44 protein-coding genes and 1 pseudogene are annotated in these 57,671 nt (G+C 67.9%); 18 read left to right on the top strand and 27 right to left on the bottom strand.

The genetic code is table 11. The features are described from left to right. Positions 1-13: 13 nt before the first annotated feature. From AB0I38_RS07250 to AB0I38_RS07235, 4 genes are all read left to right on the top strand, one after another. Positions 14-844 (top strand): GNAT family N-acetyltransferase, encoded by an 831-nt coding sequence (locus tag AB0I38_RS07250; protein WP_358463380.1) that lies wholly within the window; start codon positions 14-16, stop codon positions 842-844. Between the two features lie 111 nt (positions 845-955). Then, on the top strand, positions 956-1,810 hold the full coding sequence (locus AB0I38_RS07245; protein ID WP_358463377.1) for an LLM class flavin-dependent oxidoreductase: 855 nt from the start codon (positions 956-958) through the stop codon (positions 1,808-1,810). Between the two features lie 120 nt (positions 1,811-1,930). Next, entirely contained in the window at positions 1,931-2,323 is a 393-nt protein-coding gene (locus tag AB0I38_RS07240) for a hypothetical protein (protein ID WP_358463374.1), read from the top strand. A 108-nt stretch (positions 2,324-2,431) separates the two neighbouring features. Beyond that, a complete protein-coding gene (locus AB0I38_RS07235) occupies positions 2,432-3,139 on the top strand; it encodes a DUF4097 family beta strand repeat-containing protein (RefSeq protein WP_358463371.1) in 708 nt (235 codons plus the stop codon). A 90-nt stretch (positions 3,140-3,229) separates the two neighbouring features. Here the strand turns inward: AB0I38_RS07235 and AB0I38_RS07230 are convergent, their stop codons facing one another. From AB0I38_RS07230 to AB0I38_RS07205, 6 genes are all read right to left on the bottom strand, one after another. Next, complete coding sequence (locus AB0I38_RS07230; RefSeq protein WP_358463368.1) at positions 3,230-4,552, bottom strand: PP2C family protein-serine/threonine phosphatase; 1,323 nt, start codon at positions 4,550-4,552, stop codon at positions 3,230-3,232. A gap of 330 nt (positions 4,553-4,882) precedes the next feature. Next, positions 4,883-7,057: a DEAD/DEAH box helicase gene (locus tag AB0I38_RS07225; RefSeq protein WP_358463365.1), complete on the bottom strand. Its 2,175-nt coding sequence runs from the start codon at positions 7,055-7,057 to the stop codon at positions 4,883-4,885. Further along, on the bottom strand, positions 7,057-8,370 hold the full coding sequence (gene brxD / locus AB0I38_RS07220) for a BREX system ATP-binding protein BrxD (protein ID WP_358463362.1): 1,314 nt from the start codon (positions 8,368-8,370) through the stop codon (positions 7,057-7,059). Before brxD ends, AB0I38_RS07225 begins: the two co-directional genes overlap by 1 nt. Positions 8,371-8,375: 5 nt before the next feature. Beyond that, complete coding sequence (pglZ, locus tag AB0I38_RS07215) at positions 8,376-11,183, bottom strand: BREX-2 system phosphatase PglZ (RefSeq protein WP_358463360.1); 2,808 nt, start codon at positions 11,181-11,183, stop codon at positions 8,376-8,378. Further along, complete coding sequence (gene pglY / locus AB0I38_RS07210; protein WP_358463358.1) at positions 11,180-15,151, bottom strand: BREX-2 system ATPase PglY; 3,972 nt, start codon at positions 15,149-15,151, stop codon at positions 11,180-11,182. The genes pglZ and pglY overlap by 4 nt, the downstream gene beginning before the upstream one ends. A 108-nt stretch (positions 15,152-15,259) precedes the next feature. Beyond that, positions 15,260-15,727, bottom strand: coding sequence for an NUDIX hydrolase (locus tag AB0I38_RS07205; RefSeq protein WP_358463355.1), 468 nt, complete (start codon positions 15,725-15,727; stop codon positions 15,260-15,262). A gap of 173 nt (positions 15,728-15,900) precedes the next feature. On the opposite strand from AB0I38_RS07205, the gene AB0I38_RS07200 reads away from it, so the two are divergent. After that, on the top strand, positions 15,901-16,068 hold the full coding sequence (locus tag AB0I38_RS07200; RefSeq protein ID WP_358464132.1) for a transposase: 168 nt from the start codon (positions 15,901-15,903) through the stop codon (positions 16,066-16,068). A 143-nt stretch (positions 16,069-16,211) separates the two neighbouring features. Here AB0I38_RS07200 and AB0I38_RS07195 read toward each other — a convergent pair whose 3' ends face one another. The 4 genes from AB0I38_RS07195 to AB0I38_RS07180 all read right to left on the bottom strand — a co-directional run bounded on the left by AB0I38_RS07195 (position 16,212) and on the right by AB0I38_RS07180 (position 17,975). Beyond that, positions 16,212-16,601: a DUF5958 family protein gene (locus AB0I38_RS07195; protein ID WP_358463352.1), complete on the bottom strand. Its 390-nt coding sequence runs from the start codon at positions 16,599-16,601 to the stop codon at positions 16,212-16,214. Continuing rightward, a complete protein-coding gene (locus tag AB0I38_RS07190) occupies positions 16,601-17,104 on the bottom strand; it encodes a nucleotidyltransferase domain-containing protein (protein ID WP_358464129.1) in 504 nt (167 codons plus the stop codon). Before AB0I38_RS07190 ends, AB0I38_RS07195 begins: the two co-directional genes overlap by 1 nt. 238 nt (positions 17,105-17,342) lie before the next feature. Then, positions 17,343-17,813 carry a DUF4262 domain-containing protein gene (locus AB0I38_RS07185; RefSeq protein ID WP_358463349.1) on the bottom strand — a complete coding sequence of 157 codons (471 nt, stop codon included), beginning with the start codon at positions 17,811-17,813 and terminating at the stop codon, positions 17,343-17,345. Between the two features lie 6 nt (positions 17,814-17,819). Then, positions 17,820-17,975, bottom strand: a complete 156-nt coding sequence (locus AB0I38_RS07180) for an HNH endonuclease (RefSeq protein ID WP_358464126.1) — start codon at positions 17,973-17,975, stop codon at positions 17,820-17,822. Between the two features lie 118 nt (positions 17,976-18,093). Between AB0I38_RS07180 and AB0I38_RS07175 the strand changes: the two genes are divergently transcribed. Then, positions 18,094-19,443, top strand: coding sequence for an ISAs1 family transposase (locus tag AB0I38_RS07175; protein ID WP_358463346.1), 1,350 nt, complete (start codon positions 18,094-18,096; stop codon positions 19,441-19,443). Positions 19,444-19,661: 218 nt separating this feature from the next. Here the strand turns inward: AB0I38_RS07175 and AB0I38_RS07170 are convergent, their stop codons facing one another. From AB0I38_RS07170 to AB0I38_RS07130, 9 genes are all read right to left on the bottom strand, one after another. Then, a complete protein-coding gene (locus AB0I38_RS07170) occupies positions 19,662-19,985 on the bottom strand; it encodes a DUF7134 domain-containing protein (protein ID WP_358463343.1) in 324 nt (107 codons plus the stop codon). Beyond that, the gene (locus AB0I38_RS07165; RefSeq protein ID WP_358463340.1) at positions 19,978-20,352 is read right to left on the bottom strand and encodes a hypothetical protein; all 375 of its coding nucleotides are present in this window, start codon (positions 20,350-20,352) and stop codon (positions 19,978-19,980) included. Before AB0I38_RS07165 ends, AB0I38_RS07170 begins: the two co-directional genes overlap by 8 nt. A gap of 509 nt (positions 20,353-20,861) precedes the next feature. Then, a complete protein-coding gene (gene istB / locus AB0I38_RS07160; RefSeq protein WP_358463337.1) occupies positions 20,862-21,641 on the bottom strand; it encodes an IS21-like element helper ATPase IstB in 780 nt (259 codons plus the stop codon). Then, positions 21,638-23,116 carry an IS21 family transposase gene (istA, locus tag AB0I38_RS07155; RefSeq protein ID WP_358463334.1) on the bottom strand — a complete coding sequence of 493 codons (1,479 nt, stop codon included), beginning with the start codon at positions 23,114-23,116 and terminating at the stop codon, positions 21,638-21,640. The genes istB and istA overlap by 4 nt, the downstream gene beginning before the upstream one ends. A gap of 343 nt (positions 23,117-23,459) precedes the next feature. Then, positions 23,460-23,885: a hypothetical protein gene (locus AB0I38_RS07150; RefSeq protein ID WP_358463331.1), complete on the bottom strand. Its 426-nt coding sequence runs from the start codon at positions 23,883-23,885 to the stop codon at positions 23,460-23,462. 1 nt (position 23,886) lies between these two features. Continuing rightward, positions 23,887-30,138 carry an RHS repeat-associated core domain-containing protein gene (locus tag AB0I38_RS07145; protein WP_358463329.1) on the bottom strand — a complete coding sequence of 2,084 codons (6,252 nt, stop codon included), beginning with the start codon at positions 30,136-30,138 and terminating at the stop codon, positions 23,887-23,889. Between the two features lie 305 nt (positions 30,139-30,443). Continuing rightward, positions 30,444-30,728, bottom strand: coding sequence for a hypothetical protein (locus AB0I38_RS07140; protein WP_358463326.1), 285 nt, complete (start codon positions 30,726-30,728; stop codon positions 30,444-30,446). An 88-nt stretch (positions 30,729-30,816) separates the two neighbouring features. Then, a complete protein-coding gene (locus AB0I38_RS07135; protein WP_358463323.1) occupies positions 30,817-31,113 on the bottom strand; it encodes a hypothetical protein in 297 nt (98 codons plus the stop codon). A 188-nt stretch (positions 31,114-31,301) separates the two neighbouring features. After that, a complete protein-coding gene (locus AB0I38_RS07130) occupies positions 31,302-31,514 on the bottom strand; it encodes a DUF397 domain-containing protein (RefSeq protein WP_189126807.1) in 213 nt (70 codons plus the stop codon). A gap of 220 nt (positions 31,515-31,734) precedes the next feature. On the opposite strand from AB0I38_RS07130, the gene AB0I38_RS07125 reads away from it, so the two are divergent. Then, complete coding sequence (locus AB0I38_RS07125) at positions 31,735-32,001, top strand: GntR family transcriptional regulator (RefSeq protein ID WP_358463319.1); 267 nt, start codon at positions 31,735-31,737, stop codon at positions 31,999-32,001. Positions 32,002-32,073: 72 nt separating this feature from the next. Here the strand turns inward: AB0I38_RS07125 and pglX are convergent, their stop codons facing one another. Both pglX and pglW read right to left on the bottom strand, forming a co-directional pair. Continuing rightward, entirely contained in the window at positions 32,074-35,664 is a 3,591-nt protein-coding gene (pglX, locus tag AB0I38_RS07120; protein WP_358463316.1) for a BREX-2 system adenine-specific DNA-methyltransferase PglX, read from the bottom strand. Beyond that, complete coding sequence (gene pglW, locus AB0I38_RS07115) at positions 35,661-40,247, bottom strand: BREX system serine/threonine kinase PglW (protein ID WP_358463313.1); 4,587 nt, start codon at positions 40,245-40,247, stop codon at positions 35,661-35,663. The genes pglX and pglW overlap by 4 nt, the downstream gene beginning before the upstream one ends. 237 nt (positions 40,248-40,484) lie before the next feature. Here pglW and AB0I38_RS07110 point away from each other — a divergent pair, with 237 nt between their 5' ends. From AB0I38_RS07110 to AB0I38_RS07100, 3 genes are all read left to right on the top strand, one after another. Beyond that, positions 40,485-42,254, top strand: coding sequence for a S1 family peptidase (locus AB0I38_RS07110; RefSeq protein ID WP_358463310.1), 1,770 nt, complete (start codon positions 40,485-40,487; stop codon positions 42,252-42,254). Positions 42,255-42,989: 735 nt separating this feature from the next. Further along, the gene (locus tag AB0I38_RS07105) at positions 42,990-44,426 is read left to right on the top strand and encodes an MBOAT family O-acyltransferase (RefSeq protein ID WP_358463307.1); all 1,437 of its coding nucleotides are present in this window, start codon (positions 42,990-42,992) and stop codon (positions 44,424-44,426) included. 12 nt (positions 44,427-44,438) lie between these two features. After that, positions 44,439-45,641 carry an alginate O-acetyltransferase AlgX-related protein gene (locus AB0I38_RS07100; RefSeq protein WP_358463304.1) on the top strand — a complete coding sequence of 401 codons (1,203 nt, stop codon included), beginning with the start codon at positions 44,439-44,441 and terminating at the stop codon, positions 45,639-45,641. Between the two features lie 123 nt (positions 45,642-45,764). Here the strand turns inward: AB0I38_RS07100 and AB0I38_RS07095 are convergent. Then, positions 45,765-45,986 (bottom strand): annotated as a pseudogene (locus AB0I38_RS07095) (aldo/keto reductase); the annotation flags it as partial. A gap of 89 nt (positions 45,987-46,075) precedes the next feature. On the opposite strand from AB0I38_RS07095, the gene tgmA reads away from it, so the two are divergent. After that, positions 46,076-46,327 carry a putative ATP-grasp-modified RiPP gene (gene tgmA, locus AB0I38_RS07090; RefSeq protein ID WP_358463301.1) on the top strand — a complete coding sequence of 84 codons (252 nt, stop codon included), beginning with the start codon at positions 46,076-46,078 and terminating at the stop codon, positions 46,325-46,327. Between the two features lie 4 nt (positions 46,328-46,331). Further along, positions 46,332-47,306, top strand: coding sequence for an ATP-grasp ribosomal peptide maturase (gene tgmB, locus AB0I38_RS07085; protein ID WP_358463298.1), 975 nt, complete (start codon positions 46,332-46,334; stop codon positions 47,304-47,306). An 80-nt stretch (positions 47,307-47,386) separates the two neighbouring features. On the opposite strand, the gene AB0I38_RS07080 is transcribed toward tgmB, so the two are convergent. Continuing rightward, positions 47,387-50,332 (bottom strand): carbohydrate-binding protein, encoded by a 2,946-nt coding sequence (locus tag AB0I38_RS07080; RefSeq protein WP_358463295.1) that lies wholly within the window; start codon positions 50,330-50,332, stop codon positions 47,387-47,389. A 278-nt stretch (positions 50,333-50,610) separates the two neighbouring features. Then, on the bottom strand, positions 50,611-51,036 hold the full coding sequence (gene rplK / locus AB0I38_RS07075; RefSeq protein ID WP_358463292.1) for a 50S ribosomal protein L11: 426 nt from the start codon (positions 51,034-51,036) through the stop codon (positions 50,611-50,613). A gap of 45 nt (positions 51,037-51,081) precedes the next feature. Between rplK and AB0I38_RS07070 the strand changes: the two genes are divergently transcribed. The 5 genes from AB0I38_RS07070 to AB0I38_RS07050 all read left to right on the top strand — a co-directional run bounded on the left by AB0I38_RS07070 (position 51,082) and on the right by AB0I38_RS07050 (position 55,232). Continuing rightward, positions 51,082-51,972 carry a MerR family transcriptional regulator gene (locus AB0I38_RS07070; RefSeq protein ID WP_358463289.1) on the top strand — a complete coding sequence of 297 codons (891 nt, stop codon included), beginning with the start codon at positions 51,082-51,084 and terminating at the stop codon, positions 51,970-51,972. A 443-nt stretch (positions 51,973-52,415) separates the two neighbouring features. Continuing rightward, the gene (locus AB0I38_RS07065; RefSeq protein WP_358463286.1) at positions 52,416-53,489 is read left to right on the top strand and encodes a HoxN/HupN/NixA family nickel/cobalt transporter; all 1,074 of its coding nucleotides are present in this window, start codon (positions 52,416-52,418) and stop codon (positions 53,487-53,489) included. Between the two features lie 86 nt (positions 53,490-53,575). Continuing rightward, on the top strand, positions 53,576-54,298 hold the full coding sequence (gene nthB, locus AB0I38_RS07060; protein WP_358463283.1) for a nitrile hydratase subunit beta: 723 nt from the start codon (positions 53,576-53,578) through the stop codon (positions 54,296-54,298). Beyond that, positions 54,295-54,900, top strand: a complete 606-nt coding sequence (nthA, locus tag AB0I38_RS07055) for a nitrile hydratase subunit alpha (RefSeq protein WP_358463280.1) — start codon at positions 54,295-54,297, stop codon at positions 54,898-54,900. Before nthB ends, nthA begins: the two co-directional genes overlap by 4 nt. A gap of 2 nt (positions 54,901-54,902) precedes the next feature. Next, a complete protein-coding gene (locus AB0I38_RS07050) occupies positions 54,903-55,232 on the top strand; it encodes a nitrile hydratase accessory protein (RefSeq protein WP_358463277.1) in 330 nt (109 codons plus the stop codon). 112 nt (positions 55,233-55,344) lie between these two features. Here AB0I38_RS07050 and AB0I38_RS07045 read toward each other — a convergent pair whose 3' ends face one another. Next, on the bottom strand, positions 55,345-56,271 hold the full coding sequence (locus tag AB0I38_RS07045) for a hypothetical protein (protein ID WP_358463274.1): 927 nt from the start codon (positions 56,269-56,271) through the stop codon (positions 55,345-55,347). Between the two features lie 332 nt (positions 56,272-56,603). On the opposite strand from AB0I38_RS07045, the gene AB0I38_RS07040 reads away from it, so the two are divergent. Further along, complete coding sequence (locus AB0I38_RS07040) at positions 56,604-56,843, top strand: hypothetical protein (RefSeq protein ID WP_358463271.1); 240 nt, start codon at positions 56,604-56,606, stop codon at positions 56,841-56,843. A 12-nt stretch (positions 56,844-56,855) separates the two neighbouring features. Here the strand turns inward: AB0I38_RS07040 and AB0I38_RS07035 are convergent, their stop codons facing one another. Further along, positions 56,856-57,473, bottom strand: coding sequence for a DUF4240 domain-containing protein (locus AB0I38_RS07035; RefSeq protein ID WP_358463268.1), 618 nt, complete (start codon positions 57,471-57,473; stop codon positions 56,856-56,858). Further along, a partial coding sequence (locus tag AB0I38_RS07030) for a hypothetical protein (protein ID WP_358463265.1) occupies positions 57,446-57,671 on the bottom strand: 226 nt, incomplete at its 5' end. The genes AB0I38_RS07035 and AB0I38_RS07030, both read right to left, overlap by 28 nt.

Below are 57,671 nucleotides of genomic sequence, written 5' to 3'. Positions count from 1 at the left end.
GGAGGCTTTCACGTTGTTCGATCAGTTCCCCGAGCCCGCCCGATCCCAGCTGGTCGCCGCCTGCGAAGAGGGCAGGACCCGGCCGGAATGGTGCTTCACGGAAGGCTCGGCGCGGCTCGCGTTCTGGGCCCCCTTCCGCGACGCGGACCCGGTGATCACTTGGCAGTTCGATCCCGGTCCCGATCCGGAGACGGCTGCCCGCCTGCTGCGGGGCAGCTTGACGGCGATGGGACTGCACAAGATCATCCATGACATCGCCCTCCCTCCTGGGCTGATCCCCACGGTCGACCGAGCCGTCGAGCACGAGGCCCTGACGGCGGCCGGGTTCGTGATGGAGGTCGAGCGGCTGATGCTCGAATGGCAGGCCGGCAGTGACCTGCCCGAGGATCCGGGCAGGCTGCGATACGTCGCCGCCCGGCGGCTGGATCCGGCCGAGGTGCTCGACCTGCTGGTACGCATCTCGCACGGCTCCCTCGACTACGACACGCAGGTCGAGGTGGCGACCGAGGGGGCCGAGCACGAGGCTCGATGGATGTACGACGACCTGGTCAACCGCAAGGCCAAGCCCGGCTGGTTCGTCATCGGCTACCTCGGCGACTCCCCCGTGGGCCTGGTGGCGCCCGACGACCACTCCATCGCCTACATCGGGGTCGTGCCCGAGCACCGCGGCCAGGGCTACGTCGACGACCTGCTGGCCAAGGGCACCCGCACCCTCGCCGAGGCGGGCCTCGAACGCATCGTCGCCGCCACCGACACTGCCAACACCCCGACCGCGGCGGCCTTCCTGCGGGCCGGCTACTCCGAGGTCGGCCGCGTGTTCCGCTATTACTGGAGGACGCCGTGAGAGGCGGGCGCGTGAGGACGCCGTGAGAGGCGAGCGCGTGTCGTTGGCGGGTGCCGTGAAACTCGACGCAGGCCGCTGGAGGCGATCGTGAAGTCAGATGGGAAGTCAGGCATGAAGCCAGGCATGAGGCTGGGCGTGATGTTCGACCGTGGGCTGCCGCCGGAGGGGCTCGTGCCCTTCGCCCGCGAGCTCGACGCCGCCGACGGGGTGTCCGATCTGTGGGTGGTGGAGGACCTCGGGTGGACGGGCGCCATCTCCTCGGCGGCGACGGCGCTGGCCATGACCTCGCGGCTGCGCGTGGGCATCGGCATCACGCCCGCTCCCCTGCGCAACCCGGCGCTGCTGGCCATGGAGCTGGGCAATCTCGCCCGCCTGCATCCCGGCCGGCTCGCGGCGGGCATCGGGCACGGGGTGCCCGCGTGGATGCGGCAGGCGGGGGCCGCCGTGTCGTCCCCGCTGTCCCTGCTGGAGGAGACGATCACCTCGGTCCAGGCGTTGCTCAGGGGCGAGACCGTGACCATGCGCGGCCGTCACGTGCGACTCGACGGCGTCTCCCTCGTCCACCCGCCCGCCGAGCCGCCTCCGCTGCTGGCCGGGGTGGTCGGCCCTCGCTCGCTGGCGCTGTCGGGCCGGCTGGCGCAGGGCACGATCATCCCCGAAGGGCTGGGGCCCCGGCAGCTCCCATCGATCCTCGGGCACATCGACCCGCCGGACGGGCACGAGCTGGTGGCTTTCGTCCACCTGTGCCTGGGCGACGACGCCCGCGAGGTCATGCGGGCCGCCATCGAGGACCAGGCCGCGTTCCTGGGGCTGCCGCCCGACGAGGTGGTCACGGCCTCGGGCTCGCCCGCCGAGGCCGCCGCCCAGGTGAGGGAGCTGTGGAAGGCGGGCGTGTCCACCGTGGTGGTGCGCCCCCTGGGCTCTGACCCCTTGTCGCACGTACGAGGACTGCTGGCCGCCCTCTGAAGATCGGCGCGATCTCATCGGTTCGACCGCCTCATCACCGCGCCCTATCTGAGCCAACTGGAGCTGAGTCGGGTCGAGCCGGTGTGGCGGGCGGCCTCGCCTGCCTTCCGCTCTGACATCATGGGCCCTCACTTCGAGGAACTCGCCCGAGACTGGGTGCACCGCTTCGCGCCCGACGAGCTCGGCCGGCCGGCGGGGTTCGGCGAGGTCGGCTTCGGGAGCGTCCAGGACGACTCGGGGCGCGCGAAGCACGACATCGACGTGATCGCCATGGACGGCAGGCTGGTTCGCCTCATCGGCGAGGCCAAGGCCACGATCGCGCGCCGCGGAGTGCCCGATCTCGAACGGCTCGACGGCATCCGCGCCCTGCTCTCCCGGGAAGGCCACGACACGACCGAGACCGTTCTCGCCCTGTTCTCGGCGACGGGATTCACCCCCGACCTGATCGAGGCGGCTGCCTGCCGGGCAGACACGGAACTGGTCGATCTGGACCGCCTGTACGGCCGCCGCTGACGCGCCCGTACAGGCGGGCCGGAGCGGCCGAACGGCGGAGGCGGGTCGGCCGGATGACCGATGGCGGCTCCCCCGCGCCGGACCAGGATTTACGGCATGAGGCGAATCATGGCAAGCGCGGTTCTGGTCGCGCTGGGGATGGCGGGCGGATGCGGGCTGGACGCCGAGGAGGTGCACGACGGCCGGACCTTCCAGCATTCCGGTGACCGGCTCACCATCGCGTCGTCACTGGGCGGGCTGCGCGTCCTACCGGGCACCGGCACGGAGATCCGGGTGGACCGGTGGGCCAAGGGCAAGGCGGCCCAGGAGGGCAACACGTCCTGGTCGCTGAGGGACGGCACGCTGCGGCTGAGCGCCGACTGCACGATGATCGTCGGCGACTGTGGCGCCCGCTACCACGTCAGGGTGCCATCCGGGACCCGACTCGTGATCGAGGCCAGCGAGGGGGTGGTCCTCGACGGGCTGCCTCAGGACATTGACGTGTCGGCCTCTGGGCCGATCAGGGCGTACGGCACGTCGGGCAGGTTGCGGCTGCTGGTCGAGGACAGCGTGATCGCGGGCGACCGGCTCAAATCGCCCAGCGTCCGGGTCCGGACCGCCAGCGGGTCGATCAATCTCTCGTTCGCCGTGCCGCCGTCCAAGGTGGACGCGGTGTCCCGCGAGGGGCGGGTCACCGCCACGGTCCCGGACGGCGCCTACCGGGTCACGGCCAAGAGCACGCACGGCAAGGTGCGGTCCCAACTCAAGAACACCAAGAGCGACAACGCCGTCATCGCGAAAAGCACCTCCGGCGATGTCCGAATAATCGCGAAATGACCTGATATCGAGACACGAATGCCGTGCTCCCCGTTTCCATCGGCAAAAGCCGCTACGCGGGGCGACAAACCGCGCTTCACCCCGAATGCGCTAACAAAGAGGGGCGGTTTGCTCCACCGGTATCGCCTTGGCAAGGAGTAAAGCGATGTCGTCCCGTTTGTCAGCCGGACGCTGGGCTTTGACGATCAGGTCACAGAGCTGCTCGATCCCCCGTGGTGGACCGGTCAGCAGCGAGCACAGGTCGGCGATGCCGTCACTGATGCTCCGGTCGCGGGTCTCCACCAGCCCGTCGGTGTAGAGGGCGAGCATGCCGCCGGCGGGCATGGTGGCCTCGCAGATCTCCAGGCGCTCGCCGCCGACTCCGAGGGGCGGCCCCGGCACGACCGGGACGATCTCGGCCAGGCCGTTCGGCCTGACCAGCACGGGCGGCACGTGCCCCGCACTGGCGATCGCGAGGGCCCCGGTCGCTTGGTCGTACGTCGCGTAGACGCAGGTCGCGAGCTGGTCGGCGTCGAGCTGTTGAGCCACCCGGTTCAGCCGGAACAGCAGCTCACCCGGGTCCAGGTCGAGACTGGCCAGGGTCTGGGTGGCGGTCCGCAGCTGGCCCATCGTCGCCGCGGCCCGGATGCCGTGGCCCATGACATCGCCGACGACGAGCGCCGTACGGTCGCCCGAAAGCCGGATCACGTCGAACCAGTCGCCGCCCACGTGAGCCAGGTCGCCGGCGGGCAGGTAGCGGTAGCCGATCTCCAGGCCCGGAGACTCCTGAAGGAGGCTCGGGAGCAGGGCGCTCTGCAAGGTGAGCGCCGTGCGCCGCTCACGGCCGTAGAGCCGGGCGTTGTCGATGCAGATCGCGGTGCGCGCCGCGAGCTCCTCCGCGAGCGCGACGTCGCCGTCCTGGAACGGCTCGCTGGACTCCCGGCGTACCAGCACGAAGAACCCGAGCACATTGCCACGGGCGACCAGCGGCGTGACGAGGAACGAGCAGCCGGGCATGAGCCGGGCGATGATCGGGCGGCCGAACGCCTGGGCGTTCTCGTCGCCGACGACCTGTTCCAGCCTCGGCACCAGCACGGTCTTGGCGGTGGCCATGGCCTGCCCCTGCGGCAGCAACGGCGGGTAGACCGCGACCTCGCCGACCGGAAAGGCGGTGTTCCAGTCCCAGGGGTTGTCGACCGCCACGGCGGTGGCCACGCGCCGGACCAGCGCGGAGCCGTCCTTGGGCCGGACGGGGAACTCTCCCTCGGTGATGAGCCGCTCCTGGACCATGATCCCGCCGGTGTCGGCGAACCTCGGCACGGCGACGTCCAGGACCTCGCGGCAGGTGTGAGCCAGGTCAAGAGTGCTGCCGATGCGCGTACTCGCGTCATTGAGGAACGCGAGCCGCTCCTGCGAGGAGGCGGCAGCACTCAACCGTAACTCGATACGACTGCGAGGGTCCTTGATCAGGAAACCAGGATTCACCGGGACGTCGCCCTCCAGTTGGCTACAAAACACCGCTCATCGAATCACAAGAAAATTCGCGATGAGAAGAAATTACCGCTTCATCCGTTACCTCGGAAGCGGAAAAAATATGGCCAGATCGGAGCTGAGTTCGTCGCCAGGTTCGCGTTCCGGCATGGGCGCGGCGAACCTCCTGTCCGCCCCCTGTCCCATGCGACGGAGTCGAACTCCCACGATTCCGGACCCGTCCAGAGCGCGCAGCCGGGCTCTGAGCGCGTTGCCTGATCTCTTGCGAGCCGGTCAGCGGGGTGAGGCGAAGTGCAGGCGAACCGGCTCGGTCAGGGCGGCACGTGCGCCCTCGAAATCGGCCAGCCGAGCGGCTACCGTGGCGACCGCCAGCCGTTCCGGTAGAACGGCGCCGAACTTCAGCCCGTGGACGGCGCGGCGATCGACGTCGGGCAACACCAGCAGCTCGCCGTCGCCCGCCCTGGCTCGGGCCTCGTGCCAGGCTGAGGGAGTCAGGTCCTCCCGCAGCCGGACGGAGAAGTCCGTCGGCCGCTGGACCGGATCGGCGATCGAGGGCAGTGTCGCGGCGAGTGTGGCGTTGGCTCGGTACCCGGCCCAGGTCCACCACCGCACGTCGTCGCCGGTCCGGGTCACCAGTGTTCCCCCGGGGTGCACGACGCCGGGGGCCTCCTCCTGACGCCATTCGGCAAGACGGTCCTGAGCCCGGCGGGTCAACGACACCGGCGGATCGGCGCCCAGGAGCACCTCCCGCATGGCGCGCGACAGGGCGTACGACAACCCGCTGACCCCGCCGCTGGTCCACTTGGCCACGCCTCCGCGTTCGGCCGGTTCGACGAAAGCCCTCTTGCGCGCCCAGTCGATGAAGGTCACCCGCCAGCTACGGCCGCCGAGGAGCAACAGACGCGGGCCGGGCCTCTCCTCGGTCAGCACCGACACGTCGGCCTGCCCGATCTCCCGACGCCCGGCCAGCACCGTGAACTGCGGTGGTGCGGTGAAGGACGCGGTCAGCTCGATGAAGTGACGCCGTCCGAACCGCCGCTCAGCCTCGGGACCGATGAACAACATGCCGGCGTCCAGGTCGAGGAATCCCGCGCCGATCAGGTGGCGGAGAATGGGCTCCGCCGAGCGGTCGAAGGGAGCAAGGCCGTTCCATTCCGCCGGCCACAGCCGATCACCGATCGTACGCCGCTGGAGGGTGACGGCGAGGAGCTGCTGGGCGACCAGATGACGGGGTTCGGGCGGCGCGATCACCGGCTCCACCCAGCCCCGTCCCCACAGGAGGAGCAGGCCCGCGGCCTGGAGCAGGCTCTCGCCTCGCGTCGCGAGCAGCAAGCAGTTGCGTACGGTGCCGGCGCGTCGCCCGGTCCGCCCGATGCGTTGCAGGAACGACGCGACGGTGTGCGGCGAGTCGATCTGGATGACCCGGTCCAGATCCCCCACGTCGATGCCGAGTTCGAGGGTCGAGGTCGACACGATCACGCAGTCACGCGCCTCCGCGAAGGCCCTTTCCGACCGCGCCCGCTCCTCGGCGGCCAGCGAGGCGTGAGACAGGAACACGGTGACCTCGCGGTCGCGCAGGGCCGCGCCCAGTTGTTCCACCTGTCGCCGCGAGTCGCAGAACACCAGCCGCTTCTCGCCACGATGGAGTGCTGTGATCAGCTTCGCGGCGTTGGCCAGCGAGCCCACGTAGTCGAGTTCGACCTCGCCGGGCGGGACGCAATCAGTAGAGCCGGAGCCTGAAGTGCCGGAGTCGGGGGCGCCGGAGTCGAGCGGGACCGTGCGCGGCATCTCGGAGGCGATCACCCGCCCGGCTCGCTTCCCGGCGTGTGCCCCCTGCAACCAGGTGAGCAACTCCCGAGGGTTGCCCACGGTGGCCGACAGACCGATGCGCTGGATGGAGTGCCCGGTCACCCGTTCCAGTCGTTCCAGCACGGCCAGCAGGTGCCAGCCGCGGTCGTCGCCGGCGAAGGCGTGCACCTCGTCCACGACCACCGCTCGCACCTTTCCCAGCAGGTGCGCGTGGTCGGTCTTCACCCCGATCAGCAGCGCTTCGAGCGACTCGGGGGTGGTGAGCAGGATGTCCGGCGGATCGGTACGGAGCCGCTGCCGCTGCGACTCACGGATGTCGCCGTGCCAGAGCGCGGCCCGGCGCCCCAGCCACTGGGCGTAGGAGTCGATCCGGCTGACGAGGTTGTTGAGCAGCGCCTTGAGCGGACACACGTACAGCACGGACAGTCCGGTCCAGCGCTGGACGCTCATCGCGGACAGCAGCGGAAAGCAGGCCGCCTCCGTCTTTCCTCCGGCGGTCTGGGCGAGCAGCACCGCGTCGTCGCCGTCCATCAGCGGTTGGATGGCCGCCCGCTGCAACGGGCGGAGGTCGGGCCAGCCGAGGGTGTTGACGACGTGGTGCAGGACGACCGGGTCCAGCCGCTCCACCGGATCGGCCATCACAGGTCCAGGTCGACGTCGTCCGCCGAGGCGGCGAGGTTGCGCTCCGTCTCGGTGAGCTCGTCGCTCGCCAGCGTCAGCCGGTAGTGACGCCGGGGGTCGAAGTCCTCGAACTGGTCGATCCGGTCGAGCACGTCCCCCACGAGCTTCTTCAGGAACAGCCGGGGCGCCACGCCGGCCCGGCCGCCGAGCGCCCCGCCGACCGCCCGCGCGAGGTCGGCGACGTACGCGTCGTCGGCGACGGCCTTGACCCGTTCGGAGGCGCCGGCCGTGTACAGGTCACGGATGGTCAGCCCCAGGTCCACCAGGGACTCCTGGGTGAAGCCGGGCAGCCGGAGCTGCACCGCCCGGGGGTTGTCGAAGCGCGGGTCGGTGGTGAAGTCGGTCGCCAGCCGTTGCGCCAGCGGCGCGAGCCGCTGCACGCCCTGCTGCCCGTCGTAGAAGGCCGGAGTGCCGGTGATCACCAGGTAGAGGCCGGGGAAGCGCCCGGAGTGCACTTCGTCGATGAGCTGCCGCAGCGCGTTGAGCGCCTTGTCGCGAGCGTCGGAGCGCACCCGTTGCAGGGTCTCGACCTCGTCCAGCACGACGAGCAGCCCGGGATGCCCGCTGTCGCGCAACACGGTCAGCAGCCCCTGTAGGAAGCCGAACGCCCCGAAGTGGTCGAGGTCGCCACGCACCCCGGCGAACCGGCGGGCGGTCGCCGCGACGTGGGGCTGCCCGCCGAGCCACGCCAGCACGGCCGCCGCCGTCGTGTCGTCCCCGCCGAGCAGCGCGGCCCGGTAGCCGCGCAGGGCGGTCGCGAAGGCCGGGGCCTGCCGTGACACCTCGGCCAGCCGTGCGGCCAGCAGCTTCTCCACCTCGCCGGGCAGCTCGTCCTCGCCGGCCCCGTCGGCGAGCGCGTCCTCCTCCAGCGCGTAGAACCAGGCGTCCACCACCGGCCGCAACGCGCTGGGCGGGAAACTGGCGGTGGTGAGCCGCTCGGTCAGCCGCCGGTAGACGGTCTCCAGCTTGTGCAGCGGCGTCTCGGTCTCGGAGATCTGGATCTCGGCGACCGCGAAGTTGCGTCTCCTGGCCCGCTCACCGAGCCACCGGGAGAAGAACGTCTTGCCGGAGCCGTACTCTCCTCTGACCGCCTTGAACACCGCTCCGCCGGTGGCGACGGCGTCCAGCTCGGCGTCGAGCGCCGCCTCGAACCGGCCCAGGCCCGTGGCGAGCAGGTCGAGCCCGCTCTCCGGCACGGCGCCGCGCCGCAGCGCGTCGATCACCGTGCGCCGTCGCGCGGCGCTGACCTGGGCGGATCTGGTGGAGCTCACGTCGATCAGTGTCCCAGCTCGAACTGGTCCCGCAGCAGTGCCGTGTTCAGCCGCAGGGTCCGCCCGTCCGGAAGCGTCTCCAGGACCTGCACCCCGTCGTAGTTGAGGAGTTGGCGCAGCACGGCGGCGAAGCCGTCGGCCCGAGTGGCCGGGTAGCCGATGCGCTGCGCCAGGGCGGTGGCCGGGAGGGTGCCCGCGTCGAGAAGGACACGGATCGCCTGGTCGACCTTGTCCATGGGGGGTTTGCGCGCCAGGAGGTCCACCTGCTCGCCGAAGGTCTGCGAGGCCAGGAGCGCGTCGGCCAACCGGTCGGCGGGCGACAGGAGACGGGGCGCGAGCAGCGCGTCCTCCGCCGGAGCGAGGACCACGTCGAACAGCGCGTCTCCCGGTTCGGGCCGCGGCTTCGGCCGCTTCGCGGCCTTCTTGGGCGGAGGCGCGGGAGCGGCAGGTCGTGTCTCTTCCAGGGGTTCCAGGGACCACCAGGCCGGGCGTTGGTCGCCCAGCTCCCGCCAGCCCTTGGGCGGCTCCGCGCCGAAGGGCAGGAACGCCAGCACCGGGACGGTGAACTCGGCGATCGAGGCGCCGCCGTGGTAGCCGGCCTTCTGCGAGGTGTAGCGGGAGTCGGCGTCCCACAGGGCCACGATCTCGGCGCCCGGCTCGGGCCACACCACCCGTGGGCCGGAGAGGGTGATCTCGGTCTCCCGCACCGGCCCGCCCGGCGCGCGGTGGCGGGCGGAGGCGATCCCGTCGCCGTCGAGCTTGATCCCGTGCCGGTCCACCACGTGCCCGTGGTCGCTGACGAGGAGGACCGCCATGCCCTGGTCCGCCGCCACCCGCAGCAGCTCGCGGAGCTTGCCGATGTCGTCAAGCCGCCAGGCGCCGTCGCCGAGCTTCTGCTCCTTGCCGAGCCGGTCGTCGATCGTGTTCAGCACCACCGCGACATGGGTGCGGTCGTCGGCCAGCGCCTGGGTGAGCTCCGGACCGAACGCGTCGCCGACGCCGGCTGCGCGCAGATCGTCCTTGTGGAACACGGCCGCTTGGCCGCCGCCCCAGAAGCGGTGCGCGGGAAACAGCCGCTTCTCGTCGGCCTGCGTGCCCTTCAGCAGCTTCCCGGCGAACAGGGAGGTGCGGGAGGTCGTGGTCAGAGTGGGCAGGGCGGCCGCCATCGCGCGCCGCCGGGGAGCCTGCTCGCCCGGCAGCGGATCGTATTCGGCCCAGTGCCGCCGCAGTTGCTCCCCCAGCTCGGTGGCGATGGCCGCGCTCATCCCGTCCAGTACGAGCAGCAGCACCCGCCGCTCCGCCTTGCCGCCCACCACGGGCTTGACCACCCGCGTCAGGAAGGACTCGACGGTGAGCATGCCACCGGGGTCGGTGCCCACCGCGAGCCTCCGGGCGAAGGAGTGGTCGATCGCCCGCCGCCGCTCGCGGACCTGGGCCCCCAGCCCGTCGTAGGCCGCCCGGAGTGCGGGTTCGGGGTCACCACCTGCCTCAAGGTGTTCGAGCGCCTGGTCCGCCCACCCGGTTTCGGACATGTGGCGGTCCATCGCCGCCGCCACCGTCACGGCTTCGGTGGTGGGATCGTTCGCGAGCCATTGGACGAGCCGCTGCGCCATCCGCGCCCGCGTGATCCGCACCCGCGCGTCCGGGTCGGCCGCGAGGCGGTGCGCGCCCAGCTCCCGCACGGCGCGCGCGATCAACCGCGGGTCCCCGCCGGCCAGCGCCCGGCCGGCCGCCGCGAACCGGGCGTCGAGCCCGGCGGCCAGGACCGGGCTCGCCGACGCCGCGTCTTCGGCGCCGAACTGCCTGGCCAGCCCTCCGGCGCGGTCCAGCACCCTGGCGGTGATCCGCCGCGCCTGGCGGGCGTGCTCCTCGTCGCCGTCGGCACGGCCCGCCGTCAGCAGCGCTGTCACGAACTCCTCGCAGGCCCTGCCGAACGGGACGACCAGTGCGTCCAGCGCCTCCCCCGCCACGGCGGGTTCCTCGCCGAACCACCGCTCCGCCCGGCCTCGCGCGCGGTAGGTCCGCTCGTCGGCCTCGGAGTGCAGCCACAGCGCCGCGCACACCAGCCCGAACGCCACCGAGTCCGGCCCATGCCCGGCCACCACCAGAGTGAGCAGCGCCCGGCCCGCCTGGTCGTCCTCACCCAGGAACGCCGCCAGGCCGGCGCGCTCCGGGCCGCGCAGAGCCAGCAACCGCTCCGGGCCTCCCGGGGTGAGCGACCACCGCATCAGGGCATGGGTGTCGAGCCCTTCGTCGTCAGGCCGTGGATCGTCGCTGTAGCGGCCGAGCCCGAGCCGGCGCAGGGCCAGCGTGGACAGCGCGGCGCGTCGCGACAGCACCCCTCCGGCCAGCGGCGGCCAGCCGCCCGGCGGGGTGGCGTCCAGCAGCGCCTCGGCCGCCCAGTCGTCCTCACGCAGTCGCGCGTCGACCTGCTCGGCCACGAACGCCTCCCGTACGACGTTCCAGCCGTCGACGGCCTGGACGCGCTGCTTGTGCGCCCGAGCGAGGATCGCCGGGTCGAGCTCGGTCTGCTCCCTGTCGGTCAGCACGACCAGCACGCCGGGGTCGCCTGCGCCGGCCAGGTGACCGAGGATCAGTTCGTGTACGGCGAGCGGCGACGGCGCCGTGGCCACCCGGGCCCGTAGTCCTAGGCCGAACTCGAGCTCGCCCGGCCCGTCCCACTGCGGAGCGGAACGCAGGAGCACGACCCGTCGCCGTTCGCCCGGGGAGCCGGTCAGCGACGACTGGGAGGACAGGTACTGGGCGACGGTCACGGCGTTGAGCCGCACCGCGACGGTGACGGCGGTGCTCATCGCTCCACGACCTGCCAGGAAATCTCGATGTCGGCGTCTGGCTCCCTGGCCACCAGCTCAGCCAACTCCGCTCGCAGCTCCTCCACCGCTTTAGCGGCTTTCGTACGCTTCCGTCCCGAACGGCCAGGCGCGGAGGCGGGCTCGACCGGCAGGGTGCCGGCCCCTCCCAAGCCGCCGGTCTGGCCGGTCCCACCCAGGCCGGTCCCACCCACCGGGCTGTTCCCGCCCGTCTGGCCGGTCGAACCGGTCAGGCCGATCGGACCGCTTCCGCCGGTCGAGCCGATGCCGCCGGTCGAGCCGATGCCGCCCGTGACTCCCGGGCGTGGAGGCGGCGGCTCCGGAATCTGGCGGCGCCTGATCAGCGCCGTGACCTTGCCCCGCGTGCTGCCCAGCGCCTCGACGAGGTCGGCCGTCCGCTGGTCGGAGCCCGCCGCGCGGCGCAAGGACTCCAGCAGCGCCAGCCCTTCGGCGCCCTGCCCCTGGGCCAGCTCCAGGGTGTCCCAGGCGGCTCCGGCCAGCGCCTGCTCCACGTCGTGCGCCCGCTTGATGGAGGTGCCGTAGCGGTCGGCGCTCACCTGTCCCAGGTCGAAGCGGGCCAGCGTCTCGATGATCCTCTTCGCGCCGCCCGCGCCGTGCCCCGCCTCCCGCAGCGCCGTGAGCAGCTCGACCGAGCGCCGGGCCAGCGCGAACCGCCCGCTCTCATCGGTGTCGTCCAGCGCGAGGAAACCGGCGTGCGTCTCCAGTTGGCGGACCAGCCCGGCCGCGGGCTCGCGGAGCTCCCGCGCGGCGTCCGTGATCTGCCGGGCGAACTGGTTGACCATGCGGCCACGCCGCAGCGCCGGCGCCTTGCCGCCGAAGACGACCTCGAACCGCTGCCGCGCCTCAGCCCAGTCGGCCTCGCCCGGCAGGGGCTGGCTGCGCAGCGCGTCACGCGGCCTGATCTGCGACAGCTCCGGCGCCGGCTCCAGCGGGGTCCCCTCGCGCACCCACACCCGGTCGTCCATCTCGGCGAAGGCGGCGACGACCAGATTGACCAGGAACGACTCCAGGCCGCGCCGCTCGGGCCGATCCGTCCAGTCGGTGAGCGTGATCACGCTGAGGTCGCCGGTGACGCCCTCTCGCTGCGCCTCCCGCCGGAAGTGGTCGGCCCACCGGGTGGACAGCTCGAAGTACGCCTCCTTCTGCAGGCCGAGCCCGAGCGGCTCGGCGAGGTGTCCCATCAGTTTGCGGTCCTTGGCCGGCACCTCGACCCGCCGATCACGCGCTTCGGCGGCGGCCCGTACATGACCGAAGACCGTCCTGGCGTCGGCCGGTCTCACCGCGATGCCGGTGGCGTCGCGGTCCAGCTCGGGGTGGGCGGGGAACTGGTGGGCCAGCAGTTGCCCCGCGAGATGCCGGATGGCGTCGCGCAGCGACTGCCCGAACGAGACGGTCAGCCCCGCCAGGTCCGGCAGCGGCGCGAAGTGCTCCTCGAAGCCCAGCTCGACATCGGCGGCCTTCTTCGTGTCCAGGCCGTACGCCCCTTTGAAGGCCGTCCGCACCTGCTTGAGCAGCGCGTCGCGCTGGGTCTCCAGCAGCCCTTTGGCCCGTGCCCGGTTGTCGGCGTTGAGGTGGCCGGCGTACTGGGTGGCGAAGCGGTGCTCGTCGGAGAGCGCCTTGTCGATGACCACGAGCCGCTGGAAGTCGGCCATCCGCTGGACCGACAGATGGGCGGGCACCCAGCCGACCGTCTGCGGCGGCCTGCCCTCGCGGGGGCGTTCGCGCAGGTCGCGCATCCGGTTGACGTCGTCGACCGGCCCGTAGTCGCCCTCGTCGAAGGGCAGGTCCACGACGATCCGCCACTGACCGTCGAGCTGTGGCTGCAGGTCGTGGTCCTGGAGCTCGTCCTCGTCGGCGATGTTCCCGAAGATCACCTCGATGACGCGTTCGGAGCCGCGCCAGACCAGCCGCAGCTCGTCGGCGCCCAGGCGCCCGTTGGGACGGTCCACGCCCAACTCGGCCGCGAGCAGCTTCTTGGCGAGGGCGATCCGGTTGCCCGGGTTGTTGTTGACCGCCGCGTTGGCCAGGACCGAGTCGACGTCGACGCCGGTGAGCTCCAGCCGCACCGCCGGGTTGGCGTCGGTGCCGGTCTCCTTGATCTCCGGGAAGCGGGCGGCCCAGTCGGCCACCTTGGCCTTGATGATGCCGACCTCGCTGCCGGGGATGGGCGCGGTCACCGAGCCGTGGTTGAGCGCGCCGAGCCGCCGGATCGTCAGGTCGCTCAGCGCGGGCACGCTCGGCGCGAGCGCCGACAGCAGCAGCGTGCAGATCAGCCGGTTGTCGCCGACGAACACCCGGCACCGCTGGGCCAGCCCGGGATCGGTGATCGCCTCGGGCCGGTGCAGGTAGCGTTCGACGTCGTCCTCGGTGACCTCGTTGACGCCGAGCAGGTAAGGCCGGAGCTTGGTCTTGTAGAGCCGGTCGGCGGCCTCGAAGACCACCTTCAGGCTGTCCACGAACGGCTTGTCGCCACCCGCCGAGATCACCTCGTAGAGGTCTCCCAACGGGACGAGATCGCCCAGCCGCAGGTGATCGCGGTGGTCGGCGAGAAGCTGCCCCATCAGCTTGAGACCAGTACGGGAACGTTGCAAAGCGGAGGAGATGTGGACCAGCGTGTCCATGAACGCGGGCGAGAAGGGGTAGGTCAGGCGGAACGACTCCTCGTCCGCGCCGGTGGTGCCCTTGTCGGAGCCGAGCAGCGTGTCCCAGACCTGCGGGCCGACCTTCTTGGTCCGCTCGAACGCGGCGTTGACCAGCGCCGCCGCCTCGTCGTCCTTCGGCCTGACCACGCGGGCGTGGGCGACCTGCGGCAGGTTGCGGTCCTCCAGAGTGATCTTGTCGAACCGTCCGGAGGCGAGGCTGAGCGTGTCCTGGATGGACGCCTCGGCCGCGCCCGACACCTCCTCGCCGACCAGCTCGCGCAGGTCACGCTGGCGCGCGATGAACGAGATGATCGGGATGGCCCGCCGGGCGTCGCTCCCCTCCACGAAGTTCGTGATCTTGCTGGCCTCGCGGGCGACGAACCTCTGGTCGTGGATGAGCGTCGCGAGCCACAGGATCAGCTCGTCCATGAAGAGGATGAGCCCGTCATAACCGAGCGACCTGGCGTGCTCGGCGATCACCGACAGGCCGGCGTCCAGCGAGATGAACCCGTGCTCGTCCTCGGCCGCGTTCTGCGCGAAGCCCGGCAGCAGGCTCGTGCTCGCGTCCTGTACGAGCTTGGCGCGCAGCTCGGCCGGGGTGGTCGGATGCACCAGATCGAGCGGAGCGCCGTCGTGCGACTCCTCCGCGCCCAGGGCGGTGTCGAGCAGGGCAGGCGTCCAGGAGAACGACTCGCCCCATTCGTCGTCCTCACCGCCGTCCCCGTCGCCGAAGCTCAGCCCCTTGACGACCGCGTCGTCGCCCATCCGCGCACGCATCGTCCTGATGTCGGTGAAGAGCGCGTCCGTCCGGTAGACCTGCGGGGTGGGCGCGTCCGGGTGCATCTTCTTGACGTGGCTGACGTAGCCGCCGAGCACCCGCTGCTCCAGGGCCTTGGCCCCCAGCATGTGGTAGGGCACCAGGAGAAACTTCTTGGCCTCGCGCTCCAGCCACTCGTGCTTGGTGAGCACAGGGTCGAACTCCGTGCGCCGCCAGGCGGTCCGGTTGCGGCTGAGCAGGGCGTACAGCACCGCCATGAAGTGCGACTTACCGGAGCCGAACGAGCCGTGCAGGTAGGCCGCCTTGGACGTGTGCCCGTCGAGAGCCAACTTGATCAGGCCGATCGCCTCGTCGAAGTTCTCCAGCAGCCGTTCGGTGACCACGTAGTCCCTGAGCGCGCGCTCGGCCCCCTCGGGGGTCACGGCCTCTGCCAGGCTCAGCACGAAATCGGAGGTGGAGATCGACTCCTTGATGTCGATGACTTCGCGGAGCAGGGGGTGCTGGAGCATGGGGGGGAGACCTCTCCTTCGACGCCGCGCCCGACGATACCGAACGCAGCCTCCCCGCAGGTGGCGATGAGCCGGTCGGCGTGTTCCGGCCGATGCCCCCGAGAAGTTTCAGCATTTCGCGGGAATCTTCTGCCATCGCGCGATGCTTCGTTTGTACTGCTCCGGCATGTGGAGGTCGGGGACTTCGCCGTACTCGAACAGGCCCAACTTTTTGTGCTCGTCAGAGCTTCGGATCTCCTCGTTACCTTGATATGTCGAGCCGTAGCTCACGATGAATGTATGACGCAGCGGCGTGATCTCGTAAACCCACGTATCGATGATCGATTCGACTGTGACGGTGAGATTGAGCTCTTCGTATACTTCTCGACACACGCACACTTCGGGAGTTTCGCCGACTTCCAGCTTTCCTCCTGGAAGCTCCCACTCGTCTCGCTCATTCATGAGCAGCGGTATTTTGCCGTCTATATCGATGACAAGCTTGACTGATATGGGAAGCTGGTACTCAAAATATCCAGCGTTACGCTCCACCAGATACTGAGGCTTCCCACCGGGACCGAGACGGTCGGGACCATCCATGCATAGCTCCTCTGATCAACGAGCGAGAATGATCGCCGCAAGATCATCTGACTGTTTGAACTTCGTCGGCGATGGGTTCGACTGGCCTTGTGCTTCGAACTTCCTGATTCTTGAAGCTATTTCCTTGAGTCCATGGCGATGTACATCCACTTTAAGATCCGCCCCCTGGAAAGATTTTCCTGATCCTCGATGGGCATCCGGTACATCGGTCGGCGGAGACGAAAGCGTTCGTGAAGTCCACCAAGGGGCGGCTGAGCATCTTCTTCCTGCCCCCGTACTCGCCGGAGCTCAATCCCGACGAGTGGGTCTGGAAGAAGTCGTCCGGTCTGTGGAGGAACTGACCGACAGGATCGAGCGATCCGTCGACCGACTTCAGGCAACACCCGGGATTGTTCGCAGCTTCTTCCGGGATCAGGACCTGCGCTACATCACCTCACCGGTAACCGAGCTACGGTCCAGTAGCCCAGTTTCTGCTTAGTAACGTCTAATCGCGCAAGTTATGCCACGAATGCGTGCACCCATTAGCGCAATCAATCTCACGCCTACGGGCATCCGAGATCGATAGAAGTGCCAGCAATATCCTAAATGATTTTACCATCTCGGCTTCTGGTAGATTCCCTATCTTAGCCAGCTGCTCACGGATTGGCCCACGCGAAATCAGGACAGCCGGAGTCGCCGTGGGCTTCACCCCTGCGCGGGCGATACTCTCTGCAGCATCCTCAGTTGCAGCCCTCGCCTGAAGAGCGTAAGAAGACAGCTCTCGAATCACGTCACGTCGCTCATCTAGCGGCAGCGCCTTGAACCAGCCAATCCCTTCCTGGAGTGGGCGGCGCCCTTGGCTTAGTTCATTCAGGATAATAGATCGTTTGCTCATCACGGCTCCGGATCGAAGATGACGTGCGGGCGCTCAGGGTCCAAGGTGGCGTACCCCGGAGCATCCGGATTGTAATCCTGGAAGATGTCCTGCCCTCGTCTCCGGCCCCGCCAATCTCCGCCGATCCCCTCGGGCAGCGAGCTTGCAGCCCTGCTCCTTACTCGGCCTGTCTTGCCGGACAATATGTAGTCCCAGTCCGAATCTGCCTTAGCGGTACCGCCTGCACGACTGCCTACCACTACAATCCGGGCCCCCATCCTATTCGCTGCGTTCTGGATGCGCCGGACCTCGCTAGGAAGAATCCCCGCTTCCTCAGGAGTTCTAAGCCCGCACGGGCCGCTGTTATGCACCAGGACGGGCGTCGTGTCTGCTTCTACATAGTACGTGTGCGTGTCGGCCACGGCGAGGTTGTGGACACGCTGGTCTGCGGATGTCCACGCGGTGATCGCCGAGACTTGGACGTAGGTTCCCGCGCTTGTCCGCAGATACTGCCCCGGCCGCAGCGTGTTTGCTTGCCTCAGCTATTCATAAGTCTTGAGGAGATTCGGGATGAAGTGACCCGATAGACAGCAAAGAGTGCCCCTGATCTGGCGGATTGTCGAGATCAACAACCTTCCAGAGCGAGGAGCACTCTTGAATCAGGAGGGACAGCCACCCCGTGAGTCATCGAGTCTAGGACCAGGTCGATGTTGGCGGCCCGGGAGGAACCTGTGACGATCGTCAGCACAACCTGATCCCCGGCTACATCGACAAGGCTTGTCGGTTACTCAGCCAGGTAGGCGTGCCTTCTTCACCGGGAAAGTTCCCATCTCTATCCGGCCAAACCAGCTGGAGCCCACCGAAAGACCTCTCCCCGTAGAACACCGACGCTTGTACCAGGTTAGCGATCAGTAGATCTTGTGGGATTGCCCGGAACTGCACAGTAAACCCCTCAAGAATGTCATCCGAGACGTCACCATCTCCATATGTGCGCCCCTCAGCGAGCATGGCTCGAACTGAGCTCAAGACGCTTCCTGAAGTCTCCTCCGGAAGTCCAGCTACGATCACTTCGGGATGATCAAAAGTGGAACCGAACCCGATGCTGTAGGCAAAGGGAGAGTGGTCAACGTCAGGGTCGAAAGCCCAAATCCAACTCCACCCTTGGGCTGCCAAATCGCTATGAATCTTCTGTTGAATCGAACTCAGATCCGATCCTTCCAGTGCACCACTCACAAGAAATCACCCTTCAGTTGTCCCATTTTCCCTGTTGCAGACTCGACATAAGACCTGGCCGTTAGAGGGGCCGCCCGACCCGTCTCTCGACTTAGGCCGAATGTGATCGATCTGCCATTCATCTTGAGGGGGTGTAACTCCACGCTTTGTAAACTCTGCCATCACGCACGACCACCCAGTGGTCAGGGCCCCGGCGTTCTCGGGTTCTGATGCGGTATGACGATGTTGACTGTTCGGTCAGGTCGAGAACGGAAGAGCGCGACTTCTGCTGATCTTTCAGGTGTCTAAGCCGAAGATCATCACAGGAGTCGCGCTCGTGTCCCCATCTTCCCCGATCGCCGTTCCGGCCGTCCCCCTTCTGAGCCAGTTCACCGACCTCGTCTTGTGGGAAGCGGAACTGGCCACTGACCCGATCGCGATGGAATCGGCGTTGATGGCCCGATTGGCGTCCGTCCCCGATCATCGTTCGACCCGTGGCCGCCGTCATCCGCTGCCGGTCATCTTGACGTTGACCGCGTGCGCGACGCTGGTGGTCGGCGGCGACAGCATCACGGCGATCTGGCAGTGGGCCACCCGCGCCTCCCAGGAGAAACTCCAGCGCCTGGGCGCCAGCCGACACCCGCTCACCGGCCTGTTCGTGCTGCCCAGCGAACGCACTTTCCGCCGAGTCCTGGCCGGTGTGGACGGCGACGCGCTGGATGCGGCCGTCAGCGGCTATGTCTGCGATGTCCTCACCCAGCGGGTGCCGGTCCCGCATATCCCGGACACACCCGGCCCGCCCGAGCGTGAGCAACGCCGCGCCGCCTCCCGGAAGGTCACTCACCCGGCCCCACCAGGGTTGTTGCCTGCTGCCGCTCTGGATGGCAAAGCCGTCCGCGGCGCCCGGACCGGCCAGCACAGCCGCGTCTTCCTGGTCGGCGCCATCAGTCACGAAAGCGGCCTGATCCTGGGCCAGCGCCAGGTCGAGAGCAAACGCGGCGAAGGACCGGCCGCGCGCACGCTGCTGGCCGGACTCGATGTGGCCGGGATGGTCCTGACCTTGGACGCTCTGCACACCACCAAGGCCACCGCCCGTCTGATCACCGAGCAACTGGCCGCCCACTACGTCCTCATCGTCAAGGCCAACCAGCCGCTCGCCCATGAGGCCGCCCGCGCACTGCTGACAGGCCCGGACCTCGAGTGGATCGACACCACCGCCATCGACGACGATCGCGGGCACGGCCGTACCGAACGCCGGACCATCCGCACCACCCAAACCGGCGATGGCCTGTTTCCCGGTGCCCGGCAGGCATTCCGGCTCCGCCGTGACGTCGGCGGCCTGGACGGCGCGTGGACCAGCAAGGAAATCGTGTACGGCATCACCAGCCTGCCCGCCGACCTGGCCGGCCCCGCCCACCTCAACCACTACGAACGCTCACACTGGTGTGTGGAAAACCGGCTGCACTGGATCCGCGATACAACCTTCCGAGAAGACCACTCCCAGGTCAGGGTGGGTGCCGCGCCCAGAGCGATGACCAGCTTCCGCAACCTGGCGATCAGCACCGCCCGACTGGCGGGCCGGGCCAACATCGCGCACGCCCGCCGAGACCTCCTCAACCACGACGCCGCTTTCGCCGTCTTCGCCCTATGACCAACATGACGACACCGGATAAAGCGACTCAACGCCGGGGCCCTGACCCAGTGGTGGGTCCAGTTCATCGGATCCTGCTTTCGGTAGGGGCCGAAGAATCAAGGCGGATCGAACCTGATCAGCTTGCCTCCGTCTAGTACGGAAGAACCGTGTAAAGCGATCACGTACCGCCATGAGCGGCTACAGGGAAAGGTTCAGTAGCTTAGTCAATGCAATCTCTACGTAACCGGCCCCCTACAGGCCATCCTGGGGGCGACGGTGTAGAGCAGGACCGGCGTGGCCAGATCAACGATCGTGACCGGCACTCGCAAGGCCAGGTGCACCGCCGCCGACAGCACGCACAGCACCAGCATCGGCACCGGCCTTCGGCCGCGCAGCGCCACGCCGGCGACCGCGGCCAAGGTAGCGCCCCACCAGATCCACGACCCGGCCGGCCACGCCATTCCGAACAACCTCGCGGTGTGCTTGGGCACCATCGTGACCGGATCGTTGACCAGCACGCACACCGCGAGCAGCGCGAGCGCAAGCCCGGCGTCACGCACCACCGCCCGGCTCGACCACTCGCGAAGGACGGCCTGATGGCAGGACTCTCCGCGCCGGCAGCGGCCGATATCGCCGCTCCCGCAGTTCGGCGGCCACCTCGTCCAGGAGCCGGTCGACTCCGTACTCCTCGACTTCGGCCAGGGTGGTCTTGTCGATACCCGGTGCGCCGTTGTTGGCGCGCACCGCAACCCACGCGCGCTGCAGCACGTCTCTGCGGCAGACCTTGTCGAACAGCGCGTGGAACCTCCGTCCGGGATCGGCCTTGGCCGCCCGGTAAAGCGCATGCTGCAGGGCACGGACCGGATCACGCGGAACCCGTGGTTCCGGTGATCCCTTCGCGGCGGGACTAGCCTGACCGGCACTCACCGGGCCGCTCCCTCACAGTCGCTGCGCATCGACGAAGCAGCGGCCCTTCCCATCGCCGCCGGTTGTGTTGTCCGGTCGGCTCGATCGGTACTATGGCCGCCTCCGACGCCCACCCGGCTCGCCACCCATTTCCCGGCTCCGACCGGTTATAGGGCGCGATGCTCCGGCAACGAAGACAAGCTTCCGCAGGTTGCCGGGCCGGGGAAAGCCTCCCCAGTTCCCGCCGCCACTATCGGCACGTTCCGCGCCCCATACGCCGGGGAGTCCTTGACGGCTGCTTCCAGGCTCTTCACCGCGTCCATGGCCTTCGCCCCGGTTTCGAGAGGCTCGGCACTCCCTAGTCCCACCCGAAGGCGGGCTGAGTAACGACGCCGCAGGCTTCGCTTCCTGCTACGGACCGCACCGTCGCTCCCCCTACTTGCAGGGCCTATGACGCTGGGCTTCTGTCAACGGCCAAGTGCGTGTCGCCGCTGGTGGCCGTGTAAAAGTCCCCGCGTGTTCGTAGTTGACTACTTCTTGGTGAGGCGTGCTGGTGTCCTGGTTCGTGCCTGTTTCATCCGGAAGGACTCGCCCTCGGTGACCACGACGATGCTGTGGTGCAGGAGCCGGTCCAGCAGGCTGACGGCGGTGGTGTGTTCGGGTAGGAAGCGTCCCCACTGGTCGAAGGGCCAGTGTGAGCCGATGCCGAGCGCGCGCCGCTCGTAGGCGGCGGCGACGAAGCGGAACAGCAGCTGGGCGCCGGTGTCATCCAGCGGGGCGAACCCGACCTCGTCGATGATGATCAGGTCGGCGCGTAGCAGGTTCTCGATCACCCGGCCGACGGAGTTGTCGGCCAGCCCCCGGTAGAGCGTTTCGACCAGTTCAGCGGCGGTGAAGTAGCGGACCTTGTGCCTGGCCTGGACCGCGGCGACGCCCAGCGCGATGAGGCTGTGGGACTTGCCGGTGCCGGCCGGGCCGACCGCGCAGTAGTTCTCCGCCGCCCGGACCCATTCCAGCGAGGCGAGGTAGTCGAACGTCGCGCGCGGGATCGAGGAGGCGGCGACGTCGAACTCCTCGATGGTCTTGATCACGGGGAAAGCGGCGGCCTTCATCCGGGCGCGGGCGTTGGAGGCGTCACGCGCCGCCAGTTCGGCGTCGATGAGCGTGCGCAGGAACTCCTCGGGGTTCCAGCGCTGCGTGCGGGCCGTGACCAGCAGCTCGGGTGCCAGGCGGCGGATGGCGGACAGTTTCAGGCGGCGTAGCGCGCCGTCGAGGTCGGCGGCCAGCGGCGCGGGCGCGGGAGCGGTCATGACACCTGTCCGATCTTGTCCAGGGTGTACTCGGCCAGCGACCGGGTCGGGACCGGCGGCAACTCCAGGACTAGCGCGTCACCGGCGGGCGCCGGCTGCGGAGTCCCGGCGCCGGCGGCAAGGATCGAGCGCACGTCCTCGGCCCGCCAGCGGCGAAAACTCACCGCCCGCTCCAGCGCCGCGATCAGCGCCTGCTCACCGTGCGCGGCCTGCAGCGCGGCCAACTCGACCAGGTCGCCGGACAGCCGGGTGTTGCCCGCGGCGGCCGAGCCGGTCAGGAACGATTCGGCCACCGGGCCGAGCGCCAGGAACGCCTTCTCCGCCTCGGTTCGAGGGCGGGCGGCGCGGCGGGGCGCGGACCGGGGACCGCCGTAGTGCTCATCGGCCACCGACGCCTCGCCGGGCGCGACCGCCATATGCTCGGCGACGATCTCGCCGGTGGCCAGGTCACAGATCAGCAGCCTGCCTTGCTCTTCGCTGATCGCTATCCGGGTGCCGATCAGCCGCATGGGCACCGAGTAGCGGGCCGAGCCGAACCGCACGCACGACAGCCGGTCGACCTTGCGGGTGACCGGCGCTCTGCCGATCGCCGGCCGCAGCGACGGCAGCGCGGTCAGCAGTTCCCGCTCGCCGATCAGGCGCTCGGCCGGGATGGCGCAGATCTCTGAATGCGTCACCGTGTTGACCTCGGCGCACCACTGGCGGGCGGCCACGTTGGCGGCGATCAGGTCGTCGAACGGCGCCTGCGGCACGACCAGGTCACGTTTGGCATAGCCGACCAGGTTCTCCACGATGCCCTTCGATTCCGGGTCGGCCGCCTCGCACCAGTCCGGGCGGAAGCCGTAGTGGGTGGCGAAGCGCACGTAATCGCTGGTGGGGATGACCTTGTTGGCCACCACGCCGCCCTTCAGACAGCCCATCCGATCGGCTAGCACGACCTTGGGCACCCCGCCGAGTTCCTCGAAGCACTCGGCCAGCAACGCCAGCGTGGTGGCGGCCCGCTCGTTGGCGGCGAAGCGCACGAACCGCACCCTCGACCAGGCCAGCACCGCGCAGAACACATGCAGCCCGCCACCCGCATCGCCCCAGTCGATGACGAGCATCTCGCCCGGAGTCCAGACCGCCGGCCGCCGCCCGCGATGATGAGCGCGCCGCCACGTCTTCTTCGCCTCGGCGACCAACCGCCGGAAGTTACGCGCCGAACCCTCGTAGCCGGCGGCCTGGGCCAGCGGCAGCAGCCGTTTGGCCGAGATCTTCCCGGCTGTGCTCTTGACCTTCTCGGCCACCAGATCGGCGACCGTATCGAAGTTGTGCTCGCGCCGTCTGCGGCTCGGCGGCTTGTCCCCGGCCAGCGCCCGCTCGATGATGCGTTTGACGGTCTTGTGCGTGGTGCCGCACATGTCGGCGGCTCCGCGATAGGTGCCTACCTCGCGGTAGGCGGCGATGATGTCCATGACTTCCCCCGAAGACTTCATGGCCGGGCAGACCCCCTGAGCGGTGATCTCGTGACTGGCTGACACCGTCACGATCACCGCTCAGGGCACACCCCTCCTCGCGACACGCGCACAGCGCGTAAGAAGAAGTGGGGACCTAAACCGGCCATCAGTGGTGACCTCGAAGTGGCCACCTGTGGGGACTTTTACATGGCCACGGACAGCTTCGACCTGATCCGTTTCCAGACCAAGCCGCCAGCCTGCTACCGGGCCTCCTGGCAGCTACCCGGACCGGACTCACACCGGCAAGCGACGACGAGCTTACGAACAACAAGATCCACCGCTGCGTCACGGCTTCACCTCCTGCTCTACTGGGCGCACGAGATCACTTCAGTGACGCGAGCCGCTCTCTTATTTCCTCAGCTCCATCGAGATGTTCGTTGATCCCGATGTCCCATTGAGTGCTGTCCAAACCTTCGATCACTACGAGAAGTTCTGGATTTGAAGCCTGCCGGACAATTTGACGTGAGAGGGCGCGACGGGATTCAGTGGCCACGATCAGACAGTCGTGGATTTGATCTAGACCGGAAGCGACCCCTATCAGCTCGCGCCAGCTCAGCGGATAGCCGACATCGGAGGACGAGATAAGTTCTTCGAAAGACTGCATCGTCATCCCTTGAGGTGCAGCGCCTGTTCCCCAAAGTTCCAGTATGCTCCAGGTCCACATATTTGCAGGAATCTTGTTGAGAATCCGAGTGAGCCCGACGGCGCTTCCGGATTCTCTGTGCATGGGTATTACGACAGTGGACATGTCACCATCCCCAGGGTTCTGCTGGACCGCGCTTTTTGTTTCCACCTGTCGGATTTTCTGTGTATCGATGCTGATGAGGGTTCTCGTGGCCCGGGATATCGGGCCGCCCGTGATCGGTGAAGTCGTAGTCTCGCATCACCTCACCATTATCGCCGAACTCTCGCGCCTGAGGGTACTTATCGCGCCTCCCCTTCTTCCATCCTAGTTGCGTGTGGGGGGAGTTGGACTCGGACTTCGGATTACCATTTTTATCACGCGGGAGCTTCCGATCAGGGAACCATTTACCGTCCGTCTTGGGGCGCGGCCCTGCGGTCTTCCCGACAAAAACCTTCCCCACGGCTTTGACCCCACCGCTCACCGCAGTCTTTGCGACGCCTCCGATGCCGGTGACTACGCCAAGGATGATCGACACATCGTCGGTCTCGTGGACAGTTCCGCTCCCGCACTCACGGGAACGCTTGCAAAGCTGAGCCTTATCAGTCGTGCGTTGTTCTCGCTGCCGGAAGCTCTCGCCGGCCTCCTTCTTATCGCGTATTTGCGCGTCTCGAGCGTTTGCGCGAGCCCTGATCCGCCGATCCTTCCGGCCCTGAGCCGCGACAGCCTTCTTGTGCTTTTTCTCAAGCTTGATCTCATACGGCTTCTTTTTCTGGCCGCTGGGCTTGTGTGTCTTGGAGAATGTTTTGTCGGACTTGCGGTTGCCGGTGTCGACGCGGCGGCCGTCGGGGTCGGATTGGTCGATGGGGTTGTTGGCGGCGTAGCTGTAGGGGTTGGCCCATTCGGGGGTGCGCAGGTCGAGTTCGGGGTCGGTGGAGATGAACTTGGCGATGGCGGGGTCGTAGTAGCGGGCGCCGAGGTAGGTGAGGTCGGTGGAGGGGTCTTCGGTCTTGCCGAGGAAGCCGCGGTCGGTGAAGGGCAGGTCGTCGGTGCCTCGGCGCTTGCCGAAGGGCAGGTAGCGCTCCCGGCTGACAGAGCCGGTGGTGTCGTTGACCGCGAGTTGGGTGCTGCCATGCTGGCCGGCGAGCATCCAGGTGAGACCGCTGGTCTCGCGCATGGCGATCAGGGATGCGTCGGAGGCGCTGTAGTAGCGCTTGACGGTGACCTGTCCTGCGGCCAGTCGCAGCTCGATCGGGCCGAGGTAGAGGGTGGTGCTGCCGTCGGGGTCGCGCCGGAGCAGGCGCTGGCCGTCGGCGTCGTAGACCATCGCGGTGTTCTGGCCGTCGATGGCGGCCTGGTCGAGCTGGCCGAGCGGGTTCCAGGTGAGGGTGGCCTGTTCGCCGGCGACGGTGCGGGCGGCCAGTTGGCCGGCGTTGTCGTAGGCGTAGGTGTCGGTGCCGCCGGGGCGGGTGATCGCGGTGACCGCGTTCGGGCGGACCGCGGTGGGGCCGGGTGCGGGGTAGGTGTAGCTGGCGGCTTGGCCGTTGTCGGTCAGGGTGGTGAGGTTGCCGACCTTGTCGTAGGCGTAGGCCTGGTTGTAGGGGTCGATGCCCAGGCCGTCGCCGGTGCCGGTGCAGGAGCTCGCGGTGGTGGTGTAGGCGGTCTTGAGCCGGAGCAGGCCGTCGTGGGTGAAGCATTCGGACTGGCCGACGGTGCCGCTCGTGGCCGAGGCGGCGTCCAGGACGCGGGTGATGTTGCCGGCGAGGTTGTAGCTGTAGCGGTCGTCCTGAACGGTGTCCGGGGTGGGAGTGTTCGCTTTGGTCTGGGTGGTGACGCGCGACAGCCAGTCGGTGGTGGGGTCACGTTCGAGGAGGCGTTTGATCTGGCCGTTCGTGCCGAGGGATCGGCTTTCCAGCTTGCCGGTCAACGTGAAGGCGGTGTCCTTGACGTAGGTGAACCCGCCGGCCAGGTCGGACGTCATGCCCTTGGCGAAGCCGAGATCGGTGTAGGAGAAGGTCAGCTTCTCCGCCGGTAAGCCACCGGCCTCGGGCAGCGTCTGCTCGCGCAGGTTCCCGGCGGCGTCGTAGACGGAGGCGAAGGCGTAATCACGGCCGAGCGCGCCTTCGCCGGCCGGAACGGTGACCTTGGTCGCGGCCGGCCGATAGTCGCTGTCATAGCCGGTCACCGTCTGGGTGTAGGCCCGGCCACCGGCGTGACGGGTGGCGGCGGTGGGTTGGCCCTTGGCCACGGTGTCGTAGGTCCACTCGGCGAGCTTCGTCCCGGTGTCCGGCTCGCCGGCCCACTGGCTGATACGGCGGCCGAGCTGGTCGTACTTGCTGGAGATCTTCTGGTTGTTGCCGTCGATGCTCCAGAGCTGTCGTCCTGCCAGGTCGTAGCCGTGGCTGGAGGTGCCGGCGTCGGGGTCGGTGGCGGCGGTGCGCCGGTCGAGCCAGTCATGGGTGTAGGTGCGGACGTTGCCGTTGGCGTCCGTCATCGTGGCGAGGTTGCCGTTCAGGTCGTAGCCGTAGCCGGTGTCGGCGTGGCTCGTGGCGTCCGACCATTCCTCGACCTTGACGGTGCGGCCGAACACGTCGGTGACGGTGGCGGTCTTGCCGCCGACCGGCGGGGTGACCTCGGTGCGCTCGCTGCCCGGATAGGCGGTGCTGGTGCGGCGTAGTTCGGTGCCCAAGTGGTAGGCGATCGCCGCGACCGGGCGTTCCTGGGCGTCGTAGACGGTCTTGGTCCACTGCGGCAGAGCGGTGGTCGCCGGGTTGAGCAGGCCGCTGCCGGGCTGGGCGGTGTTGTGCACCGGCTCGGACTCCGTCGCGGTCAGCCCGCGCAGGTCGTAGGTGGTGGCGGTGACGATCCGCCCGCCGGACGGTGAGGCGGTCTGCGCCTCCCGAGTGCGGCCGAGGCCATCGTCGTAGCTGTGGGTGGTGGTCCATTTGGCGTTGCCGCCGGTGCCGGACAGCAACTGGTTGACCGTGGTCTTGATCGGCGCGGTGGGCTGGCCTGACCAGCCGTCGAACGGAATGGTGTAAGCGACGGTGGCTGTGGGGGTGCCGCCGCTGCGCGGCTGGCCAGGTCTCCACAACGCGGTGGTACGGCCGAGCGCGTCGTAGTCGATCTCGGTGACCTTGCCGTTGGCGTCGGTGACCAGGACCGGCTCACCCTGCACATGCGACAGCTTGGCGGTGACGGTGTGACCGAGCGGGTTGGTGGTGGTCACGCCGGTGCCGGGCCAGCCGGTCGCCGGACTGTAGGCGGTGGTGGTGGTCCTGCCCAGCGGATCGGTCGAGGTCAGCGAACGGCCGTAGTCGTCGAAGGTCGCCTTGGCGGTGGAGATGGTGCTCGCGTTGGCGTAGGAGCGGACCTCGGTGGGGTTGCCGTCGCTGGGCTTGTTGGTGGCCGGGTCGGTGCCCAGGTCGTACAAGGTGATCGTCTTGCCGATCAGCGTCCCCGTCGTGCAGTTGTCGCCGGCGCGTTCCTCGACGACGGAGGGGAAGGCGGTCAGCCACTGGCCGGGGTCGGTGTTGCGGGCGTAGGTGGAGCTGGTGCAGGTGTTGTCGCCGGCGACGCCTTCCTGGCCGTAGTCGTTGACCTTGATCGGCAGGCCGTCGGCGTTGTAGGCGGTTCGCTCGTCGGTGTAGCGCCAGGCGCCGGTGCTGAGCTTCTCGCGCGATCGCTCCCGGGTGGTCAGCACGTACGCCGGGTCCATGGTGCCGGGACCGTTGCCGGTGTTCTGGATCGTGTACTCATACCGGGTGGAGTCGACCTCGGTGTAGGCGCGCGGGCTGAGCGCGGTCATCTTCCACGACTGTTCCTGCAGCACGTTGCCCTGCAGGATCGGCACGTCGGTGACGGTGCCGCCGTCGAAGTTGGTGACCGTCTCCCCGGTGCCGCGCAGGAACGTGCGGGTGGTGACGGTGTAGCCGGACGGATCGGTGCCGGCGCCTTCGACGGTGCGGACCTGGCTGTATCCGCGCCAGTCCGATGCGGGAGGTGCCTGACCGGGCTCGGCCGGCTGCCTCGGGTCGTTCCAGCGGGGGCTGCCGACGAACTCGTAGGCGTGAACCATGTCCGGCGAGCCGGCCACCATGTCGCGTTCGACGACCTTGACCGCGAGCTGCTTGAAGAACCGGCTCCAGGTCTCGTACCCCTGGTCGGGGTCACTGCCCATGTCGACCTGATAGCAGTCACCGACCTGGTCGGCCAGATAGTTGCCGCCGACGCGGCCCTTGCCGCCGCCACACGGGTCGGCCTGGCCGTAGGTGACCTCGACGCGGCCGCCCATCCCGTTGCGGATGGCTGCGATGCGCGGCACCATCCGCCACGACAGCAGGTCGGTCCAGTCCGACATGGTGTCGTAGTCCATCTTTCCGGCCAGCATCACCGCGTCGAAGTCCAGCGGCGGCAACACCGCCTGCGACCCGCCCGCCAGACCGGTCTGCTGCACGGTGTCCAGCCACATCACCGGGTCGTAGGCCCAGGCATAGTCGGTGCGCTGGTAGATCCATTCGTGCGTGAAGTCCAGCCGGTCCACCGGATCCCACACGCCCGAGGTCGGGTTCTTGGACTCTGTCCGCACCGCGGTGAGCTTGCGGGTGGAGTAGAACGCGATCGCGTCGTTGGCGCACCCCACCTGCGTCGTGCACAGCAGGTCGGTGGGGATGTCATCGCCATCGCGTGCGGCAGTGGTGAACATCGTGCGCGCCGTCGGCACGCTACCGGCCACCTGCGTGTTGTGCCCCCACCGCACTTCGGCCAGGAATCCGCCCCGGTCGTAGGGCAGCACCCGGTAGGTCTCGTGCAGGCACGAGGGCAGGCAGAAGTAGTTGGTCTCGCGGGTGTAGGAGTAGTCGATCACGTTCTCGTTGCTGTCGACCTCCTGGTCCAGGTTCCACCGCCACACTCCGGTGCACGTCGGCGGAATCTCGTCGTAGTAGTAGCGGTCGTAACACGGCTCATCGGCCACCACCAGCGGGTCGTGCTCGTTACCCACGTACGGCGTCTGCCACTGGGCGTCCCGGTTGTAGCCGAACCGCCACACCTGACCGTCCTGGCTGGTGATCCTCCAGTACGGCTGACCATCCGCGCCCCCGGCGACCTGCTCGATCTTCCAGCCGAAGTCCGGCACCGTCTTCCACGCGCCGGACGTACGGTCCTGCACGATCGACGCCGACCGGCCACCCGCCGACAGCACCAGATCCGACTGCGTCTGATCATTGGTGGACGCATCACCGTCGTTCTGGTCCGGCGACTCCCAGCACAACGCCTTCCCGCCGATGCCCAGCTCCTCGGCCTTCCAGATCAACTCACCGGTGTCATCGCTGTACCAGTTGTCCACATAGCAGCGCCGATAGCGCCGCTCGATGAACCCCGCGTTCAGATCCCAGCCCACCCCGACCACGCCGGACTGGTTGTTGGTCCACCGCCCTTGCCCATCCACCGACGACGCGTCGTACTGCAGCGACAGATCCGGGCCGTTACCCGCAGGCGACGGCGCCTCGGGCAGCGGCACGTCATAGTCGAATCCGCCACCGGACGTGCCCGCCTGCCAGGTGCCCGCCGGCTTCAGATCCGTCGCGCCCCAGTTCCCGTCCGGTCCGGTCAGGCCGGCCGCCAGGAGATACACCGACCCCGCCGCGAACTGCGCCTCAAGCGCCGCCTGCGCCGCCTTCGCGGCCGCCGCCTTCTTGTCCTTGCCCGGCGTCATCGGCTTGACCTGCGGCGCGACAGCGCCGAGCGGAGTCGCCTCCACCTCCGCGGTCAGCGTCCCCGCCTTGACGTCATTGACCGACGCCACCACCATCGGCCGCACCACGCACGAGCGCGGACGCGGCGTCTCCAGCACACATGCGGGCAGTCGCACCAGTTGCAGCCGACCGGCGAAGTTTCCGCCATAGGCATCCCGGAACCCGGCATAGGAGAACTCCGCCCGCACCTTGCCGGGAGCGCCACCGCCGTCCGCCCGCGCCACCTTCGCGGCGATGCCGAACCCGCCCAGCGAGCGCACCGCCTCCGGCGCCAAGGTCTCCACCTTGACCTGGTCCACCCCCGCACCCTCGACCGGACCAACCCGCACCGGCAGCGCCCCGACCTCGGAGACCTTTCCAACCTCGGGCATGCGCACCTCAGCGGCGCCCGCCTTCGGCCACACCGGCTTCTTCCGCTCGACCTTCGGCACGGACTCCTCCGCACCCTTGACCGCCTTCCTGCCGGGCACCGCCCGGCCGTCCACCGACTGCTCCGGATCAGGCGCGGCTGCGGCGGCCCGCGACACCAGCCCGTCCGGCACCCCGACGCTCGAGATCAGCACCAGCGAGCAAAGCCCGATGATCAGCGCCGCGAACAACATCGGCAGACGTCGACTCCGCATCCCGCATCCCTTCAAGGGCACGCTGACGCAGACCTCGGCAAAGAGGCCTTTCACGCGCCTAAGGCAGACATAAGAACGATCAAACGGAATGTGATCGACGAACGAAGATCGGTCAACGGCGGGAGCGTCACTTACCCGACGCTCACAGTCAGAAGTGGTCAATCACACATGCCATGCCGGGCTGGTCAACACATGTGTCACGGAAGCCGCTTTCCCGGACCAAATCACTCACTGTGATTTACGTCACTTTCCCGAGTCGGCAGGTCCCAGCGGAGGTCGGTTCCACGTCAGTACGGCCTCTCGCGCTACCGCGCGCCACCTGCGAGAAGGCTCTCCCACAGCCGGTTTCCCTCGGCTGCACGAAGCCAGGGGCTCTCGCTGACCCGGTTGCCGCCGGACGCCCGCACCGTCCGGCGAATATGGACCAGCCCGCCGGCCGCGCACAACTCGTACACCGTCACCAGGCACTCACACGTGTGGCTCCGCACCCTGACGGACTCGCACCTGGGCACCGGGTCGGACCAGTCGATCACCTCGTGCCCCTCCTGCGCGCGGGCCACGTGCGGGCCGTGGAGCTCCTTCACCACCATGGCGACCTCCAAGGCCGATCGCGTCGTCAGTCTCCCGAGACCCCCGCCGAACCCACGTGAACTCGGTGGGCGAGCCGCCGCAGGCTGCTCAGCGGGACGACGCGGTCGGGCAGGGATGCAGGACATGCCGGTTCGGGCAGCAGATCATGCCGATCGTGACGAACCGGACACCGTGCAGCCACTCGCCCCACTGCACGTCCACGCCACGCGGCAGCAGATCACGCGCACCGATCAGCCGCTCCTCAAGCGGGATCTTCTCGGGCAGGAGCAACGCCCCACGCACCTTGCCGTACTCACCCGCCATCCAGGCCGCCGCCTGCTCGACCTCGTGAAACGTCGCCGCGATCCGCGACGCCGGCTTGACCAGCCAGTCACCGGTCCGCATCGGCGGCACCATCGAGGTGAGAAAGTCGGGCGAGGCCGGACGGCGCTCGGCCTCATTGCCACGGTCGGCGCCTGCGCCAACCCACTGATAGGCGTGCCAATGCATGGTGAGGCGCTCCCGTAGAGTGCTGGGGGCGGCGGCCCCTGTCTGCTTCGACCGGGCAGGGACCGCCGTGCTCGGGGTGATGCCTAGATGGTGGTCAGTCCGGCGGCCCGAAGCTCGTCACCGGTGAACCGGAGCGTCCCGGCGTCCGGGTTCTTCGAGTCACACACGGCATAGGCATCCTCGACGCCAGGAATCGGAGCGATCAGGACACAGCTCTCCATGTCCTCCTCCTGCTGGTTGCCGCCGCACATCCGGCTGAACGACACCCCTTCAAGGTGACTGCCGTACAGATCCATTACGCGATCTCCTTCCGTCTGGCCCCAGATGCCGGGGCGTACACGCCCAGCGCATAAGCACGCCTGGGCTGGGCTTTCGACCCGCAACCGCCTCGACATGTCGCGGTCCATTCACGCTGCCCCATGGTTGCATACCTGTCATGGCCTGTAAAGGTCGATCAGCATAGGAGCATATAGACCCTTCTATGCCTGCCAGACATGGTCTATCTAGAGTTGGGCCGTGATCGAATACAACCCACGGATCCCAAAGTGGCGTCAGGTCGCCGACGAGATCCAACGCAGGATCAGGGCAGGTGAGATCGGCTACAACGACGTCATCTCCGAAGTCCAGCTTGAGCGCGAGCTGGACGTCTCGCGTCCAACGATCCGCCAGGCAATCGCCTACTTGCGAGACGATCTCAAACTGATCGAGACCATCCCAGGGCGGGGCTCGTTCGTGCGCGAGAGCGAGCCGAAGTCAGAGCGCGCGGCTGGTGACAACCGCTAACACCTCGGACAGAATCATTCCGGGCGATGTGCCCCCAGGCCCGATTGACGCCACCAACGACGATCAGCGAGGCTATTCAGACCTTCTCGTTCGACCACCACCACGGCTCGCGACAGGACGCCAATCCCGAAGCTGGTCGTCGGTGAGGCCGTGTTCCCCTTGGATCTGCTGACGGTAGCCCGCGAAGAAGTCGGCCGGAGAACCGCTGTACATCGGGTCGAAGTCGTCGTGCCACTGGTGAAGCCACGGCTGGAGTTCGAGCAGGCCCGCGAGGAACGGGGTGATCTCCTCGCTGGTCAGGGCGTAGTTCGTGAAGTACGTCGCCAGGGCCTGCGCCTGTTCCCGGTGGTCCCAGCCGGCCCAGCCGTACAGGTCGGGGGTCTGGGTGTTCACCTGGCCGTAGGAGATGAAGCGCTCCTTGGGCACGTCGAGCTTGCCGCGCGCCTTCCAATAGGACGCACGCTGGAAGTCGGCCTGGGCGTACTTCGGCGGGACGGGGATCGAATCCCGGATCTTCCGCTTGGTGGGTTCGTCCGGGGCGGCGTCCTCCTTGCGCTGAAGGTCCCAGACCTCCTCCCAGTCGGCGCGCTTCCTCAGGCCTGTCGGCTTGTAGCGCAGTGCGTTGAGGAACGGGACGTGCTCTTCGGCCACGAGATCGGAGACGACGACGGCCAGTTCCCTCCGAGGGGCGTAGATGCCGGCGACGGAGACGAAGTCCTCGTCACGGGAAAGCGCATCGACAAGCCGGGCCTGCGTGAGGATCGCAGGCAGACCGTTCTCGTCGAACCAGTGCTCGCGCTTCTCGATCCGGTCCAGCAGCCAAGAACGCAGTGCCTTGTCTTGGAGGACATCCCAGCCTTCGGTCGCCCAGCGCCGCTTGTACTCCGGGCGCTCCACCATGCTTATGGCGCGAGAGGACTCGATGGCGTCGATGCGCTTCTGAACGATCTGCTTGTACGATTCGGGCCAGTGGACGGGGATTTCCTGGATCGGCGTTGATCCATGCCGCCTGAACCACTCGTCAGACGCCTCACCGTTGGCGATCCGGCGCGCGAGCACGATCTCGAAGGCCCGTTCTCCGAGTACCAACTTGGGTATGTGAGTCTCGGAGGCGCGCAGGTCTTCAGGGTGAAGGTTGTAGAGCGAATAGACCTGCCAGTCGAGTTCTTCCTGGAGCGCAATCATTCTGGCACGAAAAGATTCCCATCTAACCTTGGAATCGCGAAGGGCTGCGACCTTTGGCGTCTGCCCAGTAACCACCGATAACGGAGAAGTGGCAGCGAACTGCTGGGCCAGATTCTCCAATATTTCACTCAGCATGGCGGGATATTCGACGGGAAGCGGATAACGCTCAACATTGGAGCCGTTGAACTGGTAGAAGCGCTCCCACTCGCCGCTAGTGAATCCGCCCCCTTCTCCACGGATTCCCTTGTCGTGGCAGTTCAACTTCAGCCACAGAGCGGCTGTGGAACTGTTGAGAATCCCGAACAAGCCCAGGTAATCCCCCTCGCTCACTTCTTCCCGCAGCTTGATCACCGGCGCCGTCTGCTTAAAAACCTTCCCGCCTCGGTCCAGCACGAAGTGGTTGTGCGTCGCCACCTCCGCAAACGCAATTGATAGCGGCTCCCGGAATCTTTTCGGAAAGAACATGCTGTGGTCAAACCAGCGGAGGCCACGCTCTACAGGTGTCTGACCGAAATCCATTCGTCGCTGGAGATGGATGCGATTCGGCCACAAGAACTTGATCTCGTCCTCGGCCAGCTCACGAGGCTCACCGGCATCGTTGTATGGGAAGTACGTGGCAATGGGTGCATTGATCTCAAAGTCACGAACTCCATCACCGAGGACCACTGGCACACACGCCTTGTCAAGCGATCGTGACACAGCAGCGAATACAGGCATGTAGAAGGCGTCGTCCAAACCAGTGTGCGTGGTCCGACCTACAGCTTCGCTCAGCGTCCCGAGCCCTCCAATAGAAGCTCGGCCAATCTGCTCGACCATCTCCAGGCCGCCATCGGCCAAAATCCATGGCTGCTTGCCGAAATAGCGCTTCCGTGCGAGATCGCCCACCGAGACCCACGAGCTGACCGAATCTGGATCGTCGATCTGGTTGACGATCGCGCCCCAGACCAGCCCGTCCTCACCCTTCTCAGGTGCGGAGGGCTCGCCTTGAACGCTACGGACCGTTCGTACGGTCTCTGAACGAAGACGACCCGCACGCGGCGTCCCGACGAGGATGACCGTCGGCGTGCCATGCCCGGGGATGTAGGCACCCGAGGTGTCGATGACCTCCGTCAACTCGACCTTGTGGGCGAAGAACTCCTCGATCAGCTTGGCCCCGAACTCCCTCTTCATGAACGAGTTCGCCGTAATCTGGCCGACCATGCCGTATCCACGCCCATCAGCGTCGCCGCGTACGGCCAGCTCAAAGAACCGCTGCGCGAACGGCACCGACAGCGCGTACGTCCCGGCGCAGGCGTCGTACAGTCCCCGATACAGCTCGTTCAGCTTCTTGTCCTTGACCGTCACATACGGCGGATTGCCCACCACCACGTGATACCGGCCGGGTTCCAGGATGCCCGGATGCTCGTGCACGTCCTCCGTCGCATACGCGAAGTCGGCCAGCGGATCTCCGGGCACGTCGTCGCCCAAGGTCAGCGGAAGCTGCCGAGCCTTGATCAGTGAGTCGCCCACGGCCAGATGGATCGGCCACTCGTACTTCGCCGCCTCCTTCATGGTCGACACCCCGGCCGCCGCCATGGCCGCCACCAGCAGGCGGAACCGCGCGATGGCCACCGCGAAGGGGTTCAGGTCCACCCCGTGGACCGAGTCCAGCGCCGCCCGCACCCGCTCGTGCCGCCCGAGCCCCATCGGCCGGTCGGCCCAGAGCCGGACGAGCCGCTGGAACGCCCCCAGCACGAAGTGCCCGGACCCGCACGTCGGGTCGATCATCTTCAGCTCTCGGTGGCCGAACTCCCGCACCGCCGGGTCCATCGTCCGGTCGAGGATGAACCTCTCCACGAAGTCGGGCGTCTGCAGCAGCGCGTACGTCTTCCGCGCCGCCTCCGACAGATCCTGATACAGGTCGCCCAGGAACCGGGTGTCCCACCCGTCGGTGCCGTCGTCGTTCAGCGGATGCGCGAAGTCGTGGACCAGCTCGCCCGCCTCGTCCCGCCGCCGCCAGAACTCGACCAGCTCTCCGGCCCCGTCATGGCTGAGCGGGATCTGGAACAACGGGTTGTGCGCCGGGTCGAACAGCAGCCTGCCCGCCTGCCCCTCCCCCAGCTCCGCGAACGCCCGCCGCAGCCACCCCCGGTACGTCGGGTCGTCGTCGGTCTCGACGTACGCCTCGTAGCGCGCCTGCGCCAGATCGCGCCGGTCGGCCTCGGGCGCCGTCAGGTACGGCTCCTCGATCAGCCGGTTGTCCTCGCAGAACCGGACGAACACCGTGCCCAGCACCCACGCCGCCGCGACCTGGGTGACCCGCTCGTCGAGCCAGCTCCCCCAGGTGGCGGCGGTCCGCCCCAGTTTGCGCGCCTGGTCGTACTCGGCCCGCAGCCGCGCCCCGACCTCGGGCAGCGCCCGGACCTGCTTGGCCAGGTCGGCCTCGACCGCTTTGACCTGCTGCTTGAGGTCGTCCAGCACTGCCTTGCGGTCGATCACTTCGCCTCCAAGGTCACGCCGGCCCGGTGGGTGTTGGTCACCCACGAGTCCGGAAGCTCGATCCACTCCCCCAGGCCCGCCTGGTGGGGCACGGCGACCGTGCCCAGCCGTGGCTCGCGCGCCGGGTCGCCCTGCGGGCAGAGCAGCCACAGGCCGCGCCCGCCCTGCCGGGCCGCCGCCGCGAGCCGGTCGAGCACGCCCATCGCGTCGTACCGGGCGAACACCGCGGCGTCGGTCAGCAGCACCGGGCCGGTGCCTGGCTCCAGCAGGGCGCGGACCTGCGGCTCGATCCGCCCCCAGGCGGTGCGGGCGTATTCGGCGAACTTCAGCGCCGCCCGGCTGCCGGGCTCGGCGACGTCGGCCCGCAGGATCGTGTCCCACGTCGGTTTGCTGCCCGGCGGCACCAGCTCGTGCATGGCCTCCAGGAACAACCTGGTCGCGGAGAGCGCCTCCGCGCCGAACCGCTCCCCGGTGAGCTCGGCCACCGCCTCCCTGGTCAGCCCCGCCCGCACGGTCAACGCCCGGAACCCGTCGCGCCGGGCCGAGGCGATCAGCCGTTCCTCCGCCCGGACGGCGCTCGCGAGCTGCGGATCGTCGGCGTATCGGGTGACGGCGCCGTCTCGGGTGGCGTGCCGTCCGGCGTAGGCGGTCAGGTAGCTGGAGGCCAGGTCGAGGCGGGCGGGCAGGTAGCGCTGCGTGCCCGTGCCCTCCCGGGTGGACAGGGTGAGGTCGAATCCGGCGTCGCGCAGCGCCTTCGTCAGGGGCGGCCCGCTGGGCAGGCCGCCCTCGATCCCGCCGTCCGTCAGCTCGGGGAAGCGGGCGCGTACCCGCTCGTGCACCTCGTCGACCGTCAGGCCCGGCTGCCGGGCGTCGGCGACGCCGGGGATCAGCCGCACCAGCCCGGCCTGGGTGAGCCGGAGCGCGCGGACCAGGAGCAGGTCGCGCGGGTAGACCTCCAGCCGGGGGGTGGCGGCGGCGTTCCGCGACGCGGCTACGGCGAGCCGGACCATGCGGCGTTCGTCCCACTCGATCACGCCCTGCGGCGGGCTGATCGCGCGCAGCTCGGTCAGCACGGTGCCCGCGGTGGGCAGCGCGTCGAGTTTGGCGAGGCGGTCGGCGACCCGGCCCAGCCGGTGGGCGTAGTCGAGCAGGCCAGGCGCTGACGGCGTGCTGGGCGCGTCGTCCTCGCACACCTCCAGGGCGAGCAGGCCCGCGCCGAGCGCGGAGTCGGTGGCCTCGCGGTTGGCGGTGTGGCGGAAGCGCCCCTCCTCGGGAACGAGCTGCTCCACCTCGACCACGGCCCGCACCGCGGCGAGCGCGAGCGCCCGCCGCTGGTCTCGCTTCTGCAGGCGGGTGCCGCGCCGTACGGTCAGCGCGTCGGCGATCTCCGCGACGGAGGCGACCCGGCCGAGCCCGGCCAGCAGCTCCAGGATCTCCTCCCGGAGCGCCTGCACGGCGGGGGACTTCTTCCACCGGGTGCGCTGATTTTTCAGGATCTGGGGGATGCGCTGGCGGCTGAGCCCCAGCGTCTCGGCGACGGCCCGCTGGTTGGGCCACACGGTCTGGCCGGGCAGCTCGCCGTGCGCGTCGGGCAGCCGCAGCAGCAGCCGGACCGCCTCGACCTCGTTGCGGTTGGCGCCGTCCTTCTTGAGCGCGGGGACGAACAGCGTGGCCAGGGTGTCGAGGCTGACCGAACGCAGGGCACGCTGCGGAAGCAGCTCGGCGCCTTCGCCGGTGGCGAGGTCGTCGACGAGAGCGGATTCGGCGGCGCTGACCTGTGCCAGCTCCTCCTTGGCGTCGCGGCGCCCTTCGGAGGTGAGCGGGGAGACCGGCTCCTGGCGCAGCCGCCTGCCCCACTCGCTGAGGCGGCGCTGGATCTCGCTGCGGGTCTTGGCGCCCAGGCCGGGAGCGTTGACGAGGTTGCGCTGGCTGTAGTCGAGCAGGGCGCCGACGGTCGTGAGGCCCAGGCCGTAGAGGAACGACTCGGCGGCCGGGGTGAGCCCGGCGGCAGACAGGTGAGTCTCGGGCGTGGCCTCGGCGGCGAGCCGGTCGCGCTGCTGCTCGACCGACTCCGGCTCAGCGTCGGCGATCGCCGGAGCCTGCTCACGGGTGACGCCTGGGGCGGGATGACGGCCGGCGGACGGCGAGGTCTCGGCCAGGTCGAGGAAGATCTTCTTCCAGGCGTCCTGCATCTTCTTGCGCTCGCCGAAGCGCTGTCCGGCGTCGCGGTGCATGGCCTTGCGGAAGAAGGCGACGAGCCCGTCCCGGATCGCCGGGTCGAACGCGTCGGCCGCGACCGCCGGATGGGGCCACTGCTCCGGGTCGGTCTGCCGGGGTGAGACCTTGCCGTCGCCCCATCGGGGCAGCTCGCCCGAGGCCATCTCGTGCAGGGTGGCGGCCACCGCGTAGCGCTCGGCGTGCGCGTCGTAGACCGAACGGGTCAGCGTGCCGATGAACGGGTCGAGATAGCCGTCGGTGCCGGCGTCGGTCTCCTGCACCGGGTGGCCGGCCAGCGAGAAGTCGATCAGCACGAGCTGGCGGGTGCGGTTGGGGCGCACCCGGATGGCGATGTTGTCCGGCTTGATGTCGCGGTGCCAGACGCCCTCGCCCTCCAGGAAGTCGACCGCCCCGAACAGGTAGTCGCCGTACGCCTCCAACTGGTCGATCTGGAGGCGTCCGCTCTCGCGAAGCTGCCGCGCCACGGTCTCCTCGCGGCGGCGTGACCTGCCGCCAGGCTCCGCCGGGTCCTCGTCGTCCCGCTCGTCGCCGACGTACTCCAGGGCCAGGACGGTGCGCCCGCCGATGACCAGCGGCTCCGGCTCCACCAGCCGGATGACGCGCGAGTCGGCGTGCAGCCGGCCCATCACCTCGGCCTCGCGGACCAGGATCTCGCCGCGGCCGTCGGACAGGGCGATTTTGAGCACGACGAGCGGGCGGGCGCCGCGCCCTCTGTCTCCGGCGCGCAGATCGCGGACGAGGAACGCGCGGCTGGTCGAGCCGGTGCCCAGGCGGCGGCGCACCTCCCAGCGCTCGGCGAGCACGTCGCCCGCCACCGCCTCCAGGGGATCCTTCTCCTGGACCGGGGCCGCCTCGGGCACGGGTGCCGGGGAGGTCAGGAAGTCCTCGACGCAGGCCAGCATCTCCAGGAACTCGTCGACCGTGGCGAGCCGTCGCTCTGGCTTGTACGCGGTGGCCTCCTGCACCAGCTCGTCGATGTCGTTCGACAGGCCGTCCACGAGCGCGCTCGGCCGCAGCCCTTCGCCCGCCTCCAGCCTGGCCAGCAGCTCCGCCTGGCTGGAGGCCGGAGCCTCGCCCGTCACCAGCAGGTAGGTCAGCACCCCGAGGCCGTAGACGTCCAGGGCGATGGGGTCGGGGCTCGGCGCGGTCAGCTCGGGCGCGAGGTAGGCGTCGGCGTCGTCGGCCAGGTGGATCGCCGACAGGGCGGTGGGCGCGTAGCGGGTCGTGCCCTGCGACTGCGCCCCGCGGTGGGTGGCGATCTGCCAGTCGGAGATCTGGAGGTACGGCGTCAGCCAGGCGGCCTCCTCGCCGATGCTCCGACCCTCGCGGCCCCGGTCGCGCGGGATCACGTGCACCGATCGGGCGGCGAGCGCGCGGTGGTGGATGCGGCTGGAGTGGGCGGACCTCAGGGTCTCGGCGAGCTGCCGGACCAGCGCCATCCGGCCGAGGATGTCGAGCTTGCCGCCGTACTGGACGAGGTAGTCGTCCAGGCGCAGCGTGTGCGGGTGATAGTCGAAGATCAACGCGGGCCCGGCCGAGTGCCCGGACGGGTCGTACTGCTTGAGCTGGACGACGCCGGGATGACGGAACCGGCGCAGGATCGCCGCCTCGCGCCGGGCGGCGTTCTCCACCGACCTGCGGATCGACGCGTCGGCGCCACGCTCTCGCAGGTAGACGCGGACCCGGGCGGGCTCCGGCAGCTCGCTGTGGTTGGCCAGGTAGTCGGCCCAGGTGGGGCCGGTGTCGAAGGACTTGCGCTCCAGGAGGTAGGGGCCGACCTTGTACTCGGCGTCGCTGCGGCGGATGCCGACCTGTTCCAGCGCGTTCTTGGCCGCCCGGGAGTCGGCCGGGGTGATGCGCCACCGCTCGTCTCGCGGCGGCTGCCGCAGCATCTCCAGCAGCTCGTCCACCGTGTAGACGCCGTTCTGGTCATGGGCGGGCAGGCGCAGCCGAAGCGAGTCGTCGGTGAAGCAGACGGCCTCGGTGATCCACACTCGCTTGCCGTTGCGCGCCAGCAGGCCGGCCAGCTCCTTGGCCTTCTTGTTGGCCAGGTGCAGGGGATTGCCGTGGGAGACGCGGCGGCCGTTGGGCGGGGTCTGCACCCAGGTGCCGTTCTCGGTGGTGAGGCTGCCACGCCAGTGCTTCAACTCGATCATGTACGCGCCGCTCGGGCCGACGACCAGCAGATCGACCTCGCGGACATGACCGGTCTGCGCGGTGAAGGTGAAGTTGGACCAGGCCCGCCAGGGCTCGGCGTCGGGTAGCCGCTCCCGGATGGCTTCCAGGCCGCGGCGCTCGTGGTCGAACTCGGACTCGGTGACGGTGGTCCACCGGCCTTCGAGCATGCGCCTACTCCGCTGTCGATGTCTGGTGCCTGATCGGCTACTGAACCGAATTTTGGATCGTATCCGCGGAGCGAGACGAGCGAGGAGGTTGTGACCAGAATGCTGCGGACGCGGAATTACGGCTGATCCAATACCTCCATAAGCGCGTACTGCTCTGGTTCCCCAAGTTGCTTCCAAGCCGTACACAAGTACCATCACCCACCATTTCCCTCTGTGAGTGGAAATTTCAGGAAAAGGTTGACGAAGATCGCGGCAGCCGCGGCGGTGGTGATGGCGGTGACGCTGCCCGCCCTCCCCGCGGCGGCTGACGAGGCGCCCGACGCGCGGCCCGATGTGCCCGTCGGCACCTGGCTGGCCGCGCGTACCCAGCCTGCGGTGCAGCTGACCAGCTTCACCTACACCGGCACGGTCGCCGTGCCGACCAGCACCATCAACGAGAACGCGTTCAACCGGCTCGTCGAGCAGGCCACCGCCACCGTGCTGTCCGGCAAGATCTCCTCGGACGAGCGCAGCATCGCTAAGTGGATCTTCCAGCGGATCGCGGCCAACGTCGACACCTACCTCACCGCGACCACCCCCGAGCGTACGGTCGACGCCGAGGTCGGCGGCCTGTGCACCGGCTGGTGGGTCACCCCCGACGGCTACATGGTGACCGGCGCGCACTGCGTCCAGGTCGGCGAGACCGAGCTCAGCCAGCTGTTCGCGCAGCAGGCGCTGGCCAAGTTCAACAAGCAGGACGCCAAGGAGATCATCAGCGGCCTGCAGGGCATCGAGGCCGACGAGGAGATCGTCAAGCTCGCCCAGCAGATCTACGTCACGTTCAACACCGGCCACATGAAGCTCCGCAACCTGAAGCAGAGCCTGTCGGTGATCCAGAGCCTGCCCGGCGGCGGCGTGGACAAGACCGCCAAACCGGTCCCGGCCGAGCTGGTGTCGGTCGGCGAGAGCTACCCCGGCAAGGACTTCGCGCTGCTCAAGGTCAACGGCCAGCAGAACCTGCCGACCGTGCCGCTCGGCGACGACGCCGACGTGCGCACCGGCGACATCCTCTACATCAGCGGCTTCCCCGGCCTGGTCACCAACACGGCGTTCTTCAGCCTGGAGTCCCGGCTGGAGCCGGCGTTGACCGAGGGCCCGTACAACGCCAAGCGCGCCACGCAGACCGGCGTGCCGTACATCCAGACCCAGGCGCCCTCCTACCACGGCAACTCCGGCGGCCCGGTGTTCAGCAAGGACGGCAAGGTCATCGGCATGCTGATCGCCGGCACGGTGAGCGAGGGCGGCGAGGCCTCGGAGAGCGAGAGCTTCGTCCTGCCGGTGAGCATCATCAAGGAGAAGCTCGGCGAGAAGAACATCAAGCCCGCCCAGGCCGTCACGTCGACCAGGTACAACGAGGCGCTGAACGACTTCTTCCGGCACTACTACGAGGACGCGCTGCCGAAGTTCCGCGAGGTCCAGGCGTTGTTCCCGAACCACCCGTACGTGGCCAAGCACATCAGCGACTCGCAGCAGGCGATCTCGGCGGGCAAGGACGAATCACCCAAGCCGATCCTGATGTGGGTGCTGATCGGGGCCGGCGTGCTGCTCGTCGTCGTGCTCATCCTGGTCCTGGTCATGCTCCTCCGCCGTCGCCGCCGCCGTCCCGAGCCGCCTTTCGGCCCGCCCGGTGGCGGAGGGTACGGCGCGGTGCCGCCGCCTCACTGGCAGCAGCTCCCGGCGGGGCAGGCCCAGCTTCCGCCTCCGGCCCAGCCGGCGCAGGGACCGTACGGGCAGGGAGGCTCGGGCGGGTACGGCCCCGGCGGGTACGACCCCAACGGATACGCCCCCGGAGGGTACGGCGCCCCGGCGTACGGATCGGCCCCGCACAACGGCCACGTCCAGCACGGACCCGGCCAGCAGGCGCCGCCGTGGCCCCCGCAAGCCCAGGCCCAGCCGCCCGGATGGGACCAGACCCGCGACGTCCGCTACGGCAAGTTCGCTCCCCCGCCGGACGACAACTCCCGCTAGCCCACGTTTTCCGCAGGTCAAAGTGCTGAGGAACACTCACGTGCGGAAAACTGGGCTAGCGCTCATATTCCTCATCATGTTTCGATCAACAGGCTCGCTCCTCGTGACCGGCGCGGTCGGCAGTTGAGCAGGTCAGAGCGCGGTGCGATCACTCCGGGAACGGCCGAACCAGATTTCGACACAGAGCCGTGAATTCTGCTTACAAGGGCTTTACTCCTGATTGCTACACTTTCGCGATGTTCAGATCACCGGAATTCTGGAGGACCACGAAGAGCTGATCGAGGGGGCGTTCCGCTCGCGTGGGCCGAGACCGTGATCCCGCGTCCGACCAGGGGCGGTCGGGCAGGGGCTTCTCCGGTGGTTCTCCGATGCGACGGCACAGCCGGTGACGCGCGGGTGTCCCGCGAAAGCGAGACGGGGGCAGACATGACCCGGAGCGGCGCCGCTTGAGGGTTGCCGAGGCCGAGGTCACGACGGCGGGGGCCAAGACCGGTCCCGCGTCCCCACGCCGACCGGCGGCCAAGGCGTCGGAGCGGTGCGACGAGGCAGGGCACGGGTGCTGTCCGGCGTGGGGTCGACGGAGGCCGCGAGACAGGTCGTGGACCGGGGTGATCCGGTCCGTCCTTTCCGTGTGCGGCCCGGAAACTTCGCGCGCCTTCCCATAACGGGCACAGGACCCGATCTTCTCCCCTCGCGCGTTCGCCTGGACCTCCGTTGTCGCCGCTCAGGAGACCGATGTCTTTTGCATCACCGATCTTTCTCTGGTTCTTCATGCCGGTCACGCTCGTGGCCTACTGGCTGCTCCCCGGCCGGTGGCGCAACGCGTTGGTGGCCGTGGTCAGCCTGGTCTTCTACACCTGGGGCGCGGGCGCCTACACCGGACTCCTGCTGTCAGCCATCGCGGTCAACTACGCCGCCGGCATCGCGATCGACTCCGATCGGCTGCGCGAACGGCCCCGGGCACGCCTGTGGTTACTGATCGCGACCGTGCTGTGGAATCTGACGATCCTGGCCGTCTGGAAGTACGCCGGATTCGCCAGTCAGCAGGTCGACGCGCTGTCGAGCGCGCTCGGGCTGGGACACACCCCGATCATCGGTCTCGCGCTGCCGATCGGCATCTCGTTCTACACCTTCCACCACCTGTCGTACGTGGTGGACGTCTACCGGCGCAGCCGGCCCGCGCAGAAGAGCCCGGTTCAGTTCGTGACCTACATCGCGATGTTCCCGCAGCTCGTGGCCGGACCGATCGTCCGCTACCACGAGATCTCCGAGCAACTCGCTGACACAAATCGCCGGAAACTGGACGACCTGGCCGTGGGCTTCCCCCGTTTCGCGCTCGGGCTGGCCAAGAAGGTGATCATCGCGGACTCGATCGCGCCGATCGCGGACGCCGCCTTCGCGCAGGCGGACGGGCAGATGACCACGGCGACGGCGTGGCTCGGGGCGCTCGCCTACGCCATCCAGATCTACTTCGACTTCTCCGGATACTCGGACATGGCCATCGGTCTCGGCCTCATGCTCGGCTTCCGGCTGCCGGACAACTTCGATCGCCCCTACTCGGCGTACTCCATCACCGACTTCTGGCGACGCTGGCACATGTCGTTGTCCCGGTGGTTCCGGGACTACGTGTACATCCCGCTCGGCGGGAACCGCCGAGGCCGGTTGACCACCTACCGGAACCTGTGCGTCATCTTCGTCCTCTGCGGCCTGTGGCACGGCGCCGACTGGACGTTCCTCGCCTGGGGCCTCTACCACGGCATGCTGCTCGTGTTCGAGCGGGCCTGCGGATTCGATCGGCTGCCGGAGAACGTCGTCCTCCTGGTGGCACGCCGGGCGGTGACCTTCCTGCTGGTGGTGGTCGGCTGGGTGTTCTTCCGCGCGGAGAACATGACGGCGGCCGTGCACATGCTCGGCGCGATGTTCACCTGGCAGCCGGGCGCTCCGGATGAGTTCGTCGTGTTCGCACTCGACCGTCAGCGATCTCTGATCCTCGTCCTCGCGCTGGCCGTCGTGCTGCTCCCCGTCTCGTTCTCGCTCGGCCGGCTGGTCGAGACGGGCCGGGGGCGCGCGGCGACCGCGGCGCGGGCGGTGATGACGTGGGTGGCGGCCCCGTACGCCGGAGTGCTCGTCGCCGCCGGCACGTTCAGCCCGTTCCTCTACTACCAGTTCTGAGGCAGGTCACCGATGACGTCGTCCGACAGCACGAGACCCGGCGAGAACACCGGCGTCCGCCGGCCACGCTCCCGGCGCGCGGCGGCCGTTCTCGCCGCGGGACTGCTCTTCTTCGGCCCCGTGGTGGCCTACACCACGGGGGCGCGGGCCGTGGAACTGGAGAACCGGAAACTCCCCGACTTCCCGGACCTCACCGAGGGGTGGGCGGTCATCCCCAAGCTCGAATCCTGGGCGAACGCCCATCTGCCGCTGCGGCAGCACGCGGTGAGCGGGAACGCCGCGCTTTCCCACCTGCTCTTCGAACAGCCTCCGACCTACCACTCCGGCGGTCCCCCGGCGTACCCACGGGTGATCGAGGGCCGCGACGGATGGCTCTACTTCGGAGACGACGTGGCCGAGGGATGCAGGCCGAAGTGGTCGATCGACGAGACGCTGGACCGTGTCCACCGCCTCGCGCGGATCGTCCGGCAGTCCGGCAGGAGATTCGTGTTCACCGTGGCCCCTGACAAGACCACCATCCAGCCTGAGCGGCTGCCGGAGCGGTTTCTCGGCAAGGACTGCATGGAGCGGCGCAAGCGGGAGTTCTGGGCCGCGCTGGAGCGCGCCGATCCGGACGGGTACGTCGATCTCCGCTCGGCCCTGCTGACGATGCGGAACGAGACGGGCAAGCCGGTCTACTGGCGCACCGACAGCCACTGGAACGATCGCTCCGCCGCGTTGTACGGCACGCTGCTCGCCGAGGCCGTCCAGCCCGGTCTCACCGAAGACACCACGCTCACCCGGGCGGGCAGCCAGGCCAGGACGGGAGACCTCGGCCCGCTGATGGGCGTCCCCCGGGAGGAGGTCATCGAGCTGTGGAGCCTGAAGCGGGACGGGGTTCGCCAGGTGAGCCGGGACGACAGCGGGACGCCCCTGTGGTTCGGGGTGTCCAACACCTCCCGGAAGGCCCCGCTGTTCAAGCCGAAGACCGTCCTGATCGGCGACTCGTTCACCCGGAACTCCGTGCCGTGGGTCACGCCGTACTTCGCCGACCTGACCGTGATGCGCAGCGACGCGCCGGCCAAGGCGGGGACGGGGCAGGTGGCCGAGCGGATCGCGGCGAGCGACGTGGTGATCTTCGAGATGGTGGAACGCTACTTCGTCGGCGGTCACGGCGAGATGCTGGACGACGCCACGCTGCTGGCCGTCGAGCAGGCGCTGCGGGAAGACACGTAGGAGCTTCCCCGGCGCCGCCGCCCGTGGCGCGGGCGACGTGGTCGACCGGGCCGTCCGGCTCGGCCAGCGCGCCCGCCGCGATGGGATTCCACGGGTTGAAGCCGATGCCCTGCTTCTCGCAGTGCTGACGTACGGGCCGTAGGAGTCGGCGGTGTCGATGAAGTCGACGCCCAGCTCGACGGCGCGACGCAGCACCCTGATGGCCTCGTCGTGGTCACGGGGCGGCCCCCAGATGCCCGGTCCGGTCAGGCGCATGGCACCGAACCCGAGCCGGTGGACCGTCTTGTCCCCGATGGCGAGCCGGTGATCCTCGTACAGGTTCGATCCGGGTACGGTCCACGCCACAGTCCCGTTCACCCCAAGGGCTAAAGGCTCCTCGACAGGTAGCCTTTAGCGCAGGAATCCTCCTCGACTTCCCGAAGGGGTCATGCGCCATGTCCACTGGTAAACCCATGCGGCCCTGGGGTTTGGGACGAGCATCAGAAGACCTGCCAGAAGTCTCGCTCCCGTACGCCACGACACGACTCGATCCCTCCACTCAGCTCACCCGCTTCTACGACGAGGAGCAGCGGATCGTCGACATGAGCGACGCCAGGACCTTCGCAGCGCTCACCGTGTCCCAACCGGGAGGCAGCACGAAGAACGCGCCCAACACAGAAGACGACTCCAGCAGCGACCAGAAGTAACAGAATGCGGTCCCCGCAGGGCACCGTCCTGGTGATCACGTCCGCGGCGGACCTCACCGCCAACCTGGTGATCGAGGCGCTGATCGAGCGCGACGTACGGGTTGGCCGCATCGACCCTGCCGAGATCGGCGACGCGTTGTCGTTCGGCGCATACATGGGAGCCGGCCGCGAGAAGTGGACCGGCCGGCTCCGCACACCGAGTCGCGACATCGAGCTGGAAGACGTCAGGGCTGTGTACTACCGCCGCCCCACCCCTTTCTCCGCCCGATTCGCTCACCTGCCCGTCAAGGAAGCGGAGTTCGCCGCCGTCGAGGCCCGGCACGGACTCGGCGGCCTCCTTGACGACTTGTACGGCGCCGCGTACGTCAACCATCCCGCGGCGATCAACCGGGCCGACTTCAAGCCCGCCCAGTTGCGGATGGCCGCGCAGCTAGGACTGGCCGTCCCGGTGACCCTGATCACCAACGACGTGGCGCAGGCGCGAAAGTTCGCCGCGGAGCACGGCCCGATCGTCTACAAGTCGTTTCGGGGTGTCCCCCGCGATCCAGCTGACCGTACTGCCGCGATCTGGACCCAACGGGTCACCGAGCAGGAGCTTGACGACTCGATTTCGGTGACCGCGCACCTGTTCCAGAAGGAGGTGCGCAAGTCCGCTGACGCCAGGGTGACCGTGATCGGGCGCAACGTGTTCGCCAGCCGGATCACCGCACCCGACGACACGCTCGACTGGCGTAGCGGAGACCGGGATCAGATCGGCTACGACCCTGTTGACGTGCCCGCGTCGATCGAGCACGCACTACGTGACTACCTCGACCGATTCGGTCTGGTCTTCGGCTGCTTCGACTTCGTTCTCGAAGCGGTCAGCGATCAGTGGGTCTTCATCGAGTGCAACCCCAACGGGCAGTGGGCCTGGTTGCCCGACTCTGGTGCGATGGCACACGCCTTCGCGGACGTGCTGGTGGCAGGATGGTGGCCGTGACCACGGTCGTGAAGCTTCGCCGCGCACTGGCGGGCAATCGGGTCACCCCACTGGTCGCTCCTGGGCTGTCGCCCGCGTGATCACTTGAACTCGATCCAGTTGATGCTCACGATGTCGTCGTCGGACTGGGCGGCAGAGAATTCGAGCACCAAGGTGTGCTCCCCGGTCACCGGGGCGATAGGTCTCGGCACCGTCTTCCAGGTCTGCCAGCCATCCGTGTGGGGGATGACGACCTCGACGATGGGTTCGGCGCCGTCGTCGAGGAAAACTTTGATCCTTCCGCCGGCGTTCTTCCCGGCGCCGCTCGCCAGCCGTACCCGGATGTTGTTCACCGGCTTCGGGCCGAGGTTGATGTGGTAGGTGAGCCGGTCGCCGTCGCCTATCCCGGCGACTTCGCTCTGTCCGCCGATGATGTCATCGGTGGGCTCAACGCGCCCGCCGGTGGAGCGGGTGAACTTCTCGGCCTCGATCCGGGTATCGATGTCCCCGGCGGGGACGCTCGGCGGAGGGGGCGCTGCGATCCGCGCTGCGAAGGGCGTGCCGAGGGTGGTGACCGCCGCGATGGCCAGGGCCGACAGCGGCGCGGCCAGCCCGCGTATGCTCAGCAGCCCCCGGATCCGGTGCCACGGCTCCCGGGCGAGCCGCATCAGCCGCCCCTCCCAGAACAGCCCGAGCGTGAGGGCGAGCAGCGTTACCTCACCGATGACGAGCGCGAGCAGCCAGAGTTTGTCCTCTGGCATCTCCGGGCCGACGAACCGCGGCAGGAGTGCCGCCACCTCAATGACCAGGACTGCGACGAGCAGGTGCGCGGCCTTGGAGAGCGGGTGGTCACCGCGGATCCGCGGATAGAAGTAACCGTAGATCAGTCCGAAGAAGGGCAGCCCGAAGATCGCGCGCGCATCGAACACGTACAACACGGCATCGGTGTGCTGGCCGAAGGGCTGCTTGTAGATGAGCGTGATCGGGACCGTCACCGCGAACGCCACCAGGAATCCAGCGACGCCGTTCTGCCATGGCGTACGCCCGCCGGATGTGGCGAAGGCCAGGTCCGGGTGGACGGTGCCCGCATGGTCCGATGCGACGGCCTCCGACGCGATGGCGCGTTCGAGTGACGTGCGCTGCTCCTCGAACGCCGCCATGGTCATCTCCCCGGTGCCCAGCCTCGCCCGCCCGGTGCGGTACAGGTGACGCAGTGCCAAGCGCATGAACCGGCGGCGGATCGACGCAGCGACCACCGCGGCGTGCGCCTCGGCCGTGATCGCGGCGAATTCGGGAGCGCGCCGGGCCTGCGTGCCGGAGAGCAGCCACCAGACGGCCGCCAAGGCGACCAGAGATGCGATTCCGATGGTGGTGAACGCCGCCGGATACAGATAAAGCGCCATCGCCACCAACGCCACCGACGCGCGGGTCTCGCTTAAGGCGACCGCCGTGGACCGCTGCCCGAGCCGCCGAAGGCGGAGCATCAGCAGGAGGAGTAGCAGGATCGGCGCGGTGGTCACCACCAGGGAGGACCAGTCATACGAGCCCCTCAGGGCCCACTGAGCGACGTAGACGGCGACGGCGACCAGTATCAGGACGAGCACCTGCGCTCCCGTCCAACAGCCCGCGCTCACCGCGATGGCCGCGGCCACAATGACCAGCCAGATGAGCGGGCCGGCGACCTGCGCCGGCCCGACCCGCCCATCCAGCACATCACTGCCAACAGCGAGGATCACACCGACAGCGGCGAGCGCCACCCCCGCTACGGGCAGCGCCATGCGACGCAGCGGCTGGATCACCGTGAACAGCACGGGCACCCCGGCGACCAGCAGGACCGCGGGCCATTCGATGGACTCCACGTCCTGCGCCCACACGAGTGCCGTCAGCCCCACCCCGACGACCAGCAGGACCGCCGAGCCGATGAGCACATCACGGCGTGGCCAGCGCGGTAGCCCGAGCCTGCGTACCGCGTGGTTGACTGCGAGGACGCAGACCAGGGCCACCCAGATCAGCGACGCCACGTCAGTCTGTACGTCATTCGACTCCACGGCGAGGGGGGCGAGGAGGGAGAAGAAGATGAATACGGCGAGCAGTACGACGATCCCGCCCGCCAGGAAACGGTTGAGGCGCCGCCGCCACCAGGCTCGGCCGAGCCATTGCGCGATCAGCACGATCAGCGCGACGGCCGTCACCGAGACCAGCAGCACCTCTAGCGCCCCGGACAGATCTGGATCGGCGTCATCAGCGGACTCGGCCGGCTGATCGGTTAGTGTGCCGCCTTCCATCAGATATGCGGTGAAGTCCGGTGCTTCTCCGCCGGACCGGACAAGAGCGATGCGGGTCTCCACGCCACCTACGATGTCCAGCGCTCCTGTGCTCAGCTTGGCCGGAACCTGCCCGGCCGCTCCGGCCACCTCCCAACCTTTGAAACGGATGTGGATGGTGTGCGACGTGACCGCCGGTTCGTCGTACGAGTCCGAGTTGTCGTATGGGCCCGACTCCAGCCCGAGCAACGGGGTTTCCTCGGCATAGCGGCTGTATCCCAATCCCCGGACGGTGACGACGGCGCCGCCTTTGGAGTCGGGGGTCACCTTCGGCGGGAAGAAAACGGTCTCCATGTAGGAGGTGGAGGAGTCCGTGTCTATATGCCCGAGTCCTTCCTGGATGAACTCCGTGCTGTACTGGGTCGCGTTCGTTGACCGCGCGTTCGCGAGGAGCGGGTCGCCATGGTTCAACTGGACGGTGTGCACAATCGAAACCTTGACGAATTCAGACTCGGCGGGCGGGGCGTCCGGCAGGGACTGATATTGCTGGAGTTCGGCCAGGAGGGGAAACTTCTCCACCTCCGCCAAGGCCGCCGGTTCCACGGTCACCGCGGTCTGGGCGGTGCGGGGCGGGTGTCCCGTGGCCCCCCATCCGTCGAAATCTGGAACGCTGAATTCACCGTCTTCATCGGCGGACTCGACCCTGACGCAGGGGCCCGTGTCAGGCGCGGGGGTGGGCACCCCTTCCACCGGGCCGGGAGAGCCGGTGCTCGTGACGGTCACGGTCGGACATGAGCCAGGAGTTTCCGAGGCCGGCGGCCGCCTCTCGGGAAAGCTCACGGCCACCCAGAAACAACCGCCGATAATGACCAAAAATGTCAAGGCACCGAAAAGCGAGCGACGCAGGGATCGCGACATTTGGGATTCTGCCTTATGGTCGACTCATTCGCCATCCGGCCAATTAATATCAAACAATATGCACAGTTTCCAGGTAGCACCAGATTGGGCGCGTAGAGTATTCAGATCGTGACGGATTGCTGACGCCTCACCGTACACATTCGCTAATCACGGACGGTGAGACCCATGGAGCGGGCCGTCCCCGCGACGATCTTCTCGGCCTGGTCCAGGTCGGCGGTGTTGAGGTCGGGAAGCTTGGCCTGGGCGACCTCGCGGAGCTGGGCACGGGTGATCTGACCGCCGCTCTGGTGGCCTGGACGCGGGCTGCCGCCGTCGAGCCCCGCGACGTGACGGATCAGCGAGGCGGTGGTCGGCTGCTTGGTGACGACCTCGAACGACCTGTCCTCGTAGACCGTGATGACCGCGGGGATCACGAACCCGCGCCGATCCTGAGTCTGCGCGTTGTAGTGCCGGCAGAACTCCATGAGGTTGATGCCGAGCGGCCCGAGGTCCTTGCCGACGTTCGCCGGGCCCGCCTCGCCGGCCTGAATGTGCAGGGTTACGACCCTGGCTATCTTGTTCTTCGCCATGCCGGGTAACCTAAAGTCTCCTGTTACTGGAGACTCAACCGAATTATGAGCTACACGATCGGCCGCCTGGCGAAGCTCACCGGCCTGCCGGTGAAGACGATCCGCTTCTACTCCGACGCGGGCGTCCTGCCCGAGCGCGAGCGCACTCCCGCCGGTTACCGGATCTATGGCGACGAGGACCGGGCCCGGCTGGAGCTGATCCGCACACTCAGGGAGATCGGGGTCGACCTGGCCACGATCCGCTCACTCGGCGACCGCCGGCTGAGGAACGTACTCGACCTGCACCTCAAGACGGTCGAGACGCAGATCAAGTCACTCCAGCGGACCAGGGCGGTGCTCAGGGCGACGCTGGCCCGCGACGGCGATCCCGCCGAGGAGGATCTGCGCAGACTCCACGCGCTCGGCCGGGTCGGCGCGGCCGAGATGGAGATCCTGCTCGACGACTTCGTCGACGAGGTCGGCGGCGGCGTCGAGGCGCTGCACGAGTGGCTGGCCGGCAAGCGCGACGCCCTGCTCCCCGAGCTGCCCGAGGAGCCGACCGTCGCGCAACTCGACGCGTGGCTGGAACTGGCCGAGCTGCTCGCCGACGGGGACTACCGCGCCAGCCTGCACCGGCAGAGCAGGGGTTTCTGGGAGGAGGAACGGGATCTCGACGCCTGGAACGAGGCCAACGCCCAGGTCACGCGGGAGGCAATGACCGCTTCGCGGGCGGGCGTCGAGCCCGGCTCACCCGAGTCCGAGCCGATTCTGGAGCGGATCCTGGCGGTCATGGGGCTGAGCCGCGAGGAGCTGCTGCGCTCGTTCGACGAGCACGATCCGCGGTCGGCCAGGCAGTGGGAGCTGGTGGCGATCATCCAGGGCACGCCCTGGCCACCGGAGTCCACGATCGCGTACGACTGGATCGAGGCCACCTTGCGCGACCTGCCGAGCACGTAAGGTCGCCAGGGCGCCACGGGCGGCGCCGAACTCGGCCGGCGCCCGGGGCCGAAACCCCTTCCCAAAATAAGACAAACAGTGATAAAGTGCATTTGCAGGCAATTATGTCTTGTTAGTTATCGAATTGCGGACAACCTTTCAAAACGCCGCTCTATGGATGCAACTGGGATCGTGGCCTCTACCGCGATTCGCAGGATCAGGTTCACATACGAGGTAGATCGTGATCAGACCATTCACGTCGTCCGCAAATCTCGGCGAGACAGTGCACACGCCAGAGGTCCGATCCGAACATGGACGCGACCAAGGAGAGACCTTCCTCGTGATCTGGGCCGGGGAATGCGACCGCCGGACCTGAGTTCGCTCAAGGCCATGAGCGGGGCAACACACGAACGAACGCTTGCAGGGCGAGTTATCGGAACGCACGAGCAGCAGGCCCTGTCGTGATGGACAGGAGCGAGGCCGTCCCCACGGCCGGGGGCTGGACCGGCGCGGAACGGCGCCGCCTGGCCGGCATCGGCGGCGCCATCCTGCTGCTACATGTGCTGGGCATCACCCTGTATCTCTTCCACTCAGGAGACCTGGCCACGACCGGCGGGCTCGCGGGCGCCGGCGTCCTCGCGTACCTCCTCGGCGTGCGTCACGCGTTCGACGCCGACCACATCGCCGCCATCGACGACACCACTCGCCTCATGCTGTTGCGCGGTCGGCGGCCGTTAGGCGTCGGCTTCTTCTTCGCGATGGGGCACTCCACGGTCGTGCTGCTGCTCTCGGTGGTCGTCGCGCTGGGGGCAGCCGCGTTGCACCAGTCCGACCTGGATGCGGCGCGTACGACGGGCGCCCTGCTGGCGCGACTCGTCGCCCTGATCTTCCTGCTGGTCGTGGCGGTGCTCAACGCGTTCGTCCTGCGTGACTTGCTGGTGCTGCGACGCAACGTGCGTCGCGAGGAGGTGGCAGGGGAGAGTCTGGAGCGGCTGCTTGCCGAGCGTGGAATCGTCCACCGGCTGCTGGGCAGTCGCATACGCTCGCTGATCAAGTCCTCCTGGCATATGTATCCGGTCGGGTTGCTGATGGGCCTGGGCCTGGAAACGGCGTCGGAGGTGGCCTTGCTGGGCCTGGCCGCCTCGGCCGCGGCGCAGGGCGGGTTGCCGCTGCTCGGGATGCTGAGCCTCCCCCTTCTGTTCGCCGCGGGGATGAGCACCTTCGACACCGCCGACTCCCTGCTGATGACCAGGGTCTACTCGTGGTCATATCGCGACCCCGCTCGCACGTTGTTCTTCAACACAGCCACCACGGCGATGACCGTGGTGATCGCAGGATTCGTCGCCGCCATCTACTTCGCGGCGTTGCTGACGGAGCATGGCCAGGTGGACTGGCTCGATCCGCTGGGCGCGCTGGCCGAGCACTTCGAGCTGCTGGGCTACGGCATCGCGGCGATCTTCGCCCTCTGCTGGGGAGGGGCGGCGCTGTGGTGGAGGCTACGGGGACGCGGCAGCGGAACCGGTCTCACCCCTTCCTGAGAAAGGTGGCAGTCACCCATGAAAGCGATCGTTTGTTCACATGATGGTTCGCCGGTCGTACCGGTGCGAGAAAGGGGCCGTGACAGATGAACGGTGCACATGACGTCGGCGGCGTCCTCGGCTTCGGGCCGGTGGTCAGCGAATCCGACGAGTCCGTCTTCAGCGCGGACTGGGAACGCCAGGCCTTCGCGATCGCCATCGCCTCGCTGTGCCAGGGTGTGGCCGCCGCGGACGAGAACCGCAACGCGATCGAGCGCATGGGCAACGTCGCCTACCTCTCGACCAGCTACTACGAGCACTGGCTGGTGGCGATGGAGAAGCTGCTGGTGCAGAAGGGCATCATCGACGAGGCGGAACGCGTGGAGAGGGTGCGGGCCGTCCTGTCCGGGAGACCTCTGCCGAGTCCTGAGTCCGTGCCGGACGACGGCGAGCTGGCTCGAACGGTGCGCGACGCCATCGCCACCGGTGGCCCATCCCTGAGGGAGACGGGTGCCACGCCGAAGTTCGCGATCGGCGACGAGGTGGTCACCACCCCATGGATCTCGCGCACCCACACTCGGCTGCCTGGCTACGCCCGCGGTAAGCGCGGCACGATCATCGCCTACCACGGGTCCCACGTACTGCCGGACAGCAGAGCCCACCTCCGGGGCGAGAACCCCGAACCTCTCTACACCGTCCGCTTCGACGCCCACGACCTGTGGGGCGAGGAGGCGGAGGCACAGGCGGGGTGCGTGCACCTCGATCTGTGGGAGAGCTATCTGATCGAGCAAATGTCGGACGGCGAGAACTTGGAGAACAGCCGATCATGAGCGGACATCACCCCGAGCCGATGAGCGAGGTCGAGGCGCGAGCCCGAGCTCTGGAGTCGTTGCTGTACGAGAAAGGACTGCTTACCCCCTCGGCCGTGGACGCCGTCGTCAATGCCTTCGAACACGAGATCGGACCGCTCAACGGCGCGAAGGTCGTCGCTCGCGCCTGGGTGGACCCGGAGTACCGTGCGCGGCTGCAGTCCAACGCGGCCGCTGCCATCGCCGAGCTGGGCTTCGCCGGAACGCAGGGCGAGCACATGGTGGCCGTCGAGAACACACCCGAGGTGCACAACGTCGTGGTCTGCACGCTGTGCTCGTGCTATCCGTGGCCGGTCCTGGGCCTGCCGCCCAAATGGTACAAGGATCTCGCCTACCGCTCCCGTGTCGTCTTGGAACCCCGCGCGGTGCTGAAGGAGTTCGGCACCGAGCTTCCCGACGAGGTGGATGTGAGGGTGTGGGACTCCAGCGCCGAGATCCGCTACCTGGTGATTCCCGAGCGTCCGGCCGGCACCGAAGACATGACCGAGGAGCAACTGGCCGGCCTCGTCACGAGAGACTCGATGATCGGCGTCGCCCCGGCACTGGTCCCGGACAGGAGATAGTCATGGAGCCGACCCTAGTGATCAACGACATGACGGAAGCGGCGGACGCGCCACCACGCAGCAATGGTGAGCTCGTCTTCGAGGCCCCCTGGCAGGGCCGCGTCTTCGGGATCGCCGTCGCGCTCCAGGAGCGGCAGGCCATCGGGTGGAACGACTTCCGCGACCGGCTGGTGCAGGCCATCACCGAAGGCGAGACCGGAGGCGAGGCGTACTACGAGAGCTGGCTGAAGGCACTCGATTCCATTTTGGTGGATTCGGACCACATCGACGCGGCCGAGCTGGAACAACGAACGCACGACTACCTCAACGGTGAGCGCGACGAGATCTTCTGACCACCGACGATCGTGCGGGTCGACCCCGAGCAGATCAAGCAGGCTGATCTGTGTCGGGGTCGACCCGGGTTAACCTACGCCGACAGCACCGGCGAACCAGGGGCCGGATCAGTCATGTACGCACCGCCCGGGCGGACGACCAGAGGACCGTCGTGCCGGGCACAGGGGCTGGCTCCGAAGCCTCGTTGTCGGGTACAGCAGCAGGCTGAGCCTGAAGGGACGCTTCCGCCTGCCTCATCGCTCTACAGAAGTACGCAGAGCTAGGCTTCCCGGCCTCGGCGTATTCACGGGCGAGGGCCCTGGCCGCCTTCACCAACTGCCTCCCCTGCAACTGGAACTCGGCCGCGGCGGCGATCACGCCGATCGCCCTGCCGTTCCAGTAGGCGGCGAGAAAGCGCCAGTGCCTGGCCTCCCGCTTTTCTTTGTCGCTGTCACCCTTGCTGCAGGCTTCGCAGGCTAGGAGCACGGCCAGTTCGTAGGCGGCGTTGGCGTCACCCGATTCCGCGCGCTTCAGGCGCAGATTCCCCAGCCGCCCCCAGTCCAGGGGCACGCGCTGTGTGGTCGCTGAAGGTTTCCAGGATGACCGTTCACCTGGAGCCGGCTCCAGGACATCTCCGCCGATCTGCTGTTCGTCCCGGGCGAAGGCTTCCGGCGGCTTGCGTCCATGCTTGGCGGCGGAGGCCCTGACGCCCTCATCCTCTTTGGCCTCCCGCCAAAGCACGGCGAATTCCCGGGTGAGGTCCTCCAGGGGGTCGATCGGGATACCGGACTTGGTGGCGATCAGATGGCACACGTCCACGACGGTCCGCAGCAGCAGCCAGTCAGGAAGCTTCTTGGACTTTCCGTTGATCAGATCGCAGACCGTGGACTTGGGCAGAGGCCTCAGCCATATCCCCCGACTGGAATCTTCTTCGGACAGGGCACGCGCCACTTTCTCAAGGCGCTTGAACGACGGATTTCCGGCCTCTATCTCCCGCAACCGTCTCACTCGCACCATGAGCAGAGACAGGCGGTCTTCACCCTCATCGACATCATTCATCTATTCGTCCGATTCGAACCGATTGTCCAGTTTAAGGATGAACATGGCAGCATGCGAAGAAGTACGGACTGCCGCCCGCCTCATACGTCGGGATAAGTAGCAATGGTGCCACAGGTCAGACTTGTGATGATGCAGCCCTATAACATCGCTGCGCCCCATAAGCATAGTGCGACCGAAAACGTCCGATCCCGTCCGGTCATGTCCGAGATTCGCGCGATCGTATCCGGAGTAGATCAACTCGCGAACGCGTTCCCCGCTCTCCTGATACCTCTACGTCATGCACTTCCGGTTCGACAAAGATCAAATAGCTATACACCACGAGGAGCCCGCACGTGAGCAAGGCAACCGTCATCTGGTGGGCACTCAGCGGAGTCTTGCTCTCACTCCTGATCGGCGTCGTGGGTGGCATGCTCGCCAGCGGTAACGGCAGTGCGGTCGCCGGCGCCATCATGATCGGCGCGACCGCCGCTGGAGGATTCGCGGGGCTCTGGATCGCGGGCACCGCTGCGGTACACACGTGGTCGCATTCTCCGAAAAGCTCACGGCAGCCCACGAAGGAGCCCACGGACTGACTCAACCGGGCCTCAGAGCCCCAAGTATCGCGCGATCCTCGGAAGCCTGCGGAGGACTTCCCGATCATCCTCGAGATCCCACTTTTCCCCTTGGCGGGTTTCCTCGATCGCCGGTATCAAGGGAAATCCACTATCGATGTCTCGGGCCTGGACAGCCGCATGAAGGCCGTCCACCTCCCTGCCGAACCTCTCATAGGCGCTGTACGCCACGTACCCCAACAGCTCGAACTCCGGATATTCCTCTTCCGTCCAAGCCGGTCTCCGCCGCTTTATCTTGGCGCTGTAGTACAACCGTTTCCGCTCCAGAAGACGAAGCACCTCCGGCAGTTCGATCAAGCAATCCGGACAATCGGCCACATCCTCGAATGTCGCGCGTCCCAAGCTGATGAGCCAGTCGACAAAGTACTCAAATCCGTCAAGCGACCCCATGCCGAACACGAACCAGTACGCGGCGTACAGATCGGTGGTGCAGCCCCGACCCTGGGTGATCTTCCACCAGGCGTAGTAGTCCACGACCTCCTCGACCGAACGGCGAGCGAGCTCGTCCTCAAGCCACGCCAGACGCGTCTCACGGGTATCCGTCTCGCGATCGGAGCGCTCGATCAGGTCCCAGAAACCGTCAATATCCATAAGTCGCAATCATGGCAGGCCGCAGCGCGATTGAACTTGGTCGCCAAATCCCCCATGTCCTCCCTATAAAGGATCCCGAGAGCGAACGAGAACAAAGAGGTCCTAGTACGGCAGTCGTAGATCGTGATCTGGTCATTGGCGAGTGAGGCGGGTTCGTTGGTGGAACCAGCGGGCGCGGGCTTGGTGACGTCGGCGCCA

The organism is Nonomuraea cavernae, assembly GCF_040655715.1.
Classification (GTDB): domain Bacteria; phylum Actinomycetota; class Actinomycetes; order Streptosporangiales; family Streptosporangiaceae; genus Nonomuraea; species Nonomuraea cavernae_A.
The sequence above is the reverse complement of the archived record's forward strand: the minus strand, read 5'-3'. Positions and strand labels throughout refer to the sequence as shown.

What these genes read in the sequence shown, in the direction of transcription:
- AB0I38_RS07130 (WP_189126807.1), bottom strand. Translation starts at nt 31,514, where the DNA reads ATGGATCTGTACGGCAGTCACCTTGAAGGGGTGTCGTTCAGCCGGATG.
- AB0I38_RS07065 (WP_358463286.1), top strand. Translation starts at nt 52,416, where the DNA reads ATGGACAGGAGCGAGGCCGTCCCCACGGCCGGGGGCTGGACCGGCGCG.
- nthB (WP_358463283.1), top strand. Translation starts at nt 53,576, where the DNA reads ATGAACGGTGCACATGACGTCGGCGGCGTCCTCGGCTTCGGGCCGGTG.
- AB0I38_RS07070 (WP_358463289.1), top strand. Translation starts at nt 51,082, where the DNA reads ATGAGCTACACGATCGGCCGCCTGGCGAAGCTCACCGGCCTGCCGGTG.
- AB0I38_RS07045 (WP_358463274.1), bottom strand. Translation starts at nt 56,271, where the DNA reads ATGAATGATGTCGATGAGGGTGAAGACCGCCTGTCTCTGCTCATGGTG.
- AB0I38_RS07050 (WP_358463277.1), top strand. Translation starts at nt 54,903, where the DNA reads ATGGAGCCGACCCTAGTGATCAACGACATGACGGAAGCGGCGGACGCG.
- tgmB (WP_358463298.1), top strand. Translation starts at nt 46,332, where the DNA reads ATGCGGTCCCCGCAGGGCACCGTCCTGGTGATCACGTCCGCGGCGGAC.
- pglW (WP_358463313.1), bottom strand. Translation starts at nt 40,247, where the DNA reads ATGCTCGAAGGCCGGTGGACCACCGTCACCGAGTCCGAGTTCGACCAC.
- AB0I38_RS07245 (WP_358463377.1), top strand. Translation starts at nt 956, where the DNA reads ATGAAGCCAGGCATGAGGCTGGGCGTGATGTTCGACCGTGGGCTGCCG.
- AB0I38_RS07195 (WP_358463352.1), bottom strand. Translation starts at nt 16,601, where the DNA reads ATGAGCAAACGATCTATTATCCTGAATGAACTAAGCCAAGGGCGCCGC.
- AB0I38_RS07140 (WP_358463326.1), bottom strand. Translation starts at nt 30,728, where the DNA reads ATGGTGGTGAAGGAGCTCCACGGCCCGCACGTGGCCCGCGCGCAGGAG.
- tgmA (WP_358463301.1), top strand. Translation starts at nt 46,076, where the DNA reads ATGTCCACTGGTAAACCCATGCGGCCCTGGGGTTTGGGACGAGCATCA.
- AB0I38_RS07105 (WP_358463307.1), top strand. Translation starts at nt 42,990, where the DNA reads ATGTCTTTTGCATCACCGATCTTTCTCTGGTTCTTCATGCCGGTCACG.
- AB0I38_RS07145 (WP_358463329.1), bottom strand. Translation starts at nt 30,138, where the DNA reads ATGCGGAGTCGACGTCTGCCGATGTTGTTCGCGGCGCTGATCATCGGG.
- rplK (WP_358463292.1), bottom strand. Translation starts at nt 51,036, where the DNA reads ATGGCGAAGAACAAGATAGCCAGGGTCGTAACCCTGCACATTCAGGCC.
- AB0I38_RS07240 (WP_358463374.1), top strand. Translation starts at nt 1,931, where the DNA reads ATGGGCCCTCACTTCGAGGAACTCGCCCGAGACTGGGTGCACCGCTTC.
- pglZ (WP_358463360.1), bottom strand. Translation starts at nt 11,183, where the DNA reads ATGAGCACCGCCGTCACCGTCGCGGTGCGGCTCAACGCCGTGACCGTC.
- AB0I38_RS07225 (WP_358463365.1), bottom strand. Translation starts at nt 7,057, where the DNA reads ATGGCCGATCCGGTGGAGCGGCTGGACCCGGTCGTCCTGCACCACGTC.
- istB (WP_358463337.1), bottom strand. Translation starts at nt 21,641, where the DNA reads ATGACCGCTCCCGCGCCCGCGCCGCTGGCCGCCGACCTCGACGGCGCG.
- istA (WP_358463334.1), bottom strand. Translation starts at nt 23,116, where the DNA reads ATGAAGTCTTCGGGGGAAGTCATGGACATCATCGCCGCCTACCGCGAG.
- AB0I38_RS07150 (WP_358463331.1), bottom strand. Translation starts at nt 23,885, where the DNA reads ATGTCCACTGTCGTAATACCCATGCACAGAGAATCCGGAAGCGCCGTC.
- AB0I38_RS07180 (WP_358464126.1), bottom strand. Translation starts at nt 17,975, where the DNA reads ATGGCAGAGTTTACAAAGCGTGGAGTTACACCCCCTCAAGATGAATGG.
- AB0I38_RS07205 (WP_358463355.1), bottom strand. Translation starts at nt 15,727, where the DNA reads ATGGATGGTCCCGACCGTCTCGGTCCCGGTGGGAAGCCTCAGTATCTG.
- AB0I38_RS07135 (WP_358463323.1), bottom strand. Translation starts at nt 31,113, where the DNA reads ATGCGGACCGGTGACTGGCTGGTCAAGCCGGCGTCGCGGATCGCGGCG.
- nthA (WP_358463280.1), top strand. Translation starts at nt 54,295, where the DNA reads ATGAGCGGACATCACCCCGAGCCGATGAGCGAGGTCGAGGCGCGAGCC.
- AB0I38_RS07100 (WP_358463304.1), top strand. Translation starts at nt 44,439, where the DNA reads ATGACGTCGTCCGACAGCACGAGACCCGGCGAGAACACCGGCGTCCGC.
- AB0I38_RS07035 (WP_358463268.1), bottom strand. Translation starts at nt 57,473, where the DNA reads ATGGATATTGACGGTTTCTGGGACCTGATCGAGCGCTCCGATCGCGAG.
- pglY (WP_358463358.1), bottom strand. Translation starts at nt 15,151, where the DNA reads ATGCTCCAGCACCCCCTGCTCCGCGAAGTCATCGACATCAAGGAGTCG.
- AB0I38_RS07235 (WP_358463371.1), top strand. Translation starts at nt 2,432, where the DNA reads ATGGCAAGCGCGGTTCTGGTCGCGCTGGGGATGGCGGGCGGATGCGGG.